Origin of the sequence: Fluviicola taffensis DSM 16823 (assembly GCF_000194605.1) — a bacterium.
GTDB lineage: Bacteria > Bacteroidota > Bacteroidia > Flavobacteriales_D > Crocinitomicaceae > Fluviicola > Fluviicola taffensis.
In genome coordinates this window covers 576,714-634,384 of the sequence record NC_015321.1, presented here as the reverse complement: position 1 = coordinate 634,384, position 57,671 = coordinate 576,714, and the positions used below count along the sequence as shown (strand labels likewise).

The following is a 57,671-nucleotide window of genomic DNA, read 5'->3' as shown; positions in this document are numbered from 1 at the left end:
ATTGGGTTATTGAAAGAATAATTGTAGTTCACATCAACCATAATAACTGGTGTGAAATATTTAGTATTCCAGATAGTGGAATCCCGGCGGTCATTTCCGTTATGCCAGGTCATGTCAATTCCGTCGAAGGGAATTTTTTCTGCTTCTTCCTTTTTCTGAGCAGCAAGTTGTAAACTGATCGCGATCGCAATACACGTAGTGATTTTTTTCATGTTATTTTTTATTAATTTGAAGATTTTTCAATGCGAGATTCAATTCCAGCACATTGATTGTTTTCGGTCCGAGGGCATTTAAAAGAGGTGCTCCAGTGTGTTTTTCGACTAGTGAACGAAGTTGCTGCTCTTTCAACCCAGTTGCCTGCGCTACACGTTTGATCTGTGCTTCTGCTGCTTTGGGTGAAATGTGCGGATCCAAACCACTCCCGGAAGCAGTTACCATTTCTGCGGGTACCGCTTTTCTGTCCAGGTAAGGATGGTGCAGAAGGAAAGTGTCAATACGAGCTTCTACTTCTTTCAGATAATCAGGGTTAGAAGGTCCTTTGTTACTTCCACCGCTTCCAGCTCCGTTATAATTGACTGCCGAAGGTCTTCCCCAGAAATAGTTATTCGCTGTAAATTGCTGACCTTCCTGTGCGAAACCAACGGTTTTTCGGTTGTATGAAACGGTTCTGCCTTTCCCATGTCCTGGAGCCAGTTTCCCGATTCCTGAAATTAAAAGCGGATAAGCAACTGAAAGCAGGATCATACATAAGAAAGTGAAGATGTTAACTGAGATAATTTTCTTTATCATGATTTCTATTTTTTAAATGAAGAGTGAAACAAATAAGTCCAGTAATTTGATCCCGATGAAAGGAATAATCACACCTCCTAATCCGTAAATAAGCAGGTTGCGACGTAAAATTGCACTTGCTCCGATTGGCTTATAGGCAACTCCTTTCAATGCCAGCGGAATTAATGCCGGGATGATGATCGCATTGAAAATCACCGCTGAAAGGATTGCACTTTCAGGACTGTGCAGGTGCATGATATTCAAGCCCTCCAAAGATGGAATGGCCGCAATAAACAAGGCAGGGACAATTGCAAAGTATTTTGCGATATCGTTTGCGATAGAGAAAGTTGTCAGTGTTCCGCGTGTCATCAGAAGTTGTTTCCCGATTTCAACGATCTCGATCAATTTTGTCGGATCGTTGTCCAGGTCCACCATGTTTCCGGCCTCTTTTGCTGCCTGCGTGCCGCTGTTCATTGCTACGCCCACGTCAGCTTGCGCCAATGCCGGAGCATCATTCGTACCGTCTCCCATCATGGCAACCAGCTTTCCGCTTTCCTGTTCTTTTTTGATGTACGCCATTTTATCTTCCGGTTTGGCTTCTGCAATGAAGTCATCCACATCCGCCTTTTCAGCAATAAATTTGGCTGTCAACGGATTATCTCCAGTTACCATCACTGTTTTAACTCCCATTTTGCGTAGTCTTTCAAAACGTTCCAAAATTCCTGGTTTAATGATATCCTGCAATTCGATCACTCCAACTACCTGATTGTTTTCACAGACAACCAATGGAGTTCCACCGTTACTTGAAATAGTCGTAACGTCTGTTACCGTTTCACTTGGGAAAGTATTTCCGGTGGATTCTACGATGTTGCGAATGGCATCAAAAGCTCCCTTACGGATGGTTGTTCCTTCCAGTTGAATTCCTGAACTGCGTGTTTCTGCTGTGAATTTGATAAACGTTGCTGCTGTTGCATTTTTGCGCAATGTCTCTACATCACAATTCAACTGCTGAGCAAGCTCTAAAATCGATTTTCCCTCTGGTGTTTCGTCCTTGAGAGATGATAAAACCGCACAGTTTATCAGGTGCTTTTCATCCTGACCATCGGATGGATAGAAGGCGGTTGCCTTTCGATTCCCGATTGTGATCGTTCCCGTTTTATCCAATAAAAGTACATCAATGTCTCCGGCAGTTTCTACTGCTTTTCCCGATTTGGTAATGACATTAGCGCGCAATGCACGGTCCATTCCTGCAATCCCGATGGCAGAAAGCAGTCCTCCAATAGTGGTTGGAATCAGGCAAACGAACAAGGAAATGAATGCCGCAATAGTAATCGGGGCATTTGCGTAATCTGCAAAAGGCTTTAAAGTAACACACACGATAATAAAGATGAGCGTGAACGCTGCCAAAAGAATGGTTAACGCAATTTCATTCGGTGTTTTCTGGCGGCTTGCACCTTCAACCAATGCAATCATTTTGTCCAGGAAGCTTTCACCTGGTTCGGTTGTCACCTGAACTTTGATTTTGTCAGATAGCACTTTTGTTCCACCGGTCACGCTGCTTTTATCACCACCCGCTTCCCGAATCACAGGAGCAGATTCACCAGTGATTGCACTTTCATCAATGGTTGCAATCCCTTCGATAATCTCCCCATCAGTAGGAATAATATCATCAGCTTCACAAACAAAGACATCTCCTTTTTTTAATTGAGAAGAGTTCACATTTCGGATTTCTCCGTTTTCCAACACCTGTTTTGCAGGAGTTTCTTCACGTGTTTTGCGCAAACTATCTGCCTGTGCTTTACCTCGGGCTTCTGCAAGGGCTTCTGCGAAATTGGCGAAAAGCAAAGTAGCGAGCAGAATTAGAAAGATGGTTATGTTGTAACCGAAACCACCTTGATTTCCAGCTCCGAAAAGAATGAAAATACAGACTACCAGCATCACCACTGTTCCGATTTCCACCGTGAACATGACCGGATTTTTCCACATGATCTGTGGTTTCAATTTAATGAAAGACTCTTTGAGGGCATCTTTAACAAGCTGCCGGTCAAATAAAGATATTTGTTGATTGCTCATGATTTCTAATGAATTTGACTGAAGTATTCAGCGAATGGTCCTAATGCAAGTGCGGGAAAAAAAGACAATGCTGCAATGATGAAAATCACCGCGAAGATCATGACCCCGAAAATTGGTGTGTCCGTTTGCAGTGTTCCTGCACTTTCGGGAATGTGTTTTTTACCGGCAAGTAACCCCGCTATCGCTAAAGGCCCGATGATTGGTAAATAACGGCTTAACAACATGACGATTCCGGTGGTCATGTTCCAAAATGGGTTATTATCTGCCAATCCCTCAAAACCACTTCCGTTATTGGCGGCACTCGAAGTATATTCATACAACATTTCCGAAAAGCCGTGATGTCCTGGATTATTTAACCAGCCGGAAGCTTTGCCATCATACCAATATCCCATTTGCGTATTGTGAGAAACAAAATAGGCTGAAAGTGCAGTTCCTGCCAGAATCAGTAAAGGATGAAGAATTGCAATGAAAGCTGCAATTTTCACTTCTCGGGCTTCCACTTTTTTACCCAGGAATTCAGGTGTTCGACCAACCATCAATCCGGAAAGGAAGACAGCAAGTATGATAAAGATGTAGAAGTTCAGGAATCCGACACCAACGCCTCCGTAGAACGAATTAGCCATCATTCCGAGCATTGCCATTCCGCCTGTGATCGGTGTAAAGCTGTCGTGCATGGCATTCACGGAACCATTTGAAGTAACGGTGGTCGTAATTCCCCAATAGGCAGATGCTTCTGCTCCAAAACGAACTTCTTTCCCTTCCATGCTTCCACTGGATTGATCAATTCCCATTTCAGTAATTGCCCGGTTTCCTTTTACTTCGTTAGTAATCGATGGTAGGAACAAAGCCAGGAATCCGACTGTCATTACTCCCATGATCATCCACGCCATTCGCTTTCGTTTGAGGTAATAACCCAAAGCAAAAACCATCGCGATTGGAATCAATACGATCAGGATGTTTTCGACCATGTTTGTGAGGTAAGTCGGGTTTTCCAAAGGATGTGCAGAGTTGACTCCAAAAAAGCCCCCGCCATTTGTTCCGGCTTGTTTAATGGCCACCATTGCAGCCGCCGGTCCGCGGGAAACAACTTGTTCATCTCCCTGAAGCGTAGTAAAGGTTTCTTTTCCTTCCCAGGTCATTGGCGTACCGCTTACAACCAAAATAATTGCAGCAACAAATGAAACCGGCAAGAGCACACGTGTACAGCTTTTTATAAAGTAATTGTAGAAATTCCCCAGCTGGTCGCTTTGCCTGTTGCGCATGGCGTTGAAAACCATCGCACAGGCAGCCATTCCTGTTCCGGCTGTAACAAATTGCAGGAACATAATGCCACCAATTTGTGAGAGATAAGAAAGTCCGGTTTCGCCTGAATAATGCTGCAAGTTGCAATTTACCAGAAAGGAAATCGTGGTATTGAAAGCAAGATCGGGAGACATCGAAGGATTGTGGTCTGGATTCAGAGGCAACCAGCCTTGGTTCAATAACAGTAAAAAACAGATGAAGAACCAAACTAGGTTGATCCCAAGGAGCGCGTAAATGTGCTGTTCCCAGTTCATTTCACGGGTTCCGTCCAAACCGCTGATGCGAAAGAAAAAACGCTCAATCGGATTGAAAATCGGATCGAGTAAAGTCTTTTCCCCCAAGTAAACCTTTCCGATATACCTTCCCAAAGGAATAGCAATGGCAACAGTCAGGATGAACATAGCAATAACGCCAAATAATTCGGTATTCATGAGTTAGAATTTTTCAGGTTTGAGAAGCACGTAACCGAGGTAAATAAATACGGCTATCGCAAGAATAAATAGAGCTGTCATAATTATACGTTTTCAAAAAAATGAACGGCTTTGTAACAGAGCCAAAAGAGCAGGAGTGTTAATCCACCAAATAGTGTCGCTTCCATAAACATCCGTTTAAACTCCGAAAGCGTTTACCTGCTTTACGTACTCTTTCTCCAATAATTCCGGAAGGGGAATGTTCAAAGCAGCTCTGTTCATTTCCATGAAGCAGCTATAGGAAAATAAGAACCCATTGACCACCGCATTTTTCATTTCTGAGCTCCCGGTTCTCAACTGGTGTTCAGCGATTGCGAAGCAATCATTCACCCGTTTGAAATTCCCTTTCAACACATACTGTTTTGTCAATTCAGCCAAATGATTCATTCGTCTGTAGTTGTTTCTATTACGCATCATTGTTTAAAATTTTAATGCGCTATGCCAATTGCTGTTCCAATTAATGGCATACAGAAACAATGTGTTGATTTATAAGGGTTTTGGATAATGCCAAAAATTTGGAGCACAAAAAAAGCCTATCAAAATGATAGGCTCTTCTCAAAATGATAGCTCTTAAGTTGAAGTCCCCTTGCGGCCTTTGCTGCTCTGCGGTTAATTCCCACGGTTATATTGAACCGCAAAGAGTGTAAGAACGCAAAGTCCTAAAAACGCTCTTGAAGAAATGAGGACGTATTTTTAAAACCAGAAGAAATTATAACTTGTACTCCTCAATTTTCCGATATAACGTAGCAATACCGATTTCCAACAAACGTGCAGCTTCCGCTTTGTTTCCTTTTGCGTGGTTCAATACTTTCTGAATGTGCAATTTCTCCACGCTTGCCATTGAAAAAGCGGATAAGGTATTGTTTTTCTGTTCCTGAATAAATTGAATTTCAGGAGGAAGATCATCTATAGTCAATGTATTCATTTCTGCTAAAATAACAGCACGTTCTACGATATTTTTTAATTCCCGAATATTTCCAGGCCAGGAATACAAACTTAATTTTTCAAGGAAACCCTCGTCAATTCCCAAAGTCTTCCGATTCGATTTTGCCGAGAATTGCTCTACAAAGTGCTTGGTTAATGGTTTGATGTCTTTCACACGACTGTTTAACGACGGCAGTTCAACCTGGAAAACATTCAATCTGAAATACAAATCGGAACGAAAATGCTGCTCCTCTGATTCTTTTTTTAGATCTCTATTTGTTGCAGCGATCAACCTGAAATTGGAATGGCTTGGTTTTGTGTCACCGATTTTCAGGTATTCGGAAGTTTCCAAAAGTCGTAAAAGTTTTGCCTGCAGTTCCAAGGGCATTTCACCGATTTCATCCAGGAAAAGAGTTCCGCCGTTGGCTTCTTCGATTAATCCTTTTTGATCCTTAATTGCTCCCGTAAATGATCCTTGCTTGTGGCCGAATAGTTCACTTTCGAGAATCTCCTTGCTAAATGCGCTGCAATTGAGTGCTACAAAACTGTTGTTTGATCGACCGCTTGCAAAGTGAATGGCTTCAGCAAAGACTTCTTTTCCAGTTCCAGTTTCACCAGTAAGCAACACCGTAGCATCTGTGGTAGAAACTTTTCGTGCGAGTTCGATTGCTTTCAATATAGAAGGCGAATTTCCGATGATGGAATCGAATGTATATTTTTTGCCTACGCGTTTTTCCAAATCACGCACTCGTTTTCTGAGCTCCACTTTTTCAAATGCACGTGAAAGCAAAGGAATAATTTTGTCGTTGTCATTTCCTTTGACAATGTAATCGAATGCTCCATCTTTCATGGCTTGCACACTATCAGAAATATTTCCGAAGGCAGTGAGCAAAATGATTTCCACATCCGGAAAGCGTTCTTTGATTTTTGGCACCAGATCTATGCCGTTTCCGTCTGGCAATTTTACATCACACAAAATCACATTGATTGCCTTTTGAGCCAATTTCTTTAGTCCCGATTCACAGTCACCAGCTTCAAATACTTCATAACCTTCGGATCGAATAATCCGGGCAAGTAATGAACGATGTTTTTCTTCGTCGTCTATAATGAGAAGCTGCTTCAATGGATGTTTTTTGTGTTGTAAAACTACAACGAATTCAGGAATAATTCTATCAAACAACCTGAAGCATTTTAATTACCCTAGTGGAGCAGAGCAAAAATACAGACACCCAGCAAATTCCTCGTATTCCTTTCTATATAACGAAACCGCTGAACTCTTGTATTGTGAGGTTTATTTTGGGTAATGACGAACTTATATAACACAACAAAGTAAGAATATTTGTATTAACAACAAGTCCTTATATTCAGTGGTAATCTTTTGAAGATAGAAAGACCAAGTCGTTCGGAAGCTATGAACCTTGAACATACAGGTGCGTTGATTTAGAGTGATTTAAAGTCTGATCAAATTCAAAGTTTACTTAGTGCCTTAAATAAAATGGTTGTAATTTGAAATCACAAAAGTTATAATCAAAAATTAAAAGAGAGATGGCTATGAAGAAAATTGGAACAATTATGATTGGGTTATTGGTAGTAACCACGTTTTTGAGTGCATGTAAGAAAGAAGAAGTAGTTGGTCCGACTGGTCCGGCGGGAGCGGATGGAAATGCGAATGTTAAAAGTGTTACATTTTCATCAGTAGCAGCGGATTGGACAGGTGACGGAGCAGCTGGATACTCGATCACTATAAATAGTTCTATTATTACTGCTGATATCGTTGCGAGTGGTGCGGTATTGTGTTATATGGATATCTCCGGAACAACTTATGCACTTCCGTACTCTTATTTGTATAATGGTTATACAAGACACATGTTATATACCTATGAAACAGGATCTGTAACTGTGAACAGGAGAGATGATGACGGAGCAACTACGAATCCCGGATCTTCCATGGCAAAAATCAAAGTAGTAGCAATTTCATCTTCTGGATCAATACAAAATCCAAATGTAGATTTATCAAATTATGAGGAGGTAAAGAAAGCATTTGATTTATAATCCAAAACAAACCGAATAAAAAAACGAGGATGAAGTCATCCTCGTTTTTTTATTGAAATTTTTACACTTATGAGTTCATACTATTCTTTTCTAAACGGTAAGTTTAGAAAAGAATAGAGTTTATTAAATGCTCTAGTTTTGTTCCTTTTACAAAGTGCGTGATAAAATGTTTCTAAAAAAATATTGGATCATCCCAACCTGTGAGATAATTCATTTCAATTATATTTTATTTCAAGATCAATTTCGCGAGATTACCACGTTTTTGTTGAAAACTCCACTTTTAGTCGTGATTTGAATAAGATAAACTCCATTCGGTATTTCACTAAAATCAATTTGTTTATATTTTACATCAATAGGTGTGTTTATCTTTTTTCCTTCAGAATTCATCACCGTTATGGCACTTACACTTTCTTCTGTCAGAATATTGACAATACTTTTCGCTGGATTTGGGTAAATACTCACCGAATTTTCTGGTAAGGAGCAACTTTTGAAGTAAACAATATCATGAATTGTTGTTTCACCATCATAATCGGTTTGGGATAAGCGATAATACATTTCCTTGCGTGGGTTTGAATGATCGGTCCATGTGTAATTCGTCAGCATAGTTGTGGTTCCAGTACCCGCAACAGTTGCAATGGTATTCCAATCGGTTGCATCAAAACTGCTTTCAATGGTGAAAAAGTCATTTTGAAACTCACTTTCAGTGCTCCAACGCAGAACTGCTTGTTCGTCCTCACAATGAGCAGCAAAAGTCAGAAGTTCTACTGGCAGCGGATTTGTTGCAGTTATGGAGGCAAGAGTGAATGGTCCGAATCCAGTAACCGCTGCTGAAGAAATCACAGTCCCAGCAGTAGTTGTCCCAGTTGTCCCACCATTTCCTTTATCTGTCCATTGGGTTCCATCCCATCGCGCTACGCGCAAGTCGGAAAGGGTAGTGATACCACAACTGCGTGTGTCCCAACTTAATGTCACTGATACGTTAGAAGAACCTGTGACGCGATCAAGCATCCAATATTCACAGTCTGACACATGATGAAGTGAAGGTTCAACGCTTGAAGTATTGTAAAGCGGATTAGCAGATATCTGAAAATATTCCGCTTTAAATTGGTCTGTTCCAGCTGCAGGTGCAGTAATGGCAATTGGTGCGTAAACTACATTTTTTCCTACAGGAAAGACAAAGGCTGTATTTCCAGTTTTAACCATCGGGCCAGAAACGAAACTGGTATTACTAACTGAAGCGACACTTGATGTATTTGTCATCGTCAGTATATTCGCAGTCGTTGTATTCAGATAACCGTCCGAAAAAGTCAATGTTCCGCGTACATTCAATGCTTGTGCAAGTGTAATACCCGTTGCGTCAGTGTTATTCAACCGCAGATTGTTTAACGTTGTTACAACGCTGCCACTAACTGTTTGCAGGCTGGATCCTGCCAGCGTAACCAGCGTCCCTGAATCGGCAATCGCTCCATTGTTGGTCATGTCGCCATAAATGGTAACGTTTGCCCCTACGAATGTTCGGATATTGCCTGAATTTGTTAGTTGTGCTCGGATTTCCGCAGATCCGGCGAAAAAAACGAACCCTATAATAATGATCTTTTTCATAATTCGGCTTTTTATTCCATCGATAGGTTCATGGTCTGGACGGTCATATTTGTTGTAGATGACTGGTTTTCTACCCACACTTCAATGTAGTCATTTGGAGCCAGTGTTACCCGACAGGAAATTGTTAGAGATACCTGATCCGTACTGTTTACTACTTTGACATCTTGGCGCGATTCAGGGATAATCACCCCGTTCTTTGCTATATAGAATGAAAAATAACGGTTGGAGCTTGGTTGCGTGATGCTCAATGAACTTGAAATAAAAAATGAGCGTGTTTTGCTTCCAGTGTAAGTGAGTCGGTTACTGGTTGGGTGTGTTGCGCGGTAGAGACTCGCCGAAGCAGTTGTGCCCAAAACCTTTACAGGTGTATTCGCAAGTGCAAATGTTGTGGCTACAGGTGTGGTTAAGTACATATTTCCACCAGCAACGTCGTCTTTCTGTGTACTTATCCCACTTGTTTCAACCTCCCAGGCATTCGTAAATGTTCCTGTTACATAAGCTCCTGTACCAACGAACATGATCACTTTGGCTGATCCTGAATTAAGACTCGTAATACCACTAATATGAAGTGCTGTTGCTGAGTTTGTGGAAGTTGTCAATCGGTCGCCACCAAGTAACTGGATTACATTGAAAGTACCGATAAAACGTTCGTAAATATTAGAGTTAGAGACATCCCAAAGGGTATTGTTCATTACCACATTGTTGTCGTTCTGAAAAGTAATACCGTTGGTGTTCACGAAATAAGCCACAGTTGCAAAGAAAACTGTTCCACCAACTCCTGCAATCGTTCCGATACTATTGCAGCCCAAAAAGAAACAGTTCTGTACGATCATATTCTGAGCCGTTGCCAATGCATCAATGTTAAATACGCTTCCAGAAGAAGCCGTCATTGTAAGGAAGCGTAGGTTTCCGGTTTTATTACCTGTAAACATTGAACCCGCTCCAGTATAGACAAGTTTGTCATTCGCAGAGTCTTCCCCCTTTATACTGCAGCCATTCAAGTTTATGGAGTTCGTTAACGTAATTGTTCCATTGATCTCATATTCGACACCAGCCACAAGTGTTATAACGCCTGCCACTGGTGCAGGAAAGTCTGCCGCAGATCTTACACGCACATAGTTGTCACGAGCAGTACTTAGCAATACCCATCTTGTGGAATTCCAATAGTAGTATCCGTCAGGAAGTGTGCCACCATCACTGTAGACTATCGTGCCTTCCGCAATTGTAGCTGTCATTGGAGCAGTGCTTGTAAGGCTGTTGAGCGGAATTCTTGGAGGTAGAAAACCTTTGTTGGTACTCTCAAGTTCAAGCATGGAATTGGCATTAATCACATTGGGATTGTCCCCAATCTTCACCTGAGCTGTCACTTGGGTGATGTTAATAGCGATAATGGTTAAAAGGAATAATTTTTTCATAACTCTCTAACGTTTTAATTATAGAACATTTCACCTTTAACTAGGTGTCAAAGGGACTTTTACGCAGATTAGTTATAAGTGAAAGTGATTTTTGCGCAAGTTACGAAAGTGATTGTTAAAATCCAAACTTAACGAGGTCTTTTATACGATTGATAATACGGTAATATAGCCTGCTATTCATTTATCCCGCCTCCTGATCCTCTGGTCTGCCATCTATTGGCGGGTTCGTTTTTGCTTTATGAATTTCTTCAACCTGTTGCACAAACTCGGATACCTTCTGATCGGTGTAAACACCGTAAGCATCGGTGAGGGTTCCTTTTTCACCTGTGCTGGTTTCAATAACATATAGAATAGCGCTGTCTGAGGGGTCTGATTCTCCTTCAAAACGGTAAAAATTAATAATCTTTACTTCATCGGGGACAAAAATTTTATGTGTTTCCAGTGATTCCAATCCGTTTTTTAATGCTTTAAATTGAGTGATATAACCTTCTTGCGATAATTTTCGGGTAGTTGAGGACAATGTTTTCATCGAATCGTGATCACTTCCTTCTCCTTTATCTGGTCTGTCTTTGAATTCGTTTTTTGTTCTCATAGGTCAAAATTTAATGGATGAAATGTCTCATCGCTCGTTTTTGGCAAGTTGCCATATCTCTTAAATTTAAGACATTGGATCTCATGGAAAAAGCCTTGTGATAATCATTTAGGATTATTTGGCGACTGTATTTTCGAATTCTGCGCTTTGTTGTTGATATACCATTCAGCTCTTTTAACAAAAAATAGAATTTTCTTAGTCACAAATGTTTTACCTTCTGAATGTGAAATCGGGCATTTAATACATGTTGGAATAGTTCATTTTTTGAGCTTCGTTTTTTAGTATAAATCATTAGATAGAAGTACTTATGGAGATTGAAATAAACACAGGGCAATTAATAGGGATTTTACTGATGATTGTAGGTTTGAGTCTAAACACACTCATTTTCGCGTTTTCTTATTATAAGATTGTTGCGCATTTAAAAGAATTAAGTGATAAGAAAGAAGAAGAGGAAGGGGAAACCAAAAAAAGTTTCCCAGTAATTCGATTTATTTTTCGATTTAGAAAGATTCTTCAGGAAATTCAGGACAGCGAAACCAAGGAACGGTATGATTTGGTCATCTCCTTTTTAAAATGGATGTTGTTAGTTACAACAATTATGATCTTTGGCGGACTTATCTTGTTTTTGGTTGGTTTTTTCTTTTGAATACCTAAAAATAAACAATCACTCTTCTATTACTGAGTGTTTGTTTTGTTTCCAGAGAAATGCGAGGGAGGTATTATTCGTTCTTTTTGTACAACCTAAAATACCGCCAAGCTGCCACGCAACCTATTAAAGAAAAAAGAGCGAGCATCCAAAACACATGTTGATGTCCACTCGCGCCTTTTGAATTTTCTAATAGAAACCCCATCGCGGGTCCAGCAAAGATATCTGGAGTAAATCCAACGAGTGAAATTAATCCCACAGCAGTTCCGGTTAGTTTCAAAGGAATCTGACCTTTTTCCATGACGGCAAAATATAAACAACGAGCTGCATAGACACCGCTTGCTACAATCAAAATTGAGATTAAGAATAGAATAGTAGTAGATTCAGAAATCAAGCCGAATGCCAATAGAAGAGCTCCCAAAAATGTAATGATAAAACTCACGAATAATAATGCAGTAGTTTTCCAACGATCGGCTAATATGCCAATAAATACACCAATTATTGGACGAATGAATAATAAAAATGTGCCGATTTGTGCCGATTGAACTTGATTATATTGCATCACATCTTGTGCATATAACGAAAAGACATCCGTTATTTTGTAGCCTACATAAGCACATAAAATGATGATCATTAGTAGCCATACAGAAGGCAAACGCAATACTTGTTTGATTTGAGAAAAGGTTATTTGTTCTAGTTTTAGTTCTTGTTCTGTTTTGGGGTCCAATTTCATGAAAAACCAAACCAATATTCCAACAACAATCACAATTCCAGAAGAGATGAGAATTACCTGTTTGAATGCTATTTTACTTTCCTGAATTGTTGCATGGGAAATTTCTGAAGTAAGAAAAAATGAAAAAACAATAACTCCCATTGTTCCGAATAAAGCCCCAACCAAACCGCGACCACCATCCAGAAAACCAAATGCTTTCCCTTGTGAGGTAGCCCCTCCCCAAACGCGAGTAGCTTTTATCATTGGTGCCCAGAATAAGAAAATGGTCGTAAATCCCCAATAACCATAAAGGATTTTCAAGGCATTGAAACCTGGGAATGTTGCATAAATAAAGCCTCCTAGAGCGGTCATCCACAATGCTACTGCAATCAACTTTCGTGGAGGAAATTTATCAGCTAGCGGACCTCCAAAGAGATATGACAATAAAGCCACAATTCCATAGACAGCGAAACAGAGTCCTAATTCAATGTTATCTAAATCAAATGCTTCCAATACAATTGGACGAAAAACACGCGAAAGAACAAAGGGAAGAATGAATACGGATTCACCAGCTAGAATAAGTAGTACTAAAAAATACCAGGAAGCCTTTTTTGGATTCATTGTTCTTCGCAGTTTGAAATTTAAACATACACATAAAGATTTTGAGGAGATTAATATGAACGCTAAAATTAGATTATCTGGTTAAATAAAATCGCGAAGGAATACTCAATTTCCAACCTTCTAAAAATTCACCCGCAACTGCACCGTAATATCCGATTTTCTAGATCCTTTGATTTCTTCTGGACCAGAACTGATGATATTTTTGTTCGAATATAAAAATACTCCGTAGCGAACCCATAAGTCGCAATGTCTCAGGAAGGAAAAACGGATGAGTGCATAAGCTCTTGATCCTTGATAATAATAGGCAGGAATGGAAAATACGTACAAGGCATTGTTTTCAAAAGTGTAAATACGCGTATCGTAACTATCCGTTTCAAATAAGGCATAACGCAGTGTTACATCGAAAGGCAAGTTCTTGGGTTTGAATAGTAAATCTTGTGTGAAAATCCAACCATCTTCGGGTTTGTTGCTTTTTCGATTAATGGTTACATATTCCACTCTGCTTTTCAATGTGAAGCTTTCCAATACTTTGTAACTCATATTTAAGCGGTAATTATTTTGAACCACATTCTCTATCGGAGTAATTGTCCCGTCTGAATCTCTTGAATTCTTCTGACGAACTTGTTGTCTGAAACGCGCATACAATTCAAAGACTTTATTTGGCTTATAGGTCGGCTGAACTAAAAATTCATAGCCTTTTGAAGGCGCATCAACTTGGTATTTCAACCAGGGGAATTTAAAAAAGTCAATATAAGAACTCACCGACCATGCCGGGGCAAGTTTTACCTTGATTCCTGAAAATAAACCTGTTTCGTTTTGCGTATTGCTTCCTTCTGAAAAGCCATTGTTGTAGAATGAATAATATCCTTTGGAGTAATTGCGGTAAATAACAGAAATAGAAACGCTCGGATCTAAAATAGCCATAACGCCATGAAGTTGGGCAAATGATTTGGAGTGTGTGCTGTAGGAAACTTCCCCGAAAAAGTTGAAATTACGTAAAACAAAATTGTAATCTCCGCTAATTGCAGTGGTATTTTTTCCTCTAAACGCGAATAAATTGTAAGGAAGGGTGTCGCGTTGAAGCGGTTGATTGTATTGTTGATTTACAACAGCAATCCCAGCATTGAAACGGGTGGAGTTGTAGCTTAAATAGTTTCCGATTACTTGTTCGGAAAGTTTGTTTTTCTTCGCGATTTCTGTATTCGTTCTGTGTAAGCCAGATAAATCAATAGTTGTAACGAATTCTAAATCGTCTGTTAACGAATCGCTGATTCCCGATCCGTCAATTTTTTTGTTGCTGTAGAAAGTGAGTAAATTCCATTTTTTGTATCCAAGAACTGTCGCTCCACCTCGAAAAAATCGATTTTCATCTACGGAAGTGTAAGGACGTAATAAATTAGCAGCTTTTTTAGTTGAAAAAATATCTGCACTTTTTCCAAAAGCGTAACCACTCCAAGTATTTAAACCCTGACCAATTTGAATTTGGTAATCTCCTGCAGCAACCGCACGAATGTATTTCCCTCCTTTGTAAAAAGCATGAAAGGAATAATAATCGAATCCATTTTTTTGAGAGCCTTTAAAAAATTCTTCCCCTGGATCTTTTTCTGCCGTAAACCCTAAGCTGATATTCGTTCGATACGTGTATCTAAAACGAGTGTAATACCGATCTGGATTTCCATGATAGTAGCTGCTCGAGCTATTGAGAATTGAATCGGAAACAGGTGTATATCCTTTTTTTCGTTCAGGAGTTCGTTGATAACGGGTGAACCATTCGATTTTTCCGTTTTTGATAGCGTCTTTGAATGTAATATGGATATTATCCAGACGATCATCAACTTTTATAAAAGGTAAAACGAGGTAAATGGTATTCAAATCCCAATATTTCAAGGATTGAAGCTCATAAATACTGATGAATTTACCAAAGCGATCGATGTGTAAAAGTACATCTGTTATTTGAACTTCGGTTAAGAGTCCCAATGAACGTAACTCGTCAGGATTGGTATTGTTGATGTTAATCGGATTATCAAAAAAGTAATTCAACTGGTCAAAGATATTGGTCAAATCCAATTCTTCCGATTCCGATTGTTCGGCAATAAATTCAACCCGTTGTTGGATGATTTCACTGCGTTCTTGGGAGTAACTCCAGAAACCAAGGATGCTGAAAAATAGAAGGAGGAGTCTATTTTTTTGCATGTTCTTTGAATTGGTAGTTTAAGCCAAAATTGGGAGACCAACCGAGTGTTTGGTGGTATTTGGATCCCAAATCGATAGAAAATCCAGCTATTTTATATCCTAATCCGAATGCAAATTCCATGGGACCACTGTGAGCTCCCAATCGAATGTATAAAGCGTCAATAGGCTGATATTCAACTGCACCTTTGAAGGATATTTTAGTAATTACCTGTTTTTCAACTTCTGCAAAAATTGACACTTTTTTGGAAGGTTTGTACTGACATCCTGCACGTAAAACGGTTGCAAAACGATCGGATATTGGATTGATGCGTTGTCGTCCAATATTCATAACCGAAACTCCGGCACTCCATTTTTCCGAAATTTTCGCCAAAAGACCTGCTTCTATCGTTCCGCTAATTGTAGAACCATAATTTCCACCTAATCTCAGTGCTTGTACATTTCCCTGAACGCCAACTTGTAGGAAGTCTGTAAATTTCATACTATAACCCAATCCTGCTCTGGTATTTCGATATTGTTGGTAACCGAAAAATTGTGCTCCAGCCGAAATTACTCCAACTTTCAATGGAATGGCAAGGGCTAAAGCTTGCGTTTGTAATTCTTTAGTCAAAAATCGGGTTTCGTAATAAGTTCCAATCGAAATTGTTTTAATAGAAGCTGCAGCTCCCGGATTGTGATGATATGCCCACACATCATCTAAACAAACACTGGTATTTGCCAATGAAGCAGATCGAGAACCCACGGGATTCCACCCTTGACTCAACGTATGGATAGCGGAGCAAGTGAATAATAGCAGAAGTAGTGAAAGTCGAATCATGAATTACTTGGAGAATAGTCGTTTTTTTAGTGGTATTTTATCGAGAAAATAATCGTCTTCAGTAAGGAAAAACCAATTGTCTCCTCCATCCGAGGATAGAGCATAAAGTTCGTAAGAGCGGTTATTTTCTTCGATCGTTTTCCGTTCAATGGTATATTTCCGTTCCATCCAATTTCCGTCTGTTTTCATTTCACGATAAAGCAGGTTATCAAGTTCTGCACCCTCATTTTCAATATCTAATCCAAAATGATTTATAAAATTAGAATCTCCCAGAGCTGTATAGTACTTAACAGCGGATGGATGTGTTAACCCAGCGTATTCCAGTGTGTTATGGGTGTTGTATGACTTGATATATTTAGAAAGTTGTTTGCTCAGTCGATTCTCCTGTTCGCCAGTAAGCGTACAAGAAATAAGCAGTAAAAGTAGTATCAACAAACTGGATAATTTATACACCTGTTATCTGTATTTTTGTTCGTCACTAAAATTAAATTAATTTTGGTTAAAAATCTACTATGAATAAAATCTTTACATGTTTTGCGTTATTATTTAGCGCTTCTCTTGCATTTAGTCAACTCACCGATGAGACCATTTCTATTGGAGGGGTTACCAGAACTTACAAATTATACATTCCAGTAGGATTTAATGCTCAAACAGAAAATCCAGATATGATTATCATTATGCATGGATTGGGAGGTACAAATACCGATATGGTTGGTGCAGGGTTCAACAACATTGCGGATACAGCTCGTGTAATAACGGTTTATCCACAAGCATTGAATAACGGTTTTGGCGCAGCAGGATGGAATAACGGAACACTTTTAGGAAGTACGGCTGATGATATTAGTTTTATGCACGAATTAATCAACAAAGGATTAGCAGATTACAATGTGAATCCAGCGCGTGTATATGCAACTGGTTTCTCGATGGGTTCGATTATGTCGCACCACATGGCTTGTTTGATGAATAATCGAATTGCTGCAATTGGAGCAATGGCAGGAACAATGCCAACTTCAGATATTAATTCATGTGTTCCTTCCTATAAAACTCCTGTCATTCATTTACATGGAACAGCAGACGGAACAGTTCCTTATGATGGATCAGCTTTGCCTTCATTGAGTTTAGTTCCTGAAACAATTAATTTTTGGAGAGGTGTTCATGGATGTGATGCAACGGCAGATTCTACAAGACTTCCAGATGTAGCAAATGATGGTATTACGATTGATCGTTTTGTTTATGACAATTGTAATCCAACGGCATCTTTGGAGTTGTGGAGATTCAATGGAGCAGATCATGTCTATTTATATAAACCAGTGAATGATATTACTGAAATGATTGAAGTGTGGTTATTCTTGCGGAAATGGAATCATTCCAATCCAGCTACACTCGGTTTAGCTAAGAATACTGTTCCCGAATTTACGATTAGTCCAAACCCTTCCAATGGATTGATTAAGCTTATAGGAGGAAATGCAGGATTGGTAAAGGTTTTAGATTTGAAAGGGTCAGTGATTTTGGAGCAAACTATTTCTGCTGGAACAACTGAATTGGATTTAAGTACTGCAAAAAAAGGAGTGTATTTTATTCAAATGGGAGCAGCAGTTTCTCGTATTGTATTGGACTAAAGAAACTAGAAAATAATTTGGAATCCATTCGCTCTCGTGAGAAATCGAGACGGATGGATTTTTTAGTTGAAATAATTTGCAATCTCCTCTTCACTCATTTCCACGTAATTGAAGTTGAATGCAATCATATCCTGAATTCGAAGCTTTTCTGGAAATTGAATTGCTTGAATTGTTTCCGAATGAGGAATGCCATTCCGGATGGATATTTCAATAAATAAATCAGCACTTTCAATCTTATAAAAACGATTGAAGCCTTCTAGTTTTCTGTAAATAGGAAAAGTGTTTTGCATAGAGAAAGTTCATTGGTGGAAATAGTTTAAACTTTATAATAAAAGAAAAACCACCAGCCAATGACTGATGGTTTTTGTATTCGTTATTGAGTAAAGACTAGTTAACCTTAAAGATAACTCGTCTGTTCTTAGCTAATTTCAAATCCTCATCGTCTGATTCTTTTATTTCTGGACTTGGTTCTTCATTGCCTTTACTTTCAGATTTCAAGCGTGTAGCACTAATTCCTTTGGAAAGTAGATATTCTTTTACTGCTTGATTTCGTTTGGTATCCATATCAGCATAGAAATCTTTTTTCTCTGCCAATTTATCTTCTTCTTCGTTGTTCGACCCAATAACTGTAATTGACATCGTAGGATTTTCAGTCATTACTTTTGCAACGATATCCAAAGCTGCTTTCGCTTGTGGAGTAAGGAATGTTTTTCCAAATCCAAAATAAACTTCTTGTTTTTCGATACGATCTTTTGTAGACATTTTATCGTTATCAGCAACTTGTTTCATGTAAACTGTTGTAGATTGTTCATTTTTGTCTTTGTCATCTGTATAACATTTGCATTCACCATCTTTATCCAACATTGTTACAACAACTTCGTCGATGTAATAATACGCCGCAACGATTTGAGTGATTTTTGAATCTTTCGGTTTTTTATTTGTTTCGTATTTCGTGTCTTGATCAGAAGTGAAGTTTCCAATAGTCAAGAATTTTTCACCGCCTTCAGCTTTGTAAGAACCACATACTTTTTCCCAGTTATAAGTAGCGTTAAATACTTTGTTATCTGGGTGTTGAATTTGTGTCTGGTCAATTAAATGAACTTTTTGATCTGTTCCAAATGCTTTTTTCGAAATGTTAGCTCCAATTTGATTACAAGCATATTTGGAAGCTTCAGACATGGAAACGTAGAAAGAAATGCAATAAGTGACATCTTTTTTCAAAGGCGTTTTCAATTTTGCCATGATATAAGATCGAGGCATTTTATTACCATACGAAAAAGCTACAATTCCAGCGTAGTTTTCACCTTCTTTCGCTTGTTCTTTTCCGAACGCATTTTCAGGAACTCCAACATCCGGAAGTTTTGAGTCGCTCATAAAATAATCAGCTCTAGAACCAGTTGGAGATATCCATCCCGTTGCTAAATCAATTTGGCCTATTTTTTTTGGTTTCCCAGTACTTGATTCAAATCCGCCATTATCAACAAGATTATCTTCTTTTTGTGCAGAAGCAAAAAGTGGCAAGCCAATTAATGCGGTGAATGCAACAAGTTGTTTTAGTTTCATACTATTTGGTTTCATAAGATTTTACAGTTTTAATGAATGTTTTTACCTTTTCTGGGTCGACATCCGGATAAACACCGTGGCCTAAATTTACAATATGTCTTTGATTATTGCCGAACGAATTTAACATTTTTATTGTTTCCAACTCAATACTTTGATGAGAACCGTATAATGCACAAGGATCTAAATTGCCTTGTAAGGTTTTTGAATTGCCCACCAAAGCTCTCATTGCTGCAACATCCATGTTCCAATCGAGCCCAATTGTATTACAATCTAATTTTGCCAATGCAGGGATAGAAGTGATTGCTCCTTTTGAAAACAAGGTAACAGGAACATCTTCAATAGCCGAAGCTATTTGAGACAAATAAGGAAGAGAAAAAGTCGCGTACTGTTCTGTTCCTAATATTCCAGCCCATGAATCAAAAACTTGTATCATACTTGCTCCAGCTTTAACTTGTGCTTTTAAATAAGCAATTGTAACATCTGTAACGTGCTGTAACAATTGATGTGCCAAAGTTGGATTGGTATACAATAACTTCCGTGCTTCGCTAAATGTTTTGGAGCCATGTCCTTCTACCATATAGCATAAAATAGTCCAAGGTGCTCCTGCAAATCCAATTACCGGAACTCTTCCGTCTAATTGCTTTACTGTTAGTTTAATTGCTTCGAGAACATATCCCAATCGATCTTCGATATCAAAATCAAACTCCAATCGTTTTGCTTCTTCTTCCGAACGAATCGTATGTTCAAACCAAGGACCGCGTTTTTCGATCATTTGGTAGGGAACATTCATCGCTTCAGGAACTACTAAAATATCTGAAAAGATAATTGCGGCGTCAACCCCCAAAATATCTACAGGTTGTATCGTTACTTCAGCAGCCAAAGCCGGTGTTTCAACCAACTCCTTAAATCCGCTCACACTTTCGCGTACTGCACGGTATTCTGGTAATATTCTTCCCGCTTGACGCATTAACCAAACTGGGTAACGTTCAATATCTTCGCCTTTTGCAGCGCGTAAGATTAAATCATTTTGCAATTTCATTGGTGCAAAAGTACTTTTTTATAACAAAAGATAAGGGAAGTAACGAGGGGAAAGTTTTGAAATGCAAATAGATTTCTTAACTACAATAAAAGTATTACTTATTTTTCTCCCACAGAGGAGCACTGAAGTTCACGGAAGCATGTGTTTTAAACGCCCGTGTTCGTCCACCTCAGCAGACGAATCCGTGTTCCTCCGTGGGAAAATTTTAAAGATGACTTTCATCCTGGTGAAAAGCATTAAGAAACTTAAGTTAAGCCCATTTAATTGGTGTCTTCCCTCTCTGAGTCAAAATCCCATTAATCGTTGAAAAAGGCTTACTTCCGAAAAATCCGCGATATGCAGATAGGGGAGATGGATGAGGTGCTCTCAAAATGAAATGCTTATTCGGATTTACTCTTGAAGCCTTTGCTTGAGCAGGAGATCCCCACAAAACAAAAATCACACCTTCCAACTCGTCATTGATTTTCTGGATCACATCATCCGTGAATTTTTCCCAACCTTGGTTTGCATGAGAAAGTGGTTGACCTTCACGTACGGTTAAAAGTGAATTCAACAGCAAAACTCCCTGATTCGCCCAATGATTCAAATCTCCATTTGGTGGAGCGGGAATTCCCAAATCGGCTTCCAGTTCTTTGAAAATATTCTGTAGACTTTTTGGTAATGGACGCACATGAGAATCACAACTAAAACATAATCCATGTGCGTGACCTCTGGTAGGATATGGGTCCTGTCCCAAAACTACCACTTTGATTTGATCAAAAGGACAGCTGTCGAAAGCCCTGAAAATGTATTTTCCTTCTGGAAAAATTTGATTGGAAAATCGACCATACTCGTCTTTTACAAAACGGGTTAAATTTTCAAAATAAGGGGCTTCAAATGAATGATGAAGTGCTTTTTCCCAAGACGGATGAATAGAAACTTTCATTGGACGAAGATAATTAATCTGTTTTTACTATGTTAGCAATCTAAATTGAAAATGAATGAACTTAACTATTCATCCTGGTAATCCGGGACGCCTTTTTATCACCTTAATATCTGGATTGATTCTATCTATTAATTCTATTGCACAAGAAGAACCAAGATCCTCATTTTTCTGGAATCAATACATGCATACTAATCCTGCAATGACGGGGGCAATTTACAAGCACCATGCAAACGTCCAGTGGCGAAATCAATGGACAAGAATTAATGGAGCACCAACAACTTTATGGACAAATTATGCCGCGAAAATCGACAAAATTAACAGTGGTATTGGAGCCAGTTATGAATACGACGTGATTGGTTACACTAAATCACACAGTGCTATGTTGTCCTATGCGTACCACATCCCGATTAAAAAGATGTTTTTATCAATTGGAGCATCTGGCGGAATAAAAACGTTAAAAACTGACTTTTCAAAGTTGGTTTTTTCTCAAATTCCAGATCCCGCTGCTATAAATAGAACCTATAATCCTGTTTTCCAATGTGACTTCGGAATTGCTTTGCATTCAGAAAAGTGGAATGTTGGTTTGAGTGGGACACAGTTGAATGGTGGTTCATTCAGAGATTCAATTTACAGTATTAAACAGCGGCCTCAGATTTGGTTATTTGCAGATTACGCCTTCGGTTTGGGAGAAAAGTGGAAGTTAACCCCTAGACTTCAGACGTATGTTAATTATTATACCATTGGGACCATTATTGCACTAGAGGCAAGGTTTAAGGAAAACTTCTGGTTTGGATGTACGTCTTCGTTTCCTGATTTTAGTGGTATGGTCGCAATTGGTCCAATGATTGGTTATGATATTTTGGGTAAATTTAGAGTAGGTTACACCTATGAGTTTTATTTGAATAATCATGTGGGTTCAATTACCAATAACGGAACTCACGAAATCGTTCTTTCTTACCAGCTGAAATAAGGTTCAAATGTTCAAAAGTTCAAAATGTTCAAAAGTTGAAATTGTTTGAACCCTTGAACCATTTGAACTCGTTTAAATTTTTTGAACTATTTTTGCGCCATGAGCAACGACGTAGAAATTGAAAAGCGCAGAACATTTGGTATTATTTCGCATCCCGATGCAGGTAAGACAACTTTGACTGAGAAGTTGTTGCTTTTTGGAGGCGCCATTCAATCTGCGGGTGCTGTTAAGAACAATAAGATTAAGAAAACGGCTACTTCCGATTTCATGGAAATTGAAAAACAACGTGGAATTTCGGTTGCTACTTCCGTGATGGCTTTTCAATATTCTGGAAAACAAATCAATATTCTCGATACTCCTGGTCACAAGGATTTCGCAGAAGATACTTACCGAACATTGACTGCTGTTGATAGCGTTATTTTGGTAATCGACTGCGCAAATGGTGTGGAAGAACAAACGAAGCGATTGATGGAAGTTTGTCGGATGCGTAAAACTCCAGTGATCATTTTCATCAATAAAATGGACCGTGAAGGAAAAGATCCATTCGAGTTGTTGGATGAGTTGGAGTCTTCCCTAGATATTCACGTTCGCCCTTTGGCTTGGCCCATTGGAATGGGAGATCGTTTCAAAGGTGTTTATAACATTTACGATAAGAATATCAATTTATTTGCAGCGAATAAAACAAAAATTTCTACCGATATCGTTTCACTTTCAGATATTAACTCAGCTGAGTTAGATGAATTAGTGGGGGATAAGCCTGCTGCAGAATTGAGAGAAGAATTGGAGACAATTGAAGGCGTTTACGATGCGTTTAATCGAGAAGAATATCTTTCTGGAGATGTTGCTCCCGTATTTTTCGGATCTGCTGTAAATAACTTTGGCGTGAAAGAATTGTTAGATACGTTTGTGCGTATTTCGCCTTCTCCAAGAGGAAGAGACACTGATTTGAAACGTGTTGAACCTTCCGATAAAAAATTCTCTGGCTTCGTGTTTAAAATTCACGCAAATTTAGATCCAAAACACCGCGATCGTATTGCATTCTTAAGAATAGTTTCTGGGAAGTTTGAACGAAATACTTTCTACAATCACGTCCGTTTGGATAAAAAATTCAAATTCGCGAATCCAACGTCTTTCATGGCTCAAGATAAAAGTGTGATTGATGAAGCATTTCCTGGAGATGTGATTGGTTTGTACGATACAGGAAATTTTAAAATTGGAGATACCTTAAGTGAAGGAGAACATTTCATGTTTAAAGGAATTCCGAGCTTTTCACCAGAGCTTTTCCAAGAATTAGAGAATTTAGATCCAATGAAATCCAAGCAATTAGAGAAAGGAATTTCTCAGTTGATGGATGAAGGAGTTGCACAAATGTTTATTCAACAACCGGGAAACAGAAAAATCATAGGAACGGTTGGCCAACTTCAGTTTGAAGTAATTGCTTACCGTTTGGATCATGAATACGGCGCGAAATGTCGATTTGTCCCTAAAAACTATCACAAAGCATGTTGGATTACAACTGATAATGAAGCTCAGTTGAACGATTTCATGCGTGCGAAATCTCAATATTTAGCGAAAGATAAAGATGGAAATTTGGTTTTCTTAGCTGAAACTTCCTTCTTGCTTCAAATGGCAGAGAAAGATTATCCAGATTTAGTATTCCATACAACGAGCGAATTCAAACTCGAAGCGAAACACGCGTAGGGACGAGAAGCCTCGCGTCCTTACGCGTGTTTCGTAAAATAATTTCAGGAATTATAATTCAGGTAACTCTTCCAAAAACACATCTGGTTTTTTACATTCTACAATTACATGGTTCATTCCATTCGTCATCCAAAAATAAGCAGCTTTGCTTTTTTGTATGTAATTGCTTGTTTGTAAAAACACCTTTTCATCCAGTGAAATTTCAGGAGCTTTACATTCAATGATTAGTTTAGGATTTCCAAAATTGTCAACAATAACTACATCACAACGTCTGTTCTGACCATTTATTTTCAGTAAATGTTCACTGTTAATTCGTTCAATAGGTGTTTTTTTGTGATTGATGAGGTAATGAATGACGTGTTGTCGAACCCATTCTTCTGGTGTGAGAAGTAATTTCTTTTTGCGAATGATACACCAAACGAAAAACACTTCTTTTTCTTTGGAAAGCTTTAATTGTGCTGGAGGCAAATTCAACGAAGGAAACGACATCATGCAAAATTACGAATTACGAATGCCTAATTACGAATTAATTGGTGTTATCTATTAAAATGACAATCAATTTTGATTTTTTAATGCTCGAAAGTGTAAAACGCATAATTCGGCATTCGTAATTCGACATTCGTAATTGATATTTCGTAATTTTGAAAGATGGATTACAAAGCTCTTCTAAAGGACATTAAAAATGGCGATTTTAAGCCTTTGTATGTGTTGCATGGTGAGGAACCTTACTTCATAGATGTGCTTTCAGATGCGTTGATTGAGCATGCTGTGGATGAATCTGAAAAGGATTTCAACTTGGCAATTTATTACGGAAGAGATATTGATGCGTTGACGCTCATGAGTGAGGCACGTAGTTTTCCGTTTATGGGCACACGTAAAGTAGTTGTGGTTCGAGAAGCTCAAGACTTAAAAGATATTTACGAATTGGAGAAATTGCTTCCGAATTTGGTGGAAAGTAATATTCTTGTTATCTGTCATAAATACAAAGCTCTTGATGGAAAGCGGAAATTCACCAAAGAACTTGTAAAGTATGGTGTGAATTTTAAGTCTGAAAAAGTAAAAGAGTATAATCTGACTGAATGGATTTCGACGTATGTTCGCACGGAAGGCTATGAAGTTACTTCGAAAGCTGCCGCTTTATTGGGCGAGTTTTTAGGAAATGATTTGTCTCGGATCGTCAATGAATTAGATAAATTGGCAATTGTTCTCGAAAAAGGAACGAAGATTTCAGATGTTCATATTGAAGAGAATATTGGAATTTCGAAAGACTACAATGTCTTTGAATTGGTAAATGCGATTGCAATAAGAGATACTTTGAAGGCTTTTCAAATTGCTGATTATTTTGAGAAAAATCCCAAAGATCATTCTATTATCGTCGTGATTCCATCTGTTTTTAAGCTGTTCACGAACATGATGCGGGTTCACTTTGCTCCAACCAAAACACCCGAAGCAATTGCTTCATCTGTTGGATTGCATCCGTTTGTGGCAAAAGAATTGATTCGAAATAGTCCGAATTATCCCCCCAAAATTTTAGCTCGAAATGTAGAAATTCTACATAATTACGACTTGAAAGCAAAAGGTGTTGGAAATAGCTCTACTTCTGATGGTCAATTGCTAAAAGAAATGTTGGTTCAAATACTCAACTGATGAGAAGATTCTTTTTAGTAGAAATTCCAAATTCCGAAACTTTTTTTCTTCCAGAGGAAGAATCTAAGCACATCATTCGTGTTTTACGCTACGTAAATGGGGATCAATTCCTGCTTTTGAATGGCTTAGGGTTGATTGTAACTGCAGAGGTTACAGATGCTCATCCAAAAAAATGCGCGGTGAAAGTTGTTTCTAAGGAACAGAAAACGCGGGATGGATCTGGATTTCATTTGGGAATTGCTCCAACCAAGAATTTAGACCGCATGGAATGGATGGTGGAAAAAATAGTGGAAATTGGTGCGACAAAGCTTACTTTTTTGAATTGCGAACGATCAGAACGAGTTCAATTGAAATTAGATCGCTTGCAACGCGTCGCAATTTCAGCTATGAAACAAGCCCAACACGATTTTTTATTGGAGATAGAGGAACTTCAAAGCTTCTCGGATTTTGTAGCTAAGAATCCAAACGGTGGACTAGCACATTGCATGAACGGAAGTAAGCAATCAGTGAAAGAATTGAAATTTCCTTCGCGAATTTTGATTGGTCCAGAAGGTGATTTTAGTGAAGCAGAATTGGAACTTGCTTTGAAACACGGATACGAAGCCGTACATTTGGGTGAATCGCGCCTCAGAACAGAAACAGCTGGAATGGTGGCTTCTGTATTGGCAATTAACAGTTGAATAGCATGAAAGCATTAGTTATAATTACCGCTCTTTTTTTTACTTCGATTTCTTTCACTCAAGGAAGTTATCAAATTGCATTTTTGAAATACAGTGGAGGAGGTGATTACTATGCAAATCCAACGGCTCTTCCAAATTTGGCTCAATTTTGTAATACAAATTTAGGAACCACGATTTCGAAAGAAGCACCTTATGTAGATGTCGGAAGCCCGGAATTGAGTTTGTATCCGTTTATTCATATGACAGGGCACGGGAATGTAGTGTTTTCTTTGTCTGAAGCTGAAAATTTGAGAAATTATTTAGTTGGAGGTGGATTTTTGCACATAGATGATAATTATGGGATGGACAAGTTTATTCGCGAAGAGCTGAAAAAAGTGTTTCCAAATAATTCAATGGTAGAACTACCCTTTTCACATCCTATTTTTCATCAGAAATACGATTTCAACGGTTTGCCTAAAATTCACGAACACGATGGAAAACGTCCACAAGCTTTCGGAATTATCATTGAAGGCAGATTGGTTTGCTTGTACACGGTAGAAACAGATTTAAGTGATGGTTGGGAAGATCAAGCTGTTCATAACGATTCGGAAGAGAAGCGTAAACAAGCACTACAAATGGGTGCAAATATCTTGATGTATGCTTTTTTAGGCGGTTCAAAGTAAGCCGTAATTTTTCTGTTAACGAAAGCTAAAACTCGTAAATCAGTTCTCTGTTCTTCAACTATTTTGGTATATTACAATCGTACACATCTAAAATATAAAGTTATGAGTTGGTTATGGGCATTAATTATAGGAGGTGTTGCCGGTTGGTTAGCCGGTGCTATCATGGACAGTTCAAGAGGTGGAATTTTATTCAACATTGTTCTGGGAATTCTGGGAAGTTTTGTAGGAGTTTGGTTATTTGGCCTGCTGAATATTTTTCCCGCTGATAACATTTGGGGCGTTCTCTTAACTTCCACTGTAGGTGCGGTCGTCATTATAGTAATAGCCCGCTTGATTACAGGCGGAAAGGTTTAAAAAAAAAGGTGGGGACGCGATGCATCGTCCCCACCTTTTTTACATTTTATTTGGAACCGAAATTCCCAATAGATTCATTGAGCTTTTAATCACCTTAGCAACGTTTTTACAAACCGTTAAACGCACTGCCTTTTGTTTCTGATCTTCTTCACTTAAGATCATCACGTTTTGGTAGAATTGATTAAAGAGTTTTACCAATTCGTATGTGTAATTTGCTACCAAAGCAGGCGAATATGTTTTCGCAGCATCTTCAATGACAGATGGATATAGAGCTAATTGTTTAATGATTTCCTTTTCAGAAGCACCAAGTTCTGTGTTTGTATCCAAATTAAAACCAGTTGCTTTTCCTAAAAGAGACTGAATACGAGCGTGAGCATATTGAATAAATGGACCAGTATTTCCGTTTAATTCAATAGATTCAGCTGGATTAAACATCATTCGTTTTTTTGGATCAACTTTTAGTAGGTAATACTTCAATCCACCCATTCCGATGGTTTTGTAGAGTATTTCTCTTTCGGTTTCACTCATTCCATCCAAATGACCTCTTTCAGTTGTCATTTCTTGTGCTGATTGAACAATTTCATCCATTAAATCATCAGCATCAACAACTGTTCCTTCACGAGACTTCATTTTTCCAGAAGGTAAATCTACCATTCCATACGATAAATGGAAGCACGATTTCGCCCAAGAGTAGCCCAATTTATCCAAAATCAGGAAAAGCACTTTGAAATGGTAATCTTGTTCGTTTCCAACAGTATAAATGATTCCTGTTAGTTCTGAGTAATCATTGAAACGATCTACAGCAGTTCCTAAATCTTGTGTCATGTAAACCGAAGTTCCATCTGAACGCAAGAGGAGTTTGTGGTCTAAGCCCTCGCCAGTCAAATCAATCCAAACTGAACTATCTTCTTTTTTATATAGAACACCTTTTTTCAACCCTTCGTTTACGATATCTTTTCCTAAAATAAACGTGTCAGATTCGTAATACAAGCGGTCAAATTCAACGCCCATTTTTTCGTAAGTCTTGTTGAAACCATCGTAAACCCAACTGTTCATAGTTGTCCACAACAAATAAACTTCAGGGTCTCTTCCTTCCCAACGAACCAATAAATCCTTTGCTTCACGCAAAATGGAGGTTTCATTTTTTGCTAATTCTTTGATTTTGTCGTCTAAACCAGCAATGGCTTTCTCGTCTTTTCCAACTTTTGCATCTGTAAATTCTTGGTATTTTAATACGGTTGTTTCTGGAAATCCATCAAATTGACCTTCATTCCATTGAGCAATGATTTCTTTTGCTTCCGCATTGAACTGTTTGTCAAATTCAACATAGTATTTACCAACAAGTTTATCTCCTTTAAGTCCCGTATTGTTTGGATTTTCGCGTTCTCCTTTTTCATTCAATGGAGAAAACTTTTGCCAAGCAAGCATACTTTTGCAAATATGAATTCCACGGTCGTTAATGATTTGTGTTTTAATTACTTTGTGACCGTAAGCATCTAAAATTTGCGCAACAGAATACCCTAAAAAGTTATTTCGCAAATGACCTAAATGCAAAGGTTTGTTTGTGTTCGGTGAAGAATACTCCACCATGATTTCGGGTTTCGAGTTTTTCTCAGCAGATCCGAATGTTGCATTTGAATCGATTTCACTCAATTGCTGAGTCCAATAATTATTCGGGAAACTTAAGTTTAAGAATCCGCCAATAATTGAATAATCACTGATACAACGAATATCATCCCTTAAAAAATCACCGAGCACTTTTCCAATTTCTTGCGGAGATTTTCCAGCAAGCTTCATCAAAGGAAACAAAACCAAAGTGGTATCCCCTTCGAATTCTTTTTTTGTTTTTTGAAACTGAATTAGCGAGTCAGAAATCTCAAAACCAAGTATTTTATTGGATTTTTCAATGATTGCTGACTTGATTAAATCTTCCATTAGGACTATGTATTATTTTATTTGTTTTTATTCAAATGTTCAAATGTTCAAATGTTCAAATGTTCAAATGTTCAAATGTTCAAATTGAAACGACTAAACCTTTGGAACTTTTTGAACATTGTTTGAACTTTTTAACTGTTGAGCGCAGCGGAAACCTTTTCCAACAAAGAAAAAGCAGTTTCTGCCATCACGTTTATTTTATTGTCCAGACACGGATTTACCTCTACAAATTCGATGCAAACTGTTTTTGGATTTTTTGCTAGCAAAGTTAATATTTCTTCCGCTTCTTCTGGAAAAATACCGTTTCCAACTGGAGTTCCTGTTCCAAAAGAAGTAATTTCCGGATCCATAGAATCTACATCAAAGGAAACATAGATTATATCACAGGGTTCTAATTGCTTTAAGGTTTGAGTAACAATCGCAGGAGCTCCGTCTTTGCGAATTGCTTCAACGGTGTGATTCGTTATGTTGTTTTCAGCAATTAATTGATCTTCTTCGTGTTCAGTATCTCGAACTCCAATGAATATCAAATCGCTTGGATTTACTTTTGAAGCATTTGTGTATTTAAACTTCAACTCGTTCCAAATTTGAATCGTTTGCTCAGAAGGTGTATTCCGTTGGTATCCTAAATTATCGTTCCCAAGAGAGAGACTCAAAGGCATTCCGTGCATATTTCCTGATGGAGTAGTGTAAGGCGAATGCAAATCTCCATGTGCATCAATCCAAATGACTCCCAAACGCTTGTTTGGAAAAGCAGCTTTAATTCCAGCAATTGTTCCAGCGGCTGAACCATGATCTCCTGCTAGAATAATCGGAAACGAACCTTTTTCAATCACTGATTGCGTTTTTGTTGCAACTGATTCAAAAACTTGTTTGTAGGGAATGATGTTTTTCGCGAATTCTGTTTCGTTTTCACGGTCTAAAAAATGATTCAAATCAGGTAAAGGGTGCAGAGGATAAAGACCGAAGTATGGACTGTTTGCTTTTCGAGCAGCTGTCATAATAGCTCCAGGGCCTAGGGATGCGCCTCTGGTTCCAGCTGTCAATTCTGAGTTGTTTACAATGATTTCAATTTTCCGATGCATAACAAATTGTTAATAACACAAAAATACATATTTGCTTTACGCTTACTCGTTTAAGTTTTCCAAGGAATCGAAACCTTTTCAACAATTTGGCGTATTAAGTTCTTATTAAAGGAATTATATGTTTGTAAAGCATTCAACCATTCTGTTTGTATTTTTAAGTATTTTCATTTGCTCTTGTTCTTCAAATAAACCAGAAATCAAAGAGGGCACAATCATTTATTCAGCAGATTATCCAAACCACAAGAAGAATGCATTTTTATATAGCATCCTCCCTAAAGAAGTGCAGATTAGCTTTAAAGATGGAGTGGTGAGGAATGACATTAGTAGGGCTAATCTTCAAAATATTTTACTGTTTGATTGTAACAAAAAGCAAATGGATATTTATTTTCAATATGGAGAAGAGGCTTTCAAAACGAAACTGACTCCAAATGAGATTCAGCAAATGCTTGATGAACAGTATCAATACGCAATAGAATTAGTGGATGAATCCGATACGTTGGCAGGATTTAATGTGAAGAAAGCAATTGCACGAAATAAAAAGAACAAGTTGGATGTGATCACGCTTTGGTACACCGATGAAATTGCAATTAAAAATCCCAATTGGTACAATTCTTTTGGTCAAGTTCCAGGAGTTTTGTTGGCTTATTCGGTAGATCGATATGGTATTCGCATGGATTATAAAGCAGTTAAATTTATTCCTGAAATGGATGAGTCTAAAAAACGATTATTTACCTTGCCGGCAAAAGGAACTGCAATTAGCTACAGTGAGTATACGAAAAAAATGAATGATTTATTTGCAACGTTTGAATGATATGAAAGTACTCCTTTTGGGAATAATGCTATTTTTAGCTGGAAACAATTTAATTGCACAAAAGCCATTTTCGGGTGTTTTGAAATACAAAGCAAGTATTACAATTCCTGATACGAATGTTGTTTATAAAACGTGGGGCGTAACGATTTATACAAACGATACTGTTGTAAGGCTTGAAACGGAAACTGATCAATTTGGAGTTCAGGTATATATCCGGAATATTCAATTGAACAAAGCTTATTTGCTTTTAGAATTGGATGGAAATAAATATGCCATTCAAACGGATTTGACCAAAAAATCGGATTCAATTAGTCGTGGATATACGGTTAAAAAGAAATTTGGATCGAAGAAAATTGCAGGAGTAAAGGCTCGAAAATATTTTGTAAAGGACGACAATACGGTTGGTTTCTATTGTTATTTCGCGAAGAAAATGAATGGAAAATTCCTGCAAGTTTATCCGGAAGTAAAAACCTTGGCAGTCGATTACTACATTCCTTCTGAAGATGGATTGATTCACTATGAATTGATTGAAAAAAAGGACGAAGTGGTCAACCGAGATTTATTTGGAATTCCATCTGATTACAAGCGAATAAGCTTTGAAGAATTCATGCATGTTTTCTATTCGACTAATGAACAGTAGGTTGTTTATAGTTAAATGAATACCTCTCTAATCTCCCTGTTTAATGTATCTATCTTCGTGAGATACTTCGTTAAGAATGACAGTGGAGAACGAATACAGACAAAAAAGCGAACAAACAGAAGCGAAATCTGATAGCAATCAGGATAAGAAAGAACCAAAAGGCAAAGGAACGAAAAGCCCGAAGGCTTCTGGTAATGCGCTATTGGACCGTTTTTCAAATCGATTTGATAAGAAAAGAGTGAAAACAATCATGGGAATTGCTATGGTTCTATTTTCCTTTTTCACCTTTTTATCTTGCTTTTCTTATTTCTTTACATGGACAGCAGATCAAGACCGTGTATTAGATGTTTCTCTATTTTCATTCTTGTTTGACGGAAATCCTGAACCTGTGCAAAACTGGTTGGGTAAGTTTGGAGCATGGATGTCTCATCTCTTCATGTATCGTTGGTTTGGTGTTTCGTCTTTTGCAATTTCATTCATAATCTTCTTGATTGGTTTCAAATGGATGTTGAATATTCTATTATTGCCAATCAGACGATCGATTGCAGTATCTGCACTTTTCATGGTTTGGAGCTCTGTTTTTCTAGGATATTTCGTAGAGCATATTGATTATTTAGGAGGAACTTTTGGATTTACAATTAATCAATGGTCTCGTTTGACAGTTGGAAGCTTTGGAACATTTATCGCAATTGTCGCTCTATTGTGGGTTGTTCTCGTTGTTTTATTTAATGCAGATATTGTTGCTTGGTTCAATCGTGCAAAAGGAGTGAAGGATTCATTTTTCGAAGATGATGAGCCTGTTCTTGCAACCGTGACGGATATCCATGTGGTAAATACGATTCGAGAAGATCAAATTAGAGCGGAGCAGGAAGCTGCAGAAGTGAATTTTGATGACGAGGAAGACGAAGATCCGTCTTATGGAGACGGAGAGGATGATAGTTTTATTGTGATTCAAGCTGGCGCAGAAAAAACTGTTGAAGAGCCTTTCGTTCCAGTAAATCAGGTAGATGATATTGATGAAGATACGGAAGAAGAGGAAGGCGATTTCAAAGTGAGTATAGCTGCTACAGACGCCACACTTTCGGATGATGAGTTCAATTCGATTCGACAAGAATATGGGGATTACGACCCGACCTTGGATCTTTCTGGATATATGTTGCCGCCAATTGACTTGTTGAAAGAATACGGAAATGGACAGGTTTCAATCAATAAACAAGAATTAGAAGACAATAAGAATAAGATTGTAGAAACACTTTCTCATTATAAAATCGATATTGCGAAGATCAAAGCAACGGTTGGTCCAACGGTAACGCTTTATGAAATCGTTCCCGCTCCAGGTGTTCGTATTTCGAAGATTAAAAACTTGGAAGACGATATCGCTTTGAGTTTATCGGCTCTGGGAATTCGTATTATTGCACCGATCCCTGGAAAAGGAACAATTGGTATTGAGGTTCCAAATAGCAGTCCAGACATGGTTTCCATGAAATCATTGATTGCATCGGAGAAATTCCAGAATTCTGATTTCGAATTGCCAATCGTAATGGGTAAAACGATCACAAATGAAACATATACCTTTGATTTAACAAAAGCGCCTCACCTGTTGGTTGCTGGAGCTACAGGTCAAGGGAAATCGGTTGGATTGAACGCAATTTTAGTGTCTATTCTCTATAAAAAGCATCCATCTCAAGTGAAATTTGTGTTGGTTGACCCTAAGAAAGTAGAGCTAACACTTTACAATAGAATTGAACGTCATTTCTTGGCAAAACTTCCAGGTGAAGAAGATGCAATTATTACGGATACATCGAAAGTTGTTGCGACATTAAATTCCTTATGTATTGAAATGGATAACCGCTACGAATTATTGAAAGTAGCAGAAGTTCGGACGATTAAAGAGTACAACGCGAAATTTATTGCCCGCAGGTTAAATCCAGAAAAAGGACATCATTATTTACCATATATTGTTGTCTTAATCGATGAGTTTGCTGATTTAATTATGACGGCTGGAAAAGAAGTGGAGCATCCGATTGCACGTTTGGCACAGTTAGCTCGAGCGATTGGAATTCACTTAATTGTAGCGACGCAAAGACCTTCTGTAAACGTGATTACGGGGATGATTAAGGCAAACTTCCCTGCTCGAATTGCATTCCGCGTATTGTCTAAAATAGATTCTCGAACAATTTTGGATTCTTCTGGTGCTGATCAGTTGATAGGTCGAGGGGATATGTTAATTTCCCTCGGACAAGATTTAATTCGTGTTCAATGTGGATTTGCAGATACACCAGAAGTGGAAGCAATTTGTAAGTTTATTGGTGAACAAAGAGCTTATCCCGAAGCATTGATTCTTCCTGAATATGTTGGTGCAGATGGAGGAGATGGAAATGATGTCGATTTGGATGACATTGATTCTTTGTTTGCTGATGCAGCTCGGATTGTTGTGATTAATAATCAAGGATCGGCTTCTTTGTTGCAACGCAAGTTGAAATTGGGTTATAACCGAGCTGGTAGAATTGTAGATCAGCTTGAAGGCTACGGTATCATTGGACCATTTCAAGGAAGTAAGGCTCGAGAAGTTCTTTTTAGTGATTTGGAAAGTTTGGAAGAATTCCTGCGCGCAAAAGGAATTAATTAAGCAGGATTGAAGCTTCTAACTTCTTTCACTTTTCAATTCTCCATTTTTCAATTGGTTTATTTTTTCGGAAGTGTCATATTCTTGGCACAATTTCTGATATTTGCACAGAAAATAATGAAACATGAAATACTTATTTATAGGCTTGGCGTTAACCGTAAGCTCGTTATCTTATAGCCAGGATGCCAAAGCTCAAGGAATTCTTGACAAGGTTTCTGAAAAAATCAAAGCATTAAAAACGTTTTACGTTGAGTTTAGTGCTACAGTGAAGAATACTTCAAATGGTACAAATACCAATCTTTCAGGAAAAGGTTGGGTGAAAGGTGATAAGTTTAGTGCAGTTTATGGCGAAAACACGATGATTTCAAATGGTTTGAAGAAATGGTCGATCGTAAAAGAAGAAAAAACTGTTTATGAAGCAGATGCTTCTGGAGACGATGATGATGCAATCAATCCGAAGAAATTATTGACTATTTGGGAATCTGGATTCAAAAACAAATATGACAAAGAAGAAACCTTAAACGGTGAAAAAGTACATGTGATTTATTTGTATCCGAAAAACCCGAAGAAAGCAAATTACCACACAGTAATCTTGTACATTTCGAAAGAAGATAATGAATTGAAGAAAGCAATCATGAAATCAAATGACGGAACGGTTTCTACTTATTCATTGACGAAATTCACTTCTAATCCAGTAATCGAAGATAGTAAGTTTGTGTTCGACAAATCAAAGTATCCTGGGTACACGGTTGTGAAGGATTAAAATCAAATTGATTATATATAAAAACGGCGACCATTATTGGTCGCCGTTTTGTTTTAAAACATGTAATATGTAGGCACGCGACGCATCGCGTGCCTACAATATTTTTTATTTAAAATTCATACAATTCCATCAAAGCTTGTTTCAAGCGCTCTGCGGGCAAAAATTGTTTTTCCAATGCCACTGCAAATGGAACAGGAGTGTCTAACGAAGCAACTCGTTTAACGGGTGCATCCAACGCATCAAAGCAATTTTCGTTGATCAATGCTACGATTTCACCTCCAATTCCTCCAGTCATGCAATCTTCATGTAAAACGATTACTTTTCCAGTTGCGCGAACAGAATCGTAAATTGTCTCTGTATCCAAAGGAAGCAATGTTTTTAAGTCAACGATGTTTGCAGAGATTTCAGGATGTGCATCCAAAGCCTCCATTGCCCAGTGAACTCCCAATCCGTAAGTGATAATAGTCAAATCATCTCCCTTTCGCACATATCCTGCTTTTCCAATTTCAGTGGTGTAATAATCATTCGGAATGTCTTCACGAATGCTTCTGTACAAGAATTTGTGTTCAAAGAATAAAACTGGATTTGGATCTTCAATTGCTGCATTTAATAAACCTTTTGCATCTCCAGGAAAAGCAGGGTAAACCACTTTTAAACCTGGCGTATGGAAGAACCATGCTTCGTTACTTTGACTGTGGAAAGGCCCTGCGGCAGTATTCGCCCCTGTAGGCATACGAACTACCACATCTGCATTTTGTCCCCATCTCCAATGAATCTTCGCTAAATTATTCACAATTTGATTGAATCCACAAGTAGCGAAATCGGCAAATTGCATCTCAACAATTGCTTTCATTCCAGCAATAGATAAACCAAGTCCAGCTCCTACAATGGCAGATTCACAAATAGGAGTGTTGCGAACGCGTCCTTTGCCAAATTGTTCTACAAATCCTTCAGTAACTTTAAAAACGCCTCCATATTCAGCAACGTCTTGTCCCATGATTACTAATTCAGGATAACGAACCATACTTTCTCTCAATGAATCTGAGATTGCATCAATATAGCGTTTTTCTGTTTTTTCATCAGTTGTTGGTAAAATGACTTTTTGCTCAAAGGGTGCATAAAGATCGTCTAGTTCTCTTTGAAGATCTGGTTCAATCGGGCTTTCGGCAAATGCAATGTCCAATCCGTTTTGAATTTCATCTTTGATATCTTGATGAATCTGAGCGACTAATTCTTCCGTTAAAACGCCTTGCTCTAATAAATAGGTTTCGAAATTTGAAACAGGATCTTTTTTAGCCCATTCATCTTGAATTCCGTCTGGATAATATTTTGTTCCAGAAGCTTCTTCATGACCACGCATTCTGAAAGTCATAAACTCTAACAAGAAAGGTCTTGGTTTTTGACGAATAGAATCTGCGATTTTTCGAACCGTCCGAATAACATCCAATATGTTGTTTCCATCTACTTGAAAAGCATCCATTCCGTAGCCAATTCCTTTGTCTATAAATTGTTTACAGCGGAATTGTTCGTTGCTTGGAGTGGATAATCCCCAGCAGTTATTCTCAATAGCGAAAATTACAGGAAGATCCCAAACAGATGCAACATTCAATGATTCGTGAAAATCACCTTCAGATGCACCACCATCGCCTGTAAAAACGATTGTAGCTTGATCATTTCCTTTTAATTTATTTGCAAGAGCGATTCCATCAGCAATTCCCAATTGAGGACCAAGGTGAGAAATCATTCCAACGATATTATAATCTTTGGTTCCGAAATGGAAAGAACGATCACGACCTTTTGTAAAGCCCGACATTTTCCCTTGGAATTGTGCAAAAAGTCTATTCAAAGGAATTCCACGAGTTGTAAACACACCCAAATTTCGATGCATTGGAAGAATAAACTCTTCTTGTTTCATCGCATAAGCTGACCCAACAGAAATTCCTTCTTGTCCCCAACCAGAAAACCACTTTGTAATCTTTCCCTGACGAAGTAAAATAAGCATTTTCTCTTCGATCAATCGCGGCTTGGCAATTGCTTTATAAATAGTGACAAGCTCTTCGTTGTCAAAGCCATCTCGATTAAAATCAATCAATCGTTTTGTTTTTTCTTTTTCCATAATGAATATCGCACGCAAATGTACTTTAAATTCAAAATGTAAAATTGAAAATTCAAAAATTTAAAAAGGTAGGGACGCGATGCGTCGCGTCCCTACCTTTTTAAATAAAAAAAACCGTCCCGAAAGTTCGAGACGGTTTTCGGGATATTTTTTTTCGATTATACCAAACCTTGGTCAATCATAGAATCCGCAACTTTCACGAAACCTGCAATATTTGCACCTTTCACGTAGTCAACATTTCCTTTAGCATCTTTACCATATTTCACACAAGCTTCGTGGATAGAAACCATGATACTGTGTAATTTCGCGTCTACTTCTTCAGCAGTCCAGCTTAAACGTAAAGAGTTTTGAGACATTTCCAAACCAGATGTTGCAACACCACCAGCGTTAGACGCTTTTCCTGGAGAGAACAATACATTAGCAGCTTGGAATGCAGCAATACCTTCTGGTGTAGTTGGCATATTAGCTCCTTCAGCAACACAGATAACCCCGTTTGCAATCAACGCTTTTGCTTCCTCACCGTTCAATTCATTTTGAGTAGCACAAGGCAACGCGATATCAGCTTTTACTTCCCAAGGACGTTTTCCAGCGACGAATTTCGCAGAAGGGAATTGTTTCACGTATTCTTCAATACGACCACGCTTCACATTTTTCAATTCCATCACGAAATCTAATTTTGCAGCGTCAATACCTTCAGCATCGTAGATATATCCTGATGAATCTGATAATGTAACTACTTTACCACCCAATTGAGTTGCTTTTTCACAAGCAAATTGAGCTACGTTTCCAGAACCAGAAACAGCTACAATTTTCCCTTTGAAAGAGTCATCTTTAGTAGCCAACATTTCTTTCGCGAAATATACAGTTCCGTAACCTGTAGCTTCTGGACGAATCAAAGATCCACCCCAGTTGCGAGCTTTACCAGTTAATACACCTGTAAATTCATTACGAATTCTCTTGTACTGTCCGAACATGTAACCAATTTCACGTCCACCAACACCGATATCTCCAGCAGGAACATCTGTATCAGCACCAATATGACGAGAAAGCTCAGTCATAAATGATTGACAAAATTTCATTACTTCATTATCCGACTTTCCTTTAGGATCGAAATCAGAACCACCTTTACCACCTCCCATTGGAAGAGTCGTTAAAGAGTTTTTGAAAATTTGCTCGAATCCTAAGAATTTCAAGATAGAAAGGTTTACAGAAGGATGGAAACGAAGTCCACCTTTGTAAGGTCCGATTGCTGAGTTGAATTCAACGCGGTATCCACGATTTACTTGAATTTCACCTTTGTCATCCAACCACGGAACTCGGAACAAAATTGTTCTTTCTGGCTCAACAATTCGATCCAAAATTTTCGCAGTCTTGTATTTAGGGTGTTCTTCCATAAAAGGAATGACTGCTTCAGCAACTTCATGAACAGCTTGCAAAAATTCTGATTCATGACCGTTGGTAGCTTTTACTTTATCCATAAAAGCGTCAATCTGTGCTTGGTATTTACTTGACATATATAAATGCTTTTGTTTTATGCGAAGCAAATGTAATTAATTTTAAAAATGAAAGAGATAATTTATAGAACATTATCCGTTAACTTTATATAATCATTCTGAGGGGCGTTTTGTTTATTGAAAACAGGAAATTGATAATGTTTTAGAGATTTCGAGACAACCTATTCTTAATAATCACGTCTTTTTGCATGTATTACATAATAATATAAAATGAAGAAATATATATTTTTAATCGCATTTACCACACTTTTCCTGAGTTTTGAATCATTCGGACAAGTATATGAACGAATTTATGATTTGTCAAATACGGATGTTCAGAACAAGATGGATCAAAACAAGATAGATGGTGTTGTCATATTATCTGGTGTTAAAGCACACCATGTAATTGGACTTGCAGGAATTAATGTGTCTCAAAAGAATTCTTTGGAGACTTTATTAACTAATGATCCGAGAATTAATTCGTTTGTTTTAAATGATGGTGTGACTGCTTTAAGCATAGAATCACAGGCAGTTTTCACAAAAGAGGAATTCGAACTTCTAATTCAATCATTGAACGGCATTATTACAGGATATGCTGTTGAATATTCTATTTAACCCTATTTATCTAAGATATTTGGCAATATGAAAACATTAAGAATATTTCAATTTATAGCTTTGCTATTGGCAAGTTCGTCTATTTTTGGACAAATCACGCCTGGAACCGCACCATGTACTTCAACTTGTACAACTTCCGGATCTTATCCAAGTGGTACAGGAACTAGTGGGATGGGGTCATGGGGTTGCCTTGGTTCAACTCCGAATCCTAATTGGGTTGCAATTGGTGCAGGTAGTAATGGTTACATATCTCTTCAGCTAACTCAAACCAATGGCAGCGGTAATGGGATTGATGTGGATTTTGGTGTGTTTGGGCCATTTACTAGTATTTCAGCAGGGTGTAGTTCGATTATTACAGGCTCATCACCAATGGTAGATTGTTCTTTTTCATCAACTTCAGTTGAAACTATAGAGATTCCAAATGCGTCTATAGGACAAATTTATATCATTTTGATTACAAACTATAGCGGTCAGTCAGGAACTATTTCACTTACACCTACTTCTGGCACAGTGAACTGTAATGGGATTAGTTTCAATGCTACAGCAACATCAACACCTGCAACCTGTAATCAGCCGAACGGTTCTGTAACGGTAACTCCTAATGGTGGAGTTGCTCCATATACGTATCTGTGGAATACTCCAGGAAATCCAACTACTCAAACAGTGACCAATGTTCCTCCAGGAACATATACAGTAACGATTGGTTCATCTCCAAATCCAACAAATGGACAACCAGTTCCGCCAGCGACAGCTACAGTAACTGTTGCTAATCTTAATGCATCTTATAGTTCAACTTCAACACCTGCATCTTGTCCAATGGGGCATAACGGAACAGCTACTGCAAATTTCAGTATGGCAGGAGGATCAGCAGGGATTACGGCTTCTTATAGTTGGAATGATCCAGCAGGACAAATGACAAAAACAGCAACTGGTTTACTACCTGGAACATATATTTGTACAATTGCTTTGTCAAATGGATGTGTTGGAACAGTTACTGTAACAGTGGGAGCAAACCCAGTAGCATATTCTAGTAGTTCAACATTGGTTTCTTGTCCTGGTGGTTCTGATGGAACTGCAACAGCTACAATGGCACCAGTAGTAGGTACTTTATCTTATGCATGGAATGATCCTTCAGCGCAAAGTACACAGGTTGCAACAGGTTTAACTGCTGGTTCTTATACCTGTGTTATTACTTCAACTATTGGTTGTACGGGGACGGTAAATGTTACTGTGAGTGAAATTCCGGGAATGATAGCTACCTTCTCAGAGACTATTAATGTATCCTGTAATTCAGGAAATGATGGACATTTAAAAGTTGCTGTAATTCAGGGAACACCTCCTTATTCCTATGCATGGGATCATTCAGCATCCACAACGCATACTGCAAGTGATTTATTTGTTGGTATAAGTACTGTTACAGTTACAGATGCTTTAGGTTGTGTTGTTTCAGCAAGTGAAACGTTAACTCAACCAGATCCTCTACAAATTAACTTTTTAACTTCCAATCAGATTATCTGTCCAGAAGCTTCAACAACTTTAAATGTTACTGGAATTGGAGGTAATGGTGCTGCAAATGGAAATTATACATTTACATGGAAGGAAAATGGTACTGTAATTGGAACAGGAGAATCTATTGTTGTTGATCCATTGAATGACAGTACTACCTATTGTGTAGAATTGACAGAAGTATGTGGTTCTCCTAGTACGGATTCATGTATGGTAATTAATTTCCCAACACCAATTGTTCCAATCTATCGCGCTAATAAACCCTATTCTTGTTTGCCAGGAGATTTAGTGTTTTATTTAGATACAACTAATCTTGATCAAGATGATCCGATTGATTCAGTAATCGTTCACTATGGAAATGGAGATATGGGAGTTGTTTATGGAAACGACAGTATTCATTACATCTACACAGAGGCTGGACTTTACACCATTGATGTAACTGTTACTTCAGATCTTGGTTGTGTGACAACAGGTACTTTCCAAGGAATAGCGAACGTTATAGCAAATCCAGTGGCTGATTTCACATTCTCTGCAAATCCAACAACTATTTTTGAAACAGTTGTGAAAATGCAGGATAAATCGAGTCCAAACGTTATAAATTGGACTTGGTATTCTCCAGGTTCTACTCCGAATAGTAGTACATACGAGAGTCCAACATTCACTTTCCCTGAAGGGGTTGTAGCAACTTATACTGTTCAATTAATCGTTGAAACTCCTGAAGGGTGTATTGATACAACAGAACGTATTTTGTCTGTGAATAGTGATATCATTTTCTATGCTCCGAATGCTTTTACGCCTGATGGAGATGAATTTAATCAGACATGGAAATTTTATGTGTCAGGAATTGATGAATTCAATTTTGAATTGTTAATCTTCAATCGTTGGGGAGAAGTTATTTGGGAAACTCACGATGTGAATTCCACTTGGGATGGTACTTATAATGGTGCACCTTGTAAAGAAGGAGCGTACTCTTGGGTGGCACGAGTAAAAGACACCTACTCAGATAAGAAGATGACATTTAATGGTGCAATAAATATCCTTAAATAGAAAATTACCAACTACTTTTAAATTCTATACGAAGCCCCAATTCCGATCTAAGGAATTGGGGTTTTTCTTTTGAGGAAAGTTTGAATTTGCTATTTAATCTTTGAAGAAATAGCAATAAATGAACGTGTTTGTTTTTGAACTAATTCGCAGGTATTAACACGTGTAAGTGGTTTGTTCATAGTTTTTTAGCTTTTATTTCACCTTGAAGCAACCGACAACTAAATTAATCGTTTTAGTTATAACAATACAGCTGATTATGAAGAAGTTAATATCGTTATTCGCCCTCATTTTGTTGTCTAGCAATATAGTTAATGCTCAGGTCACACTTTGTCTTGGTCAAGATGCTACTATTTGCACTGGAACAACCGTTCAAATTACGAATTGTGCAGGTGGACCACCGGTGGTTTCTTCAGGTGTCACATTGGACAATGCAATTACAATTCCGCAATTGTCGGATGACTCTTATTCTGGTCTTATTCCTATTGGATTTACATTTAATTTCTATGGAACAAACTATACAAGTTGTGTCATTGGATCCAATGGGTTGGTGAGCTTCAATGCTGCTAATGCTAATGGTGCCTGTCCATGGAGTTTAGTAGGAATGGGGACTTTACCTCAAACCGGAAATTTGGTTACAACGAGAAACTCAGCTATGTTGTTTTACTCAGATATCAATCCGTCTCAGCCTCCTGTAGGTCCTATTAAGTACCAAACAATTGGTACTGCTCCAAATCGTAAATTCGTTGTTTTATTTGAAAGTGTTAATGCATTTCAATGTCTAAATACGTGTTATTATGGAGCTTTGGTTTTTTACGAAGGAACTAATTTGATTGATATGATGATTGGACAAAAACCCAATTGTGCTACTTGGAATGGTGGTTTGGCTATTCAAGGATTGCATAATAATGCAGGAACGCTAGCTTCAATTACTCCAGGTAGAAATAATGCTGCATGGGCAGCTAATCAGGATGGGAAACGCTTTACTCCAATTTCATCGACGAATACCTCCAATTATACAGTAGCAACTGTACAGTATTATACGGTTACTTCGAATTCAAATAACTCCATTCAATGGGCAAGTACAAATGGATTAACCTTCCCTTATAATAATGGCGTATTGAATGTCACAACACATCCACCAGGAACTACAGGGTATTATTTAACAGCAACGGCCTGTAATGCGGCGGTTGGAGGTGTGAGTGATACTTCTTTTATTACTCTAGCATCGGTAACAGGTACGGCAACTGCAGTAACGGATTATTGTTTTGGAGGTGTTGGCTCTGCAACCGTAAATACAAATCAAGGAACTGCCCCTTTTATTTATTCTTGGACACCTAGTGGACAAACAGGACAAACAGCGACTAATTTGGTTTCTGGACCCTATACCGTTCATGTTACAGATGCTTTAGGATGTACAGCAAACATCAATGTGAATGTTCCAAATACGAATGCAATATTTAGTGGTGTTTCTACTTTGGTTTCTTGCCCTGGTGGGAATAATGGAACGGCTACTGCAACAATGACACCACCTCTTGGTACCGTTTTTTACAATTGGTACGATGCAGGAGGTCAAACAACTCAAACAGCAACTGGATTAACAGCAGGAACATACCATTGTGTGGTTTCTACTTCTGTTTCTACTGGTTGCACAGACACTGTTGAAGTGGTCGTTACAGAAATCCCAGGAATGGTTTCAACGATCACTAATCAAGTGGATGTTACTTGTAATAGTGCGAATGATGGAATTGTAGAAGTGAGTGTCATCAATGGAACAGCTCCTTATACCTATTCTTGGAGTAGCTCAGTATCAACGGGTCCTTTAGCAAATGATTTATTTGCAGGTACCCATACGGTAACTATTACAGATGCAAATAATTGTGTAATTACAACGACAACAACGATTGGAGAGCCAATGGCATTGAAAGTCTCTTCTATCACACCAGACAGTATCATTTGTCCTGAATCATCCATTACATTGACTGCTCAAGGTACAGGAGGTAACGGAAATTCGTATTATACCTTTACATGGAAAGAGAATGGGGTCAATATTGGTACAGGTTCTTCAATTACCGTTGATCCTTTAACTACCAATACGCAGTATTGTGTAGAACTAACAGAACAGTGTGGTTCACCATCCCATGATTCCTGTATGTTTGTTAATTTCCCAACGCGAATTAATCCATATTATACTTCCAATAAACCGTATTCTTGTTTACCTGGAGATTTCATATTTATCAATAATTCAACGAATAGGGGAGAAATTGATTCTGTTGTTGTTGACTTTGGAAATGGAGATTCAAGAACATTCTTTGGCGATGTTGATTTAACGTATTCATACACAGAAGCAGGAATTTATACGATTAGTGTTTTAACTACTTCTATTCAAGGATGTATTACCGATAGTGTGTTTTTAGGAATTGCAAATGTAATTGCCAATCCAGTGGCTGATTTTGTATTCTCGTCAAATCCAACTACCATTTTTGAAACAGTTGTGAAGATGCAAGACAAATCCAGTCCGGAAGTCGTTAATTGGACTTGGTATTCTCCAGGTTCTACACCAAATAGTAGTACTTACGAGAACCCAACATTCCATTTCCCTGAAGGAGTTGTAGCAACTTATACGGTTCAATTAATTGTTGAAACACCTGAAGGCTGTATCGATACAGCAGAACGTATTTTATCTGTGAATAGTGATATCATTTTCTACGCTCCGAATGCATTTACTCCAGACGGTGACGAGTTCAATCAGACATGGAAATTTTATGTGTCAGGGATTGATGAATTCAATTTTGAATTGTTGATTTTTGATCGTTGGGGAGAAGTTGTTTGGGAAACTCATGATGTGAATTCAGGTTGGGATGGAACTTACAATGGTAAGAGTATACAAGCAGGCGCTTATTCTTGGATAGCGCGAGTGAAAGATGCTTACTCGGATAAGAAGATGACATTTAATGGCGCAATAAATATCCTTAAATAGAAAATTACTGACTACTTTTAAGTTCTATACAAGAACCCCAATCCTGTAAGCAAAGGGATTGGGGTTTTCTTTTTAACCTTTTTGCTTTTCCTCGTTATAACAATTTCATAAACAACATGAAGTATTTAAACATCTTAGCATTCATTTTCTTGTCTTCTTTCCATGGCAAGACACAAGAAATTCAACGTTGTGATACAATTCCAACATTGAATTTAGAGATATTGAAAGTTTTAGAACCGTACATGGGAAAGAAGATTTTGAGAGGAGAATGCTGGGATGTTCTTAGTTTAGCATTGAATCAAACCCATGCGAATTGGAATGGATATGATGTTTTTGGGAAAGTGTACGATTACAAAAAGCAATGTATTTCTCCAGGAGATTTGATCTCATTTAAGAATGTGAAGTTTGGAGGTACTCAAAACGGAATGAAGTATTTTGAATTGATGGAGAAACATTTTGCAATTGTCAAAGAAGTAAAAGCCAATGGTGAACTTGTTTTACTTCATCAAAACACGGGTAAGTTTGGAAAGAAATTAGGGGAGTCAAGTATTTTTATTGGAGATTTGAAAAAAGGAAAAATGACTTTCTTTCATCCTGAAAATTAATCAATCCGCATTCTGATTCGCCATTCTTTAGGATACAAATTATTGAACCGATTTCCCAAATGTTTAATCCAACCCAGTTTGGTTCCTTCAAAAGAAACGGTGTTGAATCCTTGCGTTCCTTCTAAATGGAATGTTTCGCCTTTCAAATAATGCAAAGCTTGATCTTTCGTTAAAGAGATATCAGGGATTTCAGATGAAAGTAAGGAATGATCCAAGGCTAAAGCTTCATGTGGAATCAATCCTTTACGGGAAATCTCTCCCAATTCCGTTCCCATTTTAATAATGCGTAAATTGGAATGAAGCTGTTCGAATAATTCGGATTGACCAACTGGAATTGCAAACAGGTAGTTATTCCATTGTATGAATTCAGAATCTGTGATAGAAGTCCATTCGCTGACCCAGCTTTCTGGTTTAATACGAGTTAACGTACTTTTTTTCTTGGATTTATTCTTCTGAATGCGTTCTTCCCCATTTTTTTGAATAACCACAAAGAAAAATCCTTCTGTCTTTAATTCAGATGGTAAAGCGTAGTGTCCGATTCCATTTCGCCCTTTCTTTGCAGAAGGAATTTGTAATGACACGATTTGAGCGTCTACTTGCTGGAGAATCCATGAAGCATTTTCCTCGTTCTCTTGCTCGTTAAAGGTGCAGGTTGAGTAAATTAAAAATCCACCAGGCTTTAAAGAATCCCAAACGTCCATCACAATTCGTTTTTGTCGAGCTGCACACATATTAACGGATTCTTCAGACCATTCATTTCGAGCTCCTAAATCTTTGCGAAACATTCCTTCTCCAGAACATGGAGCATCAATTAATATACAATCAAAAAGATTTTTTAGTGCTTCAAAATCTGAGGGGTCGTTGTTGCTAACTAACGTATTTTTCGTACCCCATTTTGTGAGGTTTTCTTTCAGGATTTTTGATCGAGCTTGAATGACTTCGTTTGCGATTAATAATCCACGACCATTGAGATAATCTGCAATAAGTGTACTTTTTCCACCTGGAGCAGCGCATAAATCTAAAATGATTGGATGAAGCGGTAATTCAATATTTCTTAAAATAGAATCGATAAATTGAGAGCCAGCTTCTTGGGGATAATAACGTCCGCCATGAAAATGAGGGTCTAAGGTGAAACTTGGCCTTTCGGCTAAATAGAATCCATTTTTAGACCATGGAATTGCTTCTAGATTTGTAAGAACAGGTTCTCCTTTCAATGAATTCATTCGAATAGAAATGGGTTGTTCTGCATTCAATGCATCAAGTAAGGCAGTTCCGAGAAACGGATCGTTACTAACTCGCTTTACAAATGCTTCTGGAAGATTCGTTTCTGTCATGGCTTTACAAATGGTAATCGAGCGTTTGCACTTATTTGTTGATCCGCAAAATCATTGTTTTCTGCTAGAAACTTTCCAGCTATGGCAATCATGGCTGCGTTATCCGTACAGTATTCAAATTTTGGAATATACACATTCCATCCTTTTTCTTTGCCTTCAGCTTCTAATTTAGCTCTTAACCCTGAATTTGCAGAAACACCTCCAGCAATTGCAATTTCGGTTATTCCAGTGTCTTTAGCAACCTTTCGAAGCTGTTTGAACAAGATTTCCAAAATTGTAGCCTGAATAGAAGCACATAAATCAGCTCTATTTTCTGCAATGAAATTTGGGTTTTTAGCCACTTCCTTTTGAATAAAATAAAGAACGGAGGTTTTTAATCCGCTAAAACTAAAATTATAGCCATCAACTTGTGGTTTGGCAAAGATAAACGCGGTTGTATTTCCTTCTTTGGCAAATTTGTCAATCAAAGGTCCGCCTGGGTAGGGAAAACCTAAGATTTTTGCTGTTTTGTCAAAAGCTTCTCCGGCAGCATCATCTATTGTGGATCCTAAAATAATCATTTCAACAGGTGAATTAACCTGAACCAATTGAGTATGCCCTCCTGAAACGGTTAAACAGATGAATGGAAAATGAGGTTTTGGAGTTCCTTCGTTGATGAAATGAGCCAAAATATGCCCGTGCATGTGATGAACAGCAACCATCGGTTTGTTAATTGCCAAGCTCAATGATTTTGCAAAAGCTGTTCCTACAACCAAAGAACCCATCAATCCGGGACCTTGTGTAAATGCAATTAAATCAATATCTTTCAGTTGAATTGACGCTTTTTTTAGTGCTGCATCAACAACAGGGATTATGTTTTGCTGATGCGCTCTGGAAGCTAATTCAGGGACCACACCACCATATTGCTCGTGAATTGCTTGACTGGCAGTTACATTTGATAAAATGGTATCATCTTTGAGTATAGCAGCGGAAGTATCATCACACGATGATTCAATTCCAAGAATAACTAACGGTTTATGACTCAATTTTGTTAAATTTGTATATAATACATGGCAAAAGTACTCAAAATACTAGGTAGAATAGTAGGGATTTCTTTTGAATGGGTACTATTAGTACTCATACTTTTTGCTTTTGCTATTCGTACCAGCCAATTTCAAACCTATTTAGGCACTTTAGCAACTAATTTTTTATCCAAAGAATTGGGTACGGAAATGCGCATTGGAAAAATCGACATTGTTTTTTTTGATAAAATTTATTTGAAAGACATTTTTGTTGAGGATCAAACGGGAGATACCCTGGCTTCATTAGAGCAAATAATGGTTCGAGTGAAGGGGTTTGACTTGGGAGGAGAATCTATCAATCTTTCAAGTGTTGGATTAATCAAAGGACGTGTTGAAATAGAGCGAGATTCGTTGAATGGGGATTACAATTACGAGTTTATTGCAGATTATTTTTCAGGTAAAAAGTCTAATAAACCAAAATCAGAACCACCGAAAGTAACCATTGAGAATATTGATATTGAAACGGTTACTGTTTCCTATGACGATTACAGGAAGACCTACAATGAATTTGGAATGGATTATGATCATTTGCATTTTAATAATGTGATTCTCCATATTGCTCAATTTAAAGAAGAGGAAGGTATTTTATCCTTTCAGGTTCAACAGCTTCAAACACAAGAGAAATGTGGGTTTTGGCTGAATAAATTTTTCGCAAATGCCATCATTGATCCAGATAAAGGTTTGTTATTGAGTGATGTAGCTATAAATACATCTAGATCAACAGTATATGCTTCTAAACTGAATTTTTTGATGAATTCTTTGAAAGGATTTAATGATTTTGAGGACAGTGTTGCTTTTGATGCTGTTCTTGACTCTTCAAGGGTGAGTTTTAGGGATATATCCATATTTGCGACCGCTCTGGAAGGTATGAATGAGGTCGTTTCCTTGAGTGCAGTAGTAACTAAAGAAGTCAAAAATCTTCAAATTCAGGGGCTGGATTTTCGTTTTGGGACAAGAAGTATTATTCGAGGAGACTATTCGTTACCTGATTTTAGAAATATTTCTACATCCTCGTTTCAAGAACAAATTGATTATGCATTGATTGATTTTACGGATGTAGAATCAATCAAAATGCCAAAAGATTCAGGCTTGAAAAGAATCGATTTTGATAAAATGGTTGATCGACTTGAATTTGCGGAGGTAAAAAACACTTATTTAAGAGGTTCTGTAAATCAGTTTAAGATAAAGAGCGATCGATTGCAATGTGTTTTAGGATCTGTTCAACTCGATAATGAACTTACTTTTAATAAGTTGAAGGAAGGTGGGTATTCTTTTAATAGAAGCTTGGATGAAAACTATGATATTCTGATAGATAGTTTTAACCTCGCGAAATTTTTGGATAATCCAACTTTTGGAAACGTTGCTGGTCAAGTTTATTTGAGTGGAATCGTCGGTCAGAAAGATATGATTCGATTGGAAACCTTAGAGGGCGATATATCCAAGTTTCATTTAAATGATTATAATTATTCAAATATTAAAGTGACAAACGGATCGTTCATTAATAATGTTTTGGATGCTAATTTGAATATTAACGACCCCAATTTGGTTTTGGCTTTTGATGGTAAAATTGATGTTTCTAAGGTTCAAAAGTTTGATTTTAATATTGAAATAGATAAAGCGAATTTAGGACATTTGAATTTTGATAAAGATCCTGAATCGTCATTTGTTGGAAAATTGGATTTGGATTTAAAGGGAACCTCAATTGATACCTATGAAGGATTGATTAATGCAAGTGAGATTGAATTTATTGAACAAGGAAAGAAATTGACATTACCTGATTTAAGTTTGTATATCGAACGCAATGTGGAAAATGATCGATTTGAAATAAGAAGCGATATTATAGATGCCGATATTACAGGTAAGATTAATTTTACTACGGTACCAATTGCTGTAAATAATGGACTTTCGGATGCTTTTCCATCTTATTTTTCACCTAAGAAATTTCCGAAAGGACTGAGTTCTCAAGATCATTTTGATGTGAATGCAACGGTTAAAAACTCGAAGGATTTTCTGAATATTTTTGTTCCTCAATTAGACGTTGCTTACGGTACTGTTGTTAAAATTCAACTTGATTCAAAGGAACATCACCAATTATTGAATTTGCAGTCTTCGAAAATTAGCTATGCCAAATTGATGAATGATAAAAGTGATGCCTTCATGACGAATGTTTCATTAAATCAAGAATTTACTAAAGGAACAGGTTCATTGACTTTAATAGCGGGCAAATCACAACTTCGGGATTCATTAGATGTTGAAAATATTGAATTGACATTAAACGGAACAAAAAATGTGTATGAGACTGATCTAATTTGGAATAAAGATGTCGCAAATACATCAGACTTTGATTTTATTTTCGATGTGCGTGAAGCGGGTTCTTTCGATTTTGAAGTGAAACCGTCCTATTTTTCAGTAAAAAACAACAGGTGGGACATTAAAAATAGCGCACAATTATCCTATTCGAAGAATGAGTTGAAAATGACAAGTTTGAAATTAGAAAGAGATAGTCAATATCTTTCTTTGGATGGTGTTTTGTCAGAAAAAGAAGAGGATTATTTGAATGTTGTTGCAAATGAACTCCATATTGGAGAATTTACTTCTTTATTGGGAGCTTCTTTTAAAATGGAAGGGAATTTAGATGGTAAAGCTCGAATTGCGACTCCTTTCACTGAAATTAAAATGGATGGTGATTTTGTTTTGAATGATTTATTTCTGGAAGGACAAGAGGTTGGAGATGTTCACGTAAATGGAATTTGGGTAGATCTGGAGAAGAAAATTATCTTGAATGGTGATTTGAAATATAAAGACCTGCAAACGTTTGATTTCAATGGTTTTGTATTGCCATATAAAGAAAAGGATAATATCGATTTTGACCTTGAATTCAAGGATATGAATTTAGCGTTTGCAAATGTATTTATGGATCCAGATGTTATTTCTGGAATTGATGGATATTTGAAAGGGGTTATTAAGGCCAAAGGAAGTATAGATGCACCTGAAATAACAGGTAATTTGTTGCTCAAAAAAGGAGAGTTAAAAGTGGGGATTTTAGGTACTCATTATCAATTAAGCGGTCCCCTAAAGTTTGATGGCGAAAACGATGGTATTTATGGTAATTTTCCAGTAACAGATGATGCAGGAAACGTAGCTTTTGCGAGAGCTAGTATTTTTCATAATGATTTTAAAGATTTTTCTGTGCATTTCGATTTTGCTTTTGACGAATCTGTTTCAGGATTTAGAGACCCCACAAGTAATAGGCAATTGTTGCCAGTGAGCAAATTCATGGTCTTAAATACAGGCTATAAAGAAGGGACTATTTATTACGGAAAAGCATTTGCTACAGGTAATGCAAGCATCTCCATTGAACAAGGAAATACGGAAATAAAAGTAACTGCTGTTACTGAAAAAGGGACAGAGGTTAATTTGCCAATGTATGGAGCCAAGGAGATTAGTGAGTTTGATTTCATCGATTTTAGTAAAGATACCCTTGGGAAACAGAAAGAACTGGATTTATCGGGAGTTGATTTAAAATTGGATATAACAGCAACTCCAGATGCAGCTATCCGATTAATTTTGAACGATCAAACCAATGAAGAAATACGAGCGAAAGGTAGCGGAAATCTCGTTTTAGAAGTAGATCAGTTTGACCAAATTAAAATGACTGGACAGTATACTATTAATTCTGGTCAATATGATTTTGCACTGAGTGGAATCAAGAAAACTTTTGAAATAGACAATCCAAGTACCATTACTTGGATGGGAAATCCGTATGATGCCAACTTGGCAATTAAAGCATATTACAAAGTAAATGCGAGTTTAGATGAATTGAATCGAGAACAAATTGGTGGGGCATCCACTACAAAATCAGAGGTTCGATGTGTACTAAACATTGGGCAAACACTATCAAACCCTTCAATCACTTTAGATATAGAAGTGCCAAATGTGAGTGAATCGGGTAAGTCAGTTTTGGCTAAAATTCGTTCAGATAAAGATGAAATGCAGAAACAATTCTTCACCTTGCTTTTGTTGAATAGATTCCAGGGGGTTGGTGGAACAGGAAATGGAAGTTATGGAGCGGTAGCTGAAGTAATCACACAACAGATTAATGCTGCTTTAGATCAGCTTTCAAAAGATGTGAAAATGAATGTAGGGTACAATGACAATGCCGTAACAGGGGATAAAAATTTCCAATTTGGACTAGAACGTGCTGTTGGAAAAAATAAAAATTTCGTATTGAAAAGTTCCCTGGGTGTTTCCAATAACACTTCAACAGGAACTTCCACCAATTCATTGATTGGAAGTTTTAATGCCGAGTATTTAATAAATCCAGATGGATCTTTCCGAGTGTCTATTTTCAATGAATCAAATGACAAAGGAATTTTAAGTAATAAGGATAAGGGGGATTTTACACAAGGTATCGGTTTGCATTATGAAGAATCGTTTAATAATTTCTCAGAATCTCGAATTATCGAATTCTTTGCCAATATTTTCAGAAAGAAAAATAAAGTGAATAATTCGAAACGGAAAAACCGTGTTCCTGTAGATTATATTCCTGGCCAAGGTCAGGCAATTCCTGTACAAAAAGAAGAGAAAACGGAACCTGAACCAGATACCGTTCCTAAGCCTTTGCCATAAATTAATTTCGATGAATTAGTTAATAAACTATTCCAGTTATTGTTCATCACTTAGTCTCTTTCATTATTTTTACAGTCATCAAAATTTCGTATGAAAAAAGTACTTATTGCAAATAGAGGTGAAATTGCACGAAGAGTAATTCGCTCACTGAAGAAAATGAATATTGCTACTGTAGCTATTTATTCGGATGCGGATGCAAACGCACCACATGTTCATGAAGCTGATGAAGCTGTTTATGTGGGGAAATCACCATCGTCTGAATCTTATTTGCAACAAGATGTAATCTTAAAGTATTGCAAGGAATTGGGCGTGGAAGGAATTCATCCAGGATATGGGTTTTTATCTGAAAATGCAGGTTTTGCAAGAAAGGTAAAAGAAGCTGGAATTAAGTTTATTGGTCCATCTCCAGAAGCAATGGAATTGATGGGGGATAAACTTTCAGCAAAACAAGCAGTTAAAAATTACAATGTTCCTTTGGTTCCTGGTGTTGATGAAGCAATAACGGATGTTGAAGCAGCGAAAAAAATTGCAGCAGAAGTAGGTTTTCCGATTTTGATCAAAGCATCTGCCGGAGGTGGTGGAAAAGGAATGCGTTTGGTTGAAAATGTAGGTGAATTTGAAGAGCAAATGAAAATGGCTCAAAGTGAAGCGCGCTCTTCTTTTGGTGATGATGCTGTTTTTATTGAGAAATTCGTTACGAAACCAAGACATATTGAAATACAAGTTTTCGCAGATCAATTGGGAAATGTTGTTTACTTGTTTGAACGGGAATGTTCGATTCAACGTCGTCACCAAAAAGTAATTGAAGAAGCTCCTTCCGCAATTTTATCACCCGAATTGCGAAAAAAAATGGGGGAAGCGGCAGTTGCTGTTTGTAAAGCATGTAATTATGAAGGTGCAGGGACCGTGGAGTTCTTGTTGGATGCTGAATTGAATTTCTATTTCCTAGAAATGAATACGCGTTTGCAAGTTGAGCATCCTGTTACCGAAGAAATTACTGGAACAGACTTGGTTGAATGGCAAGTAAGAGTTGCAAGAGGTGAGCGTTTACCTAAATTACAAGACGAATTAAGCATTCACGGGCATTCAATCGAAGTACGTGTCTATGCAGAAGATACCTTGAATGGATTTATTCCGGATATAGGAACATTGAACAGATACCGCAGACCACGAAAAGACTTAGCTCGTGTGGATGATGCGTTTGAAGAAGGAATGGAAGTTCCAATTTACTATGATCCAATGATTGCTAAGTTAGTTGTTTGGGCAGAAACACGTGAAGAGGCTATTGATAAAATGATTGTTGCGATTAATAATTACCAAATTTCAGGATTGAAAACAACCTTGGATTTTGGGAAATTTGTGATGATGCACCCTGCATTTCAATCAGGTGATTTCGATACGAATTTTGTAAAACATTATTTTCAAGATCCAACTGTGATGTGGGATATGTTCAAAGATGAAAAACAAGCCTTAGAAGCTGGAATTGAAAAAATTTGGGGTGATTTGACAGAAAAAGCGAATAAAAATGCTGCTTCCAGAAATATCACTTCGACTTGGAAATTACACGCGCACTAGATAATTACGAATTCCTAATGCCGAATTACGAATTGTAAATTTGTTTGAGGTTGGCGTTTTGTAATCTTATAGAAGAATAAACTAAAAATCCCTGGTATTTCAAACGACCAGGGATTTTTGTTGGATGATTATTTCGAGATTGCTTTGATAATTCTGTTTTCATCAATCAAAACATCTCTTAAAAGAACATGGGGAAATACATTATGCTTTGATTGTAATTTGAACCCTTCTAGAATTTTAAGCAAAGAGCTTGCTGTAATCAAGGATAAATGAATTTCACTAGTAGATAAATCTGAGTCACATTCCGAAATAAATTGGTCTGAAAAATCAGGAGCAACCAGTAATGTTTTAACGACTCTGTACCCTAAAGATTCTGCAACGTTTTTATAGGATTTTATTTGCCTTGAAACACTCGAGAATTTATTGTATCCAGATTCTTTTTGTGTTTTACATTCGACAATAATTATATCGTTATTACCAACATTGATTAGTATATCCATTGCGTCTTTCGAAGTATTTATTTTCTTCTTCAAATCTTCATCAATTGATAGGCCTAGTTGTGTAAAGATTAACTTCGTTATTTCTTCGAATTTAAGCCCTAAATCAGCTTCTTTTATCAATAGGCCAGCTTCCTTTAATTCATTAAATTTTCTAAAACCGATATTCTCATAATTTTCAATGAAAATATTTTCCGAATCAGTATAAGCATCTAGGATATTAGCTATTTTTTCACCTCTTGTCTTGATGTTTTGATTTGTACAGAAGGTAATTAATTGTTCATCAGAAATCAATTCCAATAAATCTGCGGGCTTAAAGTTTCTATCTAATAAATAGTCTGTTTGGAGTAAATCAGTTTCGGGACTTTGGTTCAAGGTTGTTTTTAAGTTCTTTTCTATACCTAGATTAGATTCTTTTAAATCCTTTAAGAGTCTTGCATATCCATCATGTGAAATTCCAACTTTTTCATCTTTTTCAATTTGCTCAAAGTGAAGAAGGAGGCTGTTCAGTTTTTCATCTACGGTTGAACCTTTTAATGCTGGATTTATATTTAGCTGTTTATCACAGAATTCATTAATGAATCGTCTTTTGTCTAATTGTGTGGTTCCGTCTTTGTGAACTGATTCTGAAAGAATATCTCTTAATGAGATTCCATTTTTTATAATCGTTTCAGTTTTTTCTGGAATAGAAAGTTTACGATCAATATTGTGTTTCTTGCAAATCAAGTTAATTTGAGGATCTTTAAATAATTTGAGAACGCGTCGAAGAAATTTATCTGCGACATCTTTTTTCCGAACTTTTCGAAGAACACGAACCATTTCATCTGAAATATACAATGTGTTAGTCTTTTTGGAAACAAATAGTAAACCACAACTTCTTAATTGTTCTACAATTTGTATTGTATCGATTTTTTTAGGTTCAATAACAGAGTAGTTAATCAATTTTACTTCATCCTGTGAAAGTTCTAATTCCTTTGAAAGGTTTATTAGAATTGATAATTCATCATTTGTAATTTTATGTTCTTGATTATTATTACCGTCATTTTGATAAGCTGTCTGCAAGCATGATTTGTAGATTCTATAATCACGTTTTCTTTCCGTAGAAAGCTCACTTTTTTCATCATCAATATCAGATTGGAATTGCTTAATCTTATTTTTAAGGATTTTCACTTCATTCTCATAAAGTCTGGAGAACCATTCTTGTTTTAAAATCGAGTTACCATCCTGAATAATTAAGTCAATGATTACATCTAATTGGGAAGATGTTTTTCTGAATTCAGATTTGATTAAGGTGATGAAATTATCTTCGATTAAATGGAATATCTGCGAAATATTATTATTGTCAACATTTTTTATGATTCCATCAGAATTAGAAAGTATTTTTTCAATCTCTTTGTAATTTTTCGGTTTTGAACTTACTATTGTATCGATTATCTTAATGAATGCGCCTTTTTCCAGTGAGTTTAGTTGGTCTAATATTTTTTCCAGTTTCATAATGTGTTTTTAGGTTACAATAGAGATAAAGATATCATTTCTATACAAATCTTTATTCTTTGGTGTTCTTCAGTGTCCTTAAGTGGGAAAAAGAAAAAAGGCAGGGGCATTCGAATGTTGCTATCAACGAAAATTTACCTCGTTTTGTGTTTCTTCTGTTTACTCAAACTCACAGAGAAATCAGTTGATTTTCCAGCAATTTTTACCGTTACAAAACGCATTTTATCTGTTCTGTATTGAATAGCATCTTCTTGGTCTTCCGAAACTTCTTCCCGCTTTTTCTTGAAAAGTTTCTTAAATCCAGCATCGGTGACCATTTTTAGCGGCACACTGACAAAGTATTCCATGTTCATCTTTGCATCTTGTTTGCCTGAGAGTTCCAAGTATCCTAATGAAGTATTGATTCCCATTTTTGGAACGGTCAATTCTCCATTTTTCATTTTCAGGTTGTTTTGAAGACTGTCAAAGTGAATTTTGGCTAAGTTTTTATCTTGAAAATAGTCGGCTAAACTTTTCATCGGTGCATAGTTTTCCAATCTTCCTTTGAGTACTTCAATGCTTAAATCAATCTCGGAATCATCTAGTTTTGGTGTCATATCGGCATGCATGTGGATTTTGCCACTTAGGGTTCCTGAAAGATTTCCATGTAGATTTTCGGCAACTACATGATCCTGACCAAAATTATCGAATTTCAACAGCAATTGATCCAATTGAATATTTTTAATCTTCAGATGCGGACGCAAGTAAATGTGCTTTTTATCCGTAGCAGTAAAATAACCAGTCATACCAATTTCGCCACCAGCAGCATGTAAATCGCATTTCGAAAAAGAAACGTAGTGATTACTTTTCGTGTGAAATTGAGTGTTTAATTTGGTGATGTGATACTTGTGGTATTTCAAATCGTTTACAGTCAAGCTAAATTCCATTTCAGGGAAAGGAACATCATAAATACTAAAAACATTGTCGTGATCTGTTTTAGGAGATGCACTTGTTGCTTCAGTAGTTTTTGGAGCTTGTTCAGAATAATTTACCAATTGATCGATATCTAATCTGTTTGAAGTTACATGAATCAAGTTGTCGCGTTTTTTCAACTCTTGATTTTTTCCCAAGTAATAATTCAGGTCTAAGTGTACATCCGAATTTCCAATTTTAGCATCCATTTGCTGAACAATTAAATGCTCGTTTTCTAAGTGAAATCGGCCGTCTAATCGATCAATTCGCAAAGGATGAACTTTCATTTTTGCAGCGAAGTGGTCGAGCTGTAAATCGGTTGATTGTAGTCCGTGATTGAAATGCAAGGCTACATTTCCGTGAAACTTTAGCTGATCCAATTCTTCGTGACGATAATCTGTAGGAATGAAATTCTCGCCTTTGTAAACGAGTAAATCTTCTAGTTTTAGTTTGTTGGAATTCAACTGGAAATCAAGTGTGGTATTTCCATTCAATTTGTCTTCAAACCACAAATTGTAGTTCGTGATTCCCCCATTGAAATGGAAATCGGATTGGTCGATTTGCCCC

At 37.3% G+C, this 57,671-nt stretch carries 46 protein-coding genes (2 of these 46 cut by a window edge); 19 read left to right on the top strand and 27 right to left on the bottom strand.

What is annotated here, in order from left to right:
* From FLUTA_RS02740 to FLUTA_RS02715, 7 genes are all read right to left on the bottom strand, one after another.
* Positions 1-212: the start of a porin gene (locus FLUTA_RS02740; protein ID WP_013685326.1), read on the bottom strand. Its footprint begins 1,147 nt before the window's first position; only the first 212 of its 1,359 coding nucleotides appear in the window; it begins with the start codon at positions 210-212; its stop codon lies off the left edge, out of view.
* Position 213: 1 nt separating this feature from the next.
* A complete protein-coding gene (gene kdpC / locus FLUTA_RS02735) occupies positions 214-789 on the bottom strand; it encodes a potassium-transporting ATPase subunit KdpC (RefSeq protein WP_013685325.1) in 576 nt (191 codons plus the stop codon).
* Positions 790-801: 12 nt separating this feature from the next.
* Positions 802-2,841 carry a potassium-transporting ATPase subunit KdpB gene (gene kdpB / locus FLUTA_RS02730; RefSeq protein ID WP_013685324.1) on the bottom strand — a complete coding sequence of 680 codons (2,040 nt, stop codon included), beginning with the start codon at positions 2,839-2,841 and terminating at the stop codon, positions 802-804.
* A 5-nt stretch (positions 2,842-2,846) separates the two neighbouring features.
* Complete coding sequence (gene kdpA / locus FLUTA_RS02725) at positions 2,847-4,574, bottom strand: potassium-transporting ATPase subunit KdpA (protein WP_013685323.1); 1,728 nt, start codon at positions 4,572-4,574, stop codon at positions 2,847-2,849.
* A gap of 3 nt (positions 4,575-4,577) precedes the next feature.
* Positions 4,578-4,655: a potassium-transporting ATPase subunit F gene (locus FLUTA_RS21110; RefSeq protein WP_071841688.1), complete on the bottom strand. Its 78-nt coding sequence runs from the start codon at positions 4,653-4,655 to the stop codon at positions 4,578-4,580.
* Positions 4,656-4,751: 96 nt separating this feature from the next.
* Entirely contained in the window at positions 4,752-5,030 is a 279-nt protein-coding gene (locus FLUTA_RS02720) for a DUF7674 family protein (protein WP_013685322.1), read from the bottom strand.
* 292 nt (positions 5,031-5,322) lie between these two features.
* The gene (locus FLUTA_RS02715; RefSeq protein WP_043024037.1) at positions 5,323-6,660 is read right to left on the bottom strand and encodes a sigma-54-dependent transcriptional regulator; all 1,338 of its coding nucleotides are present in this window, start codon (positions 6,658-6,660) and stop codon (positions 5,323-5,325) included.
* Positions 6,661-7,082: 422 nt separating this feature from the next.
* Between FLUTA_RS02715 and FLUTA_RS02710 the strand changes: the two genes are divergently transcribed.
* Positions 7,083-7,589: a hypothetical protein gene (locus tag FLUTA_RS02710; RefSeq protein WP_013685320.1), complete on the top strand. Its 507-nt coding sequence runs from the start codon at positions 7,083-7,085 to the stop codon at positions 7,587-7,589.
* A gap of 237 nt (positions 7,590-7,826) precedes the next feature.
* On the opposite strand, the gene FLUTA_RS02705 is transcribed toward FLUTA_RS02710, so the two are convergent.
* The 3 genes from FLUTA_RS02705 to FLUTA_RS02695 all read right to left on the bottom strand — a co-directional run bounded on the left by FLUTA_RS02705 (position 7,827) and on the right by FLUTA_RS02695 (position 11,198).
* Positions 7,827-9,191: a T9SS type A sorting domain-containing protein gene (locus FLUTA_RS02705; RefSeq protein WP_013685319.1), complete on the bottom strand. Its 1,365-nt coding sequence runs from the start codon at positions 9,189-9,191 to the stop codon at positions 7,827-7,829.
* Between the two features lie 11 nt (positions 9,192-9,202).
* The gene (locus FLUTA_RS02700) at positions 9,203-10,606 is read right to left on the bottom strand and encodes a hypothetical protein (protein WP_013685318.1); all 1,404 of its coding nucleotides are present in this window, start codon (positions 10,604-10,606) and stop codon (positions 9,203-9,205) included.
* A 181-nt stretch (positions 10,607-10,787) separates the two neighbouring features.
* Positions 10,788-11,198: a hypothetical protein gene (locus tag FLUTA_RS02695; RefSeq protein WP_013685317.1), complete on the bottom strand. Its 411-nt coding sequence runs from the start codon at positions 11,196-11,198 to the stop codon at positions 10,788-10,790.
* A 307-nt stretch (positions 11,199-11,505) separates the two neighbouring features.
* Here FLUTA_RS02695 and FLUTA_RS02690 point away from each other — a divergent pair, with 307 nt between their 5' ends.
* Positions 11,506-11,844: a hypothetical protein gene (locus FLUTA_RS02690; protein WP_013685316.1), complete on the top strand. Its 339-nt coding sequence runs from the start codon at positions 11,506-11,508 to the stop codon at positions 11,842-11,844.
* A 73-nt stretch (positions 11,845-11,917) separates the two neighbouring features.
* Here FLUTA_RS02690 and FLUTA_RS02685 read toward each other — a convergent pair whose 3' ends face one another.
* From FLUTA_RS02685 to FLUTA_RS02670, 4 genes are all read right to left on the bottom strand, one after another.
* Complete coding sequence (locus FLUTA_RS02685) at positions 11,918-13,177, bottom strand: MFS transporter (RefSeq protein ID WP_013685315.1); 1,260 nt, start codon at positions 13,175-13,177, stop codon at positions 11,918-11,920.
* 120 nt (positions 13,178-13,297) lie between these two features.
* Complete coding sequence (locus tag FLUTA_RS02680; RefSeq protein ID WP_013685314.1) at positions 13,298-15,370, bottom strand: hypothetical protein; 2,073 nt, start codon at positions 15,368-15,370, stop codon at positions 13,298-13,300.
* Positions 15,357-16,184 carry a PorV/PorQ family protein gene (locus tag FLUTA_RS02675; protein WP_013685313.1) on the bottom strand — a complete coding sequence of 276 codons (828 nt, stop codon included), beginning with the start codon at positions 16,182-16,184 and terminating at the stop codon, positions 15,357-15,359. The genes FLUTA_RS02680 and FLUTA_RS02675 overlap by 14 nt, the downstream gene beginning before the upstream one ends.
* Before the next feature lie 3 nt (positions 16,185-16,187).
* The gene (locus FLUTA_RS02670) at positions 16,188-16,619 is read right to left on the bottom strand and encodes a hypothetical protein (RefSeq protein ID WP_148235381.1); all 432 of its coding nucleotides are present in this window, start codon (positions 16,617-16,619) and stop codon (positions 16,188-16,190) included.
* A 77-nt stretch (positions 16,620-16,696) separates the two neighbouring features.
* Here FLUTA_RS02670 and FLUTA_RS02665 point away from each other — a divergent pair, with 77 nt between their 5' ends.
* Positions 16,697-17,803, top strand: coding sequence for a T9SS type A sorting domain-containing protein (locus FLUTA_RS02665; RefSeq protein ID WP_013685311.1), 1,107 nt, complete (start codon positions 16,697-16,699; stop codon positions 17,801-17,803).
* A gap of 62 nt (positions 17,804-17,865) precedes the next feature.
* Here the strand turns inward: FLUTA_RS02665 and FLUTA_RS02660 are convergent, their stop codons facing one another.
* From FLUTA_RS02660 to FLUTA_RS02645, 4 genes are all read right to left on the bottom strand, one after another.
* Positions 17,866-18,093 carry a hypothetical protein gene (locus tag FLUTA_RS02660; RefSeq protein WP_013685310.1) on the bottom strand — a complete coding sequence of 76 codons (228 nt, stop codon included), beginning with the start codon at positions 18,091-18,093 and terminating at the stop codon, positions 17,866-17,868.
* Between the two features lie 97 nt (positions 18,094-18,190).
* On the bottom strand, positions 18,191-19,366 hold the full coding sequence (locus tag FLUTA_RS02655; protein ID WP_169312052.1) for an OmpA family protein: 1,176 nt from the start codon (positions 19,364-19,366) through the stop codon (positions 18,191-18,193).
* Position 19,367: 1 nt separating this feature from the next.
* Entirely contained in the window at positions 19,368-20,405 is a 1,038-nt protein-coding gene (gene hemE / locus FLUTA_RS02650) for a uroporphyrinogen decarboxylase (RefSeq protein WP_013685308.1), read from the bottom strand.
* A gap of 250 nt (positions 20,406-20,655) precedes the next feature.
* Positions 20,656-21,330, bottom strand: coding sequence for a uracil-DNA glycosylase (locus FLUTA_RS02645; RefSeq protein WP_013685307.1), 675 nt, complete (start codon positions 21,328-21,330; stop codon positions 20,656-20,658).
* Between the two features lie 55 nt (positions 21,331-21,385).
* Here FLUTA_RS02645 and FLUTA_RS02640 point away from each other — a divergent pair, with 55 nt between their 5' ends.
* Complete coding sequence (locus FLUTA_RS02640) at positions 21,386-22,300, top strand: PorP/SprF family type IX secretion system membrane protein (protein WP_013685306.1); 915 nt, start codon at positions 21,386-21,388, stop codon at positions 22,298-22,300.
* Between the two features lie 99 nt (positions 22,301-22,399).
* Positions 22,400-24,001, top strand: coding sequence for a peptide chain release factor 3 (locus tag FLUTA_RS02635; RefSeq protein WP_013685305.1), 1,602 nt, complete (start codon positions 22,400-22,402; stop codon positions 23,999-24,001).
* 51 nt (positions 24,002-24,052) lie between these two features.
* Here FLUTA_RS02635 and FLUTA_RS02630 read toward each other — a convergent pair whose 3' ends face one another.
* Positions 24,053-24,493: a type I restriction enzyme HsdR N-terminal domain-containing protein gene (locus FLUTA_RS02630; protein ID WP_013685304.1), complete on the bottom strand. Its 441-nt coding sequence runs from the start codon at positions 24,491-24,493 to the stop codon at positions 24,053-24,055.
* A 156-nt stretch (positions 24,494-24,649) separates the two neighbouring features.
* Between FLUTA_RS02630 and holA the strand changes: the two genes are divergently transcribed.
* From holA to FLUTA_RS02610, 4 genes are all read left to right on the top strand, one after another.
* Positions 24,650-25,648 (top strand): DNA polymerase III subunit delta, encoded by a 999-nt coding sequence (holA, locus tag FLUTA_RS02625; protein ID WP_013685303.1) that lies wholly within the window; start codon positions 24,650-24,652, stop codon positions 25,646-25,648.
* Positions 25,648-26,328, top strand: coding sequence for an RsmE family RNA methyltransferase (locus tag FLUTA_RS02620; RefSeq protein ID WP_013685302.1), 681 nt, complete (start codon positions 25,648-25,650; stop codon positions 26,326-26,328). Before holA ends, FLUTA_RS02620 begins: the two co-directional genes overlap by 1 nt.
* 5 nt (positions 26,329-26,333) lie before the next feature.
* Entirely contained in the window at positions 26,334-26,990 is a 657-nt protein-coding gene (locus FLUTA_RS02615) for a DUF4159 domain-containing protein (protein ID WP_013685301.1), read from the top strand.
* 102 nt (positions 26,991-27,092) lie between these two features.
* Positions 27,093-27,344 carry a GlsB/YeaQ/YmgE family stress response membrane protein gene (locus tag FLUTA_RS02610; RefSeq protein ID WP_013685300.1) on the top strand — a complete coding sequence of 84 codons (252 nt, stop codon included), beginning with the start codon at positions 27,093-27,095 and terminating at the stop codon, positions 27,342-27,344.
* A 39-nt stretch (positions 27,345-27,383) separates the two neighbouring features.
* Here FLUTA_RS02610 and argS read toward each other — a convergent pair whose 3' ends face one another.
* Both argS and FLUTA_RS02600 read right to left on the bottom strand, forming a co-directional pair.
* Positions 27,384-29,279, bottom strand: a complete 1,896-nt coding sequence (gene argS / locus FLUTA_RS02605) for an arginine--tRNA ligase (RefSeq protein WP_013685299.1) — start codon at positions 29,277-29,279, stop codon at positions 27,384-27,386.
* Positions 29,280-29,410: 131 nt separating this feature from the next.
* On the bottom strand, positions 29,411-30,364 hold the full coding sequence (locus FLUTA_RS02600; RefSeq protein WP_013685298.1) for an arginase: 954 nt from the start codon (positions 30,362-30,364) through the stop codon (positions 29,411-29,413).
* A gap of 118 nt (positions 30,365-30,482) precedes the next feature.
* On the opposite strand from FLUTA_RS02600, the gene FLUTA_RS02595 reads away from it, so the two are divergent.
* From FLUTA_RS02595 to lolA1, 4 genes are all read left to right on the top strand, one after another.
* Complete coding sequence (locus FLUTA_RS02595; RefSeq protein ID WP_013685297.1) at positions 30,483-31,175, top strand: hypothetical protein; 693 nt, start codon at positions 30,483-30,485, stop codon at positions 31,173-31,175.
* A 1-nt stretch (position 31,176) separates the two neighbouring features.
* Complete coding sequence (locus tag FLUTA_RS02590) at positions 31,177-31,815, top strand: hypothetical protein (protein ID WP_043023603.1); 639 nt, start codon at positions 31,177-31,179, stop codon at positions 31,813-31,815.
* Between the two features lie 76 nt (positions 31,816-31,891).
* A complete protein-coding gene (locus FLUTA_RS02585) occupies positions 31,892-34,444 on the top strand; it encodes an FtsK/SpoIIIE family DNA translocase (protein WP_013685295.1) in 2,553 nt (850 codons plus the stop codon).
* Positions 34,445-34,565: 121 nt separating this feature from the next.
* The gene (gene lolA1 / locus FLUTA_RS02580; RefSeq protein ID WP_013685294.1) at positions 34,566-35,204 is read left to right on the top strand and encodes an outer membrane lipoprotein periplasmic chaperone LolA1; all 639 of its coding nucleotides are present in this window, start codon (positions 34,566-34,568) and stop codon (positions 35,202-35,204) included.
* 109 nt (positions 35,205-35,313) lie between these two features.
* Here the strand turns inward: lolA1 and FLUTA_RS02575 are convergent, their stop codons facing one another.
* Together FLUTA_RS02575 and gdhA are read right to left on the bottom strand one after the other, a co-directional pair.
* Positions 35,314-37,320 carry an alpha-ketoacid dehydrogenase subunit alpha/beta gene (locus tag FLUTA_RS02575; protein ID WP_043023602.1) on the bottom strand — a complete coding sequence of 669 codons (2,007 nt, stop codon included), beginning with the start codon at positions 37,318-37,320 and terminating at the stop codon, positions 35,314-35,316.
* 158 nt (positions 37,321-37,478) lie between these two features.
* Positions 37,479-38,834 carry an NADP-specific glutamate dehydrogenase gene (gene gdhA / locus FLUTA_RS02570; RefSeq protein ID WP_013685292.1) on the bottom strand — a complete coding sequence of 452 codons (1,356 nt, stop codon included), beginning with the start codon at positions 38,832-38,834 and terminating at the stop codon, positions 37,479-37,481.
* Between the two features lie 210 nt (positions 38,835-39,044).
* Here gdhA and FLUTA_RS02565 point away from each other — a divergent pair, with 210 nt between their 5' ends.
* From FLUTA_RS02565 to FLUTA_RS02550, 4 genes are all read left to right on the top strand, one after another.
* Positions 39,045-39,428: a hypothetical protein gene (locus FLUTA_RS02565; protein WP_013685291.1), complete on the top strand. Its 384-nt coding sequence runs from the start codon at positions 39,045-39,047 to the stop codon at positions 39,426-39,428.
* 27 nt (positions 39,429-39,455) lie between these two features.
* Entirely contained in the window at positions 39,456-41,981 is a 2,526-nt protein-coding gene (locus FLUTA_RS02560; protein WP_013685290.1) for a T9SS type B sorting domain-containing protein, read from the top strand.
* A 256-nt stretch (positions 41,982-42,237) separates the two neighbouring features.
* On the top strand, positions 42,238-44,958 hold the full coding sequence (locus tag FLUTA_RS02555) for a T9SS type B sorting domain-containing protein (protein WP_013685289.1): 2,721 nt from the start codon (positions 42,238-42,240) through the stop codon (positions 44,956-44,958).
* Between the two features lie 116 nt (positions 44,959-45,074).
* Positions 45,075-45,563 carry a hypothetical protein gene (locus FLUTA_RS02550; RefSeq protein WP_013685288.1) on the top strand — a complete coding sequence of 163 codons (489 nt, stop codon included), beginning with the start codon at positions 45,075-45,077 and terminating at the stop codon, positions 45,561-45,563.
* Here FLUTA_RS02550 and FLUTA_RS02545 read toward each other — a convergent pair.
* Positions 45,560-46,897 carry a methyltransferase RsmF C-terminal domain-like protein gene (locus FLUTA_RS02545; RefSeq protein WP_013685287.1) on the bottom strand — a complete coding sequence of 446 codons (1,338 nt, stop codon included), beginning with the start codon at positions 46,895-46,897 and terminating at the stop codon, positions 45,560-45,562. The genes FLUTA_RS02550 and FLUTA_RS02545 overlap by 4 nt on opposite strands.
* Entirely contained in the window at positions 46,894-47,922 is a 1,029-nt protein-coding gene (tsaD, locus tag FLUTA_RS02540; RefSeq protein WP_013685286.1) for a tRNA (adenosine(37)-N6)-threonylcarbamoyltransferase complex transferase subunit TsaD, read from the bottom strand. Before tsaD ends, FLUTA_RS02545 begins: the two co-directional genes overlap by 4 nt.
* Before the next feature lie 24 nt (positions 47,923-47,946).
* Between tsaD and FLUTA_RS02535 the strand changes: the two genes are divergently transcribed.
* Positions 47,947-52,587: a translocation/assembly module TamB domain-containing protein gene (locus FLUTA_RS02535; RefSeq protein ID WP_043023601.1), complete on the top strand. Its 4,641-nt coding sequence runs from the start codon at positions 47,947-47,949 to the stop codon at positions 52,585-52,587.
* Between the two features lie 90 nt (positions 52,588-52,677).
* Positions 52,678-54,162 carry an acetyl-CoA carboxylase biotin carboxylase subunit gene (locus FLUTA_RS02530; protein WP_013685284.1) on the top strand — a complete coding sequence of 495 codons (1,485 nt, stop codon included), beginning with the start codon at positions 52,678-52,680 and terminating at the stop codon, positions 54,160-54,162.
* 128 nt (positions 54,163-54,290) lie between these two features.
* Here FLUTA_RS02530 and FLUTA_RS02525 read toward each other — a convergent pair whose 3' ends face one another.
* Both FLUTA_RS02525 and FLUTA_RS02520 read right to left on the bottom strand, forming a co-directional pair.
* Positions 54,291-55,829: a hypothetical protein gene (locus tag FLUTA_RS02525; protein ID WP_342630450.1), complete on the bottom strand. Its 1,539-nt coding sequence runs from the start codon at positions 55,827-55,829 to the stop codon at positions 54,291-54,293.
* A gap of 458 nt (positions 55,830-56,287) precedes the next feature.
* Positions 56,288-57,671 carry the 3' end of an AsmA-like C-terminal region-containing protein gene (locus tag FLUTA_RS02520; RefSeq protein WP_169312051.1) on the bottom strand. Its footprint extends 1,769 nt past the window's final position, so 1,384 of the gene's 3,153 nt are visible here — the last part of the coding sequence; its start codon lies off the right edge, out of view — the gene reads right to left on this strand; its stop codon occupies positions 56,288-56,290.

Excerpts from the sequence above, each read along its gene's own strand:
- kdpC (WP_013685325.1), bottom strand. The coding sequence starts at position 789 with ATGATAAAGAAAATTATCTCAGTTAACATCTTCACTTTCTTATGTATG.
- kdpB (WP_013685324.1), bottom strand. The coding sequence starts at position 2,841 with ATGAGCAATCAACAAATATCTTTATTTGACCGGCAGCTTGTTAAAGAT.
- kdpA (WP_013685323.1), bottom strand. The coding sequence starts at position 4,574 with ATGAATACCGAATTATTTGGCGTTATTGCTATGTTCATCCTGACTGTT.
- FLUTA_RS21110 (WP_071841688.1), bottom strand. The coding sequence starts at position 4,655 with ATGACAGCTCTATTTATTCTTGCGATAGCCGTATTTATTTACCTCGGT.
- FLUTA_RS02720 (WP_013685322.1), bottom strand. The coding sequence starts at position 5,030 with ATGATGCGTAATAGAAACAACTACAGACGAATGAATCATTTGGCTGAA.
- FLUTA_RS02710 (WP_013685320.1), top strand. The coding sequence starts at position 7,083 with ATGGCTATGAAGAAAATTGGAACAATTATGATTGGGTTATTGGTAGTA.
- FLUTA_RS02705 (WP_013685319.1), bottom strand. The coding sequence starts at position 9,191 with ATGAAAAAGATCATTATTATAGGGTTCGTTTTTTTCGCCGGATCTGCG.
- FLUTA_RS02700 (WP_013685318.1), bottom strand. The coding sequence starts at position 10,606 with ATGAAAAAATTATTCCTTTTAACCATTATCGCTATTAACATCACCCAA.
- FLUTA_RS02695 (WP_013685317.1), bottom strand. The coding sequence starts at position 11,198 with ATGAGAACAAAAAACGAATTCAAAGACAGACCAGATAAAGGAGAAGGA.
- FLUTA_RS02690 (WP_013685316.1), top strand. The coding sequence starts at position 11,506 with ATGGAGATTGAAATAAACACAGGGCAATTAATAGGGATTTTACTGATG.
- FLUTA_RS02685 (WP_013685315.1), bottom strand. The coding sequence starts at position 13,177 with ATGAATCCAAAAAAGGCTTCCTGGTATTTTTTAGTACTACTTATTCTA.
- FLUTA_RS02680 (WP_013685314.1), bottom strand. The coding sequence starts at position 15,370 with ATGCAAAAAAATAGACTCCTCCTTCTATTTTTCAGCATCCTTGGTTTC.
- FLUTA_RS02675 (WP_013685313.1), bottom strand. The coding sequence starts at position 16,184 with ATGATTCGACTTTCACTACTTCTGCTATTATTCACTTGCTCCGCTATC.
- FLUTA_RS02665 (WP_013685311.1), top strand. The coding sequence starts at position 16,697 with ATGAATAAAATCTTTACATGTTTTGCGTTATTATTTAGCGCTTCTCTT.
- FLUTA_RS02660 (WP_013685310.1), bottom strand. The coding sequence starts at position 18,093 with ATGCAAAACACTTTTCCTATTTACAGAAAACTAGAAGGCTTCAATCGT.
- FLUTA_RS02655 (WP_169312052.1), bottom strand. The coding sequence starts at position 19,366 with ATGAAACTAAAACAACTTGTTGCATTCACCGCATTAATTGGCTTGCCA.
- hemE (WP_013685308.1), bottom strand. The coding sequence starts at position 20,405 with ATGAAATTGCAAAATGATTTAATCTTACGCGCTGCAAAAGGCGAAGAT.
- FLUTA_RS02645 (WP_013685307.1), bottom strand. The coding sequence starts at position 21,330 with ATGAAAGTTTCTATTCATCCGTCTTGGGAAAAAGCACTTCATCATTCA.
- FLUTA_RS02640 (WP_013685306.1), top strand. The coding sequence starts at position 21,386 with ATGAACTTAACTATTCATCCTGGTAATCCGGGACGCCTTTTTATCACC.
- FLUTA_RS02635 (WP_013685305.1), top strand. The coding sequence starts at position 22,400 with ATGAGCAACGACGTAGAAATTGAAAAGCGCAGAACATTTGGTATTATT.
- FLUTA_RS02630 (WP_013685304.1), bottom strand. The coding sequence starts at position 24,493 with ATGATGTCGTTTCCTTCGTTGAATTTGCCTCCAGCACAATTAAAGCTT.
- holA (WP_013685303.1), top strand. The coding sequence starts at position 24,650 with ATGGATTACAAAGCTCTTCTAAAGGACATTAAAAATGGCGATTTTAAG.
- FLUTA_RS02620 (WP_013685302.1), top strand. The coding sequence starts at position 25,648 with ATGAGAAGATTCTTTTTAGTAGAAATTCCAAATTCCGAAACTTTTTTT.
- FLUTA_RS02615 (WP_013685301.1), top strand. The coding sequence starts at position 26,334 with ATGAAAGCATTAGTTATAATTACCGCTCTTTTTTTTACTTCGATTTCT.
- FLUTA_RS02610 (WP_013685300.1), top strand. The coding sequence starts at position 27,093 with ATGAGTTGGTTATGGGCATTAATTATAGGAGGTGTTGCCGGTTGGTTA.
- argS (WP_013685299.1), bottom strand. The coding sequence starts at position 29,279 with ATGGAAGATTTAATCAAGTCAGCAATCATTGAAAAATCCAATAAAATA.
- FLUTA_RS02600 (WP_013685298.1), bottom strand. The coding sequence starts at position 30,364 with ATGCATCGGAAAATTGAAATCATTGTAAACAACTCAGAATTGACAGCT.
- FLUTA_RS02595 (WP_013685297.1), top strand. The coding sequence starts at position 30,483 with ATGTTTGTAAAGCATTCAACCATTCTGTTTGTATTTTTAAGTATTTTC.
- FLUTA_RS02590 (WP_043023603.1), top strand. The coding sequence starts at position 31,177 with ATGAAAGTACTCCTTTTGGGAATAATGCTATTTTTAGCTGGAAACAAT.
- FLUTA_RS02585 (WP_013685295.1), top strand. The coding sequence starts at position 31,892 with ATGACAGTGGAGAACGAATACAGACAAAAAAGCGAACAAACAGAAGCG.
- lolA1 (WP_013685294.1), top strand. The coding sequence starts at position 34,566 with ATGAAATACTTATTTATAGGCTTGGCGTTAACCGTAAGCTCGTTATCT.
- FLUTA_RS02575 (WP_043023602.1), bottom strand. The coding sequence starts at position 37,320 with ATGGAAAAAGAAAAAACAAAACGATTGATTGATTTTAATCGAGATGGC.
- gdhA (WP_013685292.1), bottom strand. The coding sequence starts at position 38,834 with ATGTCAAGTAAATACCAAGCACAGATTGACGCTTTTATGGATAAAGTA.
- FLUTA_RS02565 (WP_013685291.1), top strand. The coding sequence starts at position 39,045 with ATGAAGAAATATATATTTTTAATCGCATTTACCACACTTTTCCTGAGT.
- FLUTA_RS02560 (WP_013685290.1), top strand. The coding sequence starts at position 39,456 with ATGAAAACATTAAGAATATTTCAATTTATAGCTTTGCTATTGGCAAGT.
- FLUTA_RS02555 (WP_013685289.1), top strand. The coding sequence starts at position 42,238 with ATGAAGAAGTTAATATCGTTATTCGCCCTCATTTTGTTGTCTAGCAAT.
- FLUTA_RS02550 (WP_013685288.1), top strand. The coding sequence starts at position 45,075 with ATGAAGTATTTAAACATCTTAGCATTCATTTTCTTGTCTTCTTTCCAT.
- FLUTA_RS02545 (WP_013685287.1), bottom strand. The coding sequence starts at position 46,897 with ATGACAGAAACGAATCTTCCAGAAGCATTTGTAAAGCGAGTTAGTAAC.
- FLUTA_RS02535 (WP_043023601.1), top strand. The coding sequence starts at position 47,947 with ATGGCAAAAGTACTCAAAATACTAGGTAGAATAGTAGGGATTTCTTTT.
- FLUTA_RS02530 (WP_013685284.1), top strand. The coding sequence starts at position 52,678 with ATGAAAAAAGTACTTATTGCAAATAGAGGTGAAATTGCACGAAGAGTA.